Annotated in this window: 54 protein-coding genes and 1 pseudogene (1 of these 55 running past the window's edge); 31 read left to right on the forward strand and 24 right to left on the reverse strand. The window is 37.3% G+C overall.

Features of this window, described 5'->3' with window-relative positions:
* Window positions 1-294 precede the first annotated feature (294 nt).
* Window positions 295-642, forward strand: coding sequence for a hypothetical protein (locus ACFIL2_RS07880; RefSeq protein ID WP_375655533.1), 348 nt, complete (start codon window positions 295-297; stop codon window positions 640-642).
* A complete protein-coding gene (locus tag ACFIL2_RS07885) occupies window positions 629-1,144 on the forward strand; it encodes a hypothetical protein (protein WP_375680235.1) in 516 nt (171 codons plus the stop codon). Before ACFIL2_RS07880 ends, ACFIL2_RS07885 begins: the two co-directional genes overlap by 14 nt.
* Window positions 1,145-1,269: 125 nt before the next feature.
* Here ACFIL2_RS07885 and ACFIL2_RS07890 read toward each other — a convergent pair whose 3' ends face one another.
* Window positions 1,270-1,575 (reverse strand): BrnA antitoxin family protein, encoded by a 306-nt coding sequence (locus ACFIL2_RS07890; protein ID WP_273756873.1) that lies wholly within the window; start codon window positions 1,573-1,575, stop codon window positions 1,270-1,272.
* Window positions 1,553-1,852: a BrnT family toxin gene (locus tag ACFIL2_RS07895; RefSeq protein WP_375612484.1), complete on the reverse strand. Its 300-nt coding sequence runs from the start codon at window positions 1,850-1,852 to the stop codon at window positions 1,553-1,555. The genes ACFIL2_RS07890 and ACFIL2_RS07895 overlap by 23 nt, the downstream gene beginning before the upstream one ends.
* Window positions 1,853-2,046: 194 nt before the next feature.
* On the opposite strand from ACFIL2_RS07895, the gene ssb reads away from it, so the two are divergent.
* The 4 genes from ssb to ACFIL2_RS07915 all read left to right on the forward strand — a co-directional run bounded on the left by ssb (window position 2,047) and on the right by ACFIL2_RS07915 (window position 3,615).
* Window positions 2,047-2,490, forward strand: coding sequence for a single-stranded DNA-binding protein (gene ssb / locus ACFIL2_RS07900; protein ID WP_375646521.1), 444 nt, complete (start codon window positions 2,047-2,049; stop codon window positions 2,488-2,490).
* A 53-nt stretch (window positions 2,491-2,543) separates the two neighbouring features.
* A complete protein-coding gene (locus tag ACFIL2_RS07905; RefSeq protein ID WP_375633768.1) occupies window positions 2,544-3,038 on the forward strand; it encodes a hypothetical protein in 495 nt (164 codons plus the stop codon).
* 96 nt (window positions 3,039-3,134) lie between these two features.
* Window positions 3,135-3,362, forward strand: a complete 228-nt coding sequence (locus ACFIL2_RS07910) for a DUF6290 family protein (protein ID WP_375680236.1) — start codon at window positions 3,135-3,137, stop codon at window positions 3,360-3,362.
* The gene (locus tag ACFIL2_RS07915; protein ID WP_015856325.1) at window positions 3,346-3,615 is read left to right on the forward strand and encodes a type II toxin-antitoxin system RelE/ParE family toxin; all 270 of its coding nucleotides are present in this window, start codon (window positions 3,346-3,348) and stop codon (window positions 3,613-3,615) included. Before ACFIL2_RS07910 ends, ACFIL2_RS07915 begins: the two co-directional genes overlap by 17 nt.
* A 512-nt stretch (window positions 3,616-4,127) precedes the next feature.
* Here ACFIL2_RS07915 and ACFIL2_RS07920 read toward each other — a convergent pair.
* Entirely contained in the window at window positions 4,128-4,628 is a 501-nt protein-coding gene (locus tag ACFIL2_RS07920) for a hypothetical protein (RefSeq protein WP_375680237.1), read from the reverse strand.
* Between the two features lie 281 nt (window positions 4,629-4,909).
* Between ACFIL2_RS07920 and ACFIL2_RS07925 the strand changes: the two are divergent.
* The 3 genes and pseudogenes from ACFIL2_RS07925 (at window position 4,910) to ACFIL2_RS07935 (ending at window position 7,150) form a co-directional block, all read left to right on the forward strand.
* Window positions 4,910-5,223, forward strand: a pseudogene (locus tag ACFIL2_RS07925) (hypothetical protein).
* A complete protein-coding gene (locus ACFIL2_RS07930; protein WP_375680238.1) occupies window positions 5,204-6,529 on the forward strand; it encodes a PBSX family phage terminase large subunit in 1,326 nt (441 codons plus the stop codon). Before ACFIL2_RS07925 ends, ACFIL2_RS07930 begins: the two are co-directional and overlap by 20 nt.
* Before the next feature lie 138 nt (window positions 6,530-6,667).
* A complete protein-coding gene (locus tag ACFIL2_RS07935) occupies window positions 6,668-7,150 on the forward strand; it encodes a hypothetical protein (protein WP_375680239.1) in 483 nt (160 codons plus the stop codon).
* 29 nt (window positions 7,151-7,179) lie between these two features.
* Here ACFIL2_RS07935 and ACFIL2_RS07940 read toward each other — a convergent pair whose 3' ends face one another.
* The 6 genes from ACFIL2_RS07940 to ACFIL2_RS07965 form a co-directional block, all read right to left on the reverse strand.
* Window positions 7,180-7,302, reverse strand: a complete 123-nt coding sequence (locus ACFIL2_RS07940; protein ID WP_375680240.1) for a hypothetical protein — start codon at window positions 7,300-7,302, stop codon at window positions 7,180-7,182.
* 36 nt (window positions 7,303-7,338) lie between these two features.
* The gene (locus ACFIL2_RS07945; RefSeq protein WP_375680241.1) at window positions 7,339-7,461 is read right to left on the reverse strand and encodes a hypothetical protein; all 123 of its coding nucleotides are present in this window, start codon (window positions 7,459-7,461) and stop codon (window positions 7,339-7,341) included.
* A 1,935-nt stretch (window positions 7,462-9,396) separates the two neighbouring features.
* The gene (locus ACFIL2_RS07950) at window positions 9,397-10,182 is read right to left on the reverse strand and encodes a DUF1499 domain-containing protein (RefSeq protein WP_375620675.1); all 786 of its coding nucleotides are present in this window, start codon (window positions 10,180-10,182) and stop codon (window positions 9,397-9,399) included.
* Between the two features lie 531 nt (window positions 10,183-10,713).
* On the reverse strand, window positions 10,714-11,253 hold the full coding sequence (locus tag ACFIL2_RS07955) for a hypothetical protein (RefSeq protein ID WP_375680242.1): 540 nt from the start codon (window positions 11,251-11,253) through the stop codon (window positions 10,714-10,716).
* Window positions 11,246-11,842 (reverse strand): DUF1214 domain-containing protein, encoded by a 597-nt coding sequence (locus ACFIL2_RS07960; protein ID WP_375634262.1) that lies wholly within the window; start codon window positions 11,840-11,842, stop codon window positions 11,246-11,248. Before ACFIL2_RS07960 ends, ACFIL2_RS07955 begins: the two co-directional genes overlap by 8 nt.
* A gap of 17 nt (window positions 11,843-11,859) precedes the next feature.
* Window positions 11,860-14,013, reverse strand: coding sequence for a transglycosylase domain-containing protein (locus ACFIL2_RS07965; RefSeq protein WP_375634261.1), 2,154 nt, complete (start codon window positions 14,011-14,013; stop codon window positions 11,860-11,862).
* A 348-nt stretch (window positions 14,014-14,361) separates the two neighbouring features.
* Here ACFIL2_RS07965 and ACFIL2_RS07970 point away from each other — a divergent pair, with 348 nt between their 5' ends.
* The 13 genes from ACFIL2_RS07970 (at window position 14,362) to ACFIL2_RS08030 (ending at window position 29,297) form a co-directional block, all read left to right on the forward strand.
* On the forward strand, window positions 14,362-14,598 hold the full coding sequence (locus ACFIL2_RS07970) for a hypothetical protein (protein ID WP_375680243.1): 237 nt from the start codon (window positions 14,362-14,364) through the stop codon (window positions 14,596-14,598).
* Between the two features lie 21 nt (window positions 14,599-14,619).
* Window positions 14,620-15,285, forward strand: a complete 666-nt coding sequence (locus tag ACFIL2_RS07975) for a response regulator transcription factor (RefSeq protein ID WP_375680273.1) — start codon at window positions 14,620-14,622, stop codon at window positions 15,283-15,285.
* On the forward strand, window positions 15,285-16,703 hold the full coding sequence (locus ACFIL2_RS07980) for an ATP-binding protein (protein ID WP_375611158.1): 1,419 nt from the start codon (window positions 15,285-15,287) through the stop codon (window positions 16,701-16,703). Before ACFIL2_RS07975 ends, ACFIL2_RS07980 begins: the two co-directional genes overlap by 1 nt.
* 234 nt (window positions 16,704-16,937) lie before the next feature.
* Entirely contained in the window at window positions 16,938-17,708 is a 771-nt protein-coding gene (locus ACFIL2_RS07985; protein ID WP_375680244.1) for a tetratricopeptide repeat protein, read from the forward strand.
* A gap of 77 nt (window positions 17,709-17,785) precedes the next feature.
* Complete coding sequence (gene ccmE, locus ACFIL2_RS07990; RefSeq protein WP_375611160.1) at window positions 17,786-18,265, forward strand: cytochrome c maturation protein CcmE; 480 nt, start codon at window positions 17,786-17,788, stop codon at window positions 18,263-18,265.
* Window positions 18,266-18,272: 7 nt separating this feature from the next.
* Window positions 18,273-20,252 (forward strand): heme lyase CcmF/NrfE family subunit, encoded by a 1,980-nt coding sequence (locus ACFIL2_RS07995; RefSeq protein ID WP_375680245.1) that lies wholly within the window; start codon window positions 18,273-18,275, stop codon window positions 20,250-20,252.
* Window position 20,253: 1 nt separating this feature from the next.
* Window positions 20,254-20,664 (forward strand): cytochrome c-type biogenesis protein CcmH, encoded by a 411-nt coding sequence (locus tag ACFIL2_RS08000; protein WP_375680246.1) that lies wholly within the window; start codon window positions 20,254-20,256, stop codon window positions 20,662-20,664.
* A gap of 218 nt (window positions 20,665-20,882) precedes the next feature.
* A complete protein-coding gene (locus ACFIL2_RS08005; protein ID WP_375611163.1) occupies window positions 20,883-22,394 on the forward strand; it encodes a Do family serine endopeptidase in 1,512 nt (503 codons plus the stop codon).
* 72 nt (window positions 22,395-22,466) lie between these two features.
* Window positions 22,467-23,153, forward strand: coding sequence for a response regulator transcription factor (locus ACFIL2_RS08010; RefSeq protein ID WP_273791552.1), 687 nt, complete (start codon window positions 22,467-22,469; stop codon window positions 23,151-23,153).
* Window positions 23,150-24,532 carry an ATP-binding protein gene (locus ACFIL2_RS08015; protein WP_375652306.1) on the forward strand — a complete coding sequence of 461 codons (1,383 nt, stop codon included), beginning with the start codon at window positions 23,150-23,152 and terminating at the stop codon, window positions 24,530-24,532. Before ACFIL2_RS08010 ends, ACFIL2_RS08015 begins: the two co-directional genes overlap by 4 nt.
* Before the next feature lie 69 nt (window positions 24,533-24,601).
* The gene (locus ACFIL2_RS08020; protein WP_375680247.1) at window positions 24,602-27,547 is read left to right on the forward strand and encodes a bifunctional [glutamine synthetase] adenylyltransferase/[glutamine synthetase]-adenylyl-L-tyrosine phosphorylase; all 2,946 of its coding nucleotides are present in this window, start codon (window positions 24,602-24,604) and stop codon (window positions 27,545-27,547) included.
* 452 nt (window positions 27,548-27,999) lie between these two features.
* Entirely contained in the window at window positions 28,000-28,824 is an 825-nt protein-coding gene (locus ACFIL2_RS08025) for an outer membrane protein (protein WP_375634241.1), read from the forward strand.
* Between the two features lie 347 nt (window positions 28,825-29,171).
* Window positions 29,172-29,297, forward strand: a complete 126-nt coding sequence (locus ACFIL2_RS08030) for a hypothetical protein (RefSeq protein WP_375617587.1) — start codon at window positions 29,172-29,174, stop codon at window positions 29,295-29,297.
* Window positions 29,298-30,202: 905 nt separating this feature from the next.
* Here the strand turns inward: ACFIL2_RS08030 and ACFIL2_RS08035 are convergent.
* From ACFIL2_RS08035 to ACFIL2_RS08055, 5 genes are all read right to left on the reverse strand, one after another.
* The gene (locus tag ACFIL2_RS08035; protein WP_375634238.1) at window positions 30,203-31,087 is read right to left on the reverse strand and encodes a metallophosphoesterase family protein; all 885 of its coding nucleotides are present in this window, start codon (window positions 31,085-31,087) and stop codon (window positions 30,203-30,205) included.
* Between the two features lie 595 nt (window positions 31,088-31,682).
* The gene (locus ACFIL2_RS08040; RefSeq protein WP_375680248.1) at window positions 31,683-33,779 is read right to left on the reverse strand and encodes a glutamine amidotransferase; all 2,097 of its coding nucleotides are present in this window, start codon (window positions 33,777-33,779) and stop codon (window positions 31,683-31,685) included.
* Window positions 33,776-36,574 (reverse strand): DUF4159 domain-containing protein, encoded by a 2,799-nt coding sequence (locus ACFIL2_RS08045; protein WP_375680249.1) that lies wholly within the window; start codon window positions 36,572-36,574, stop codon window positions 33,776-33,778. The genes ACFIL2_RS08040 and ACFIL2_RS08045 overlap by 4 nt, the downstream gene beginning before the upstream one ends.
* A complete protein-coding gene (locus tag ACFIL2_RS08050) occupies window positions 36,571-37,482 on the reverse strand; it encodes a DUF58 domain-containing protein (protein ID WP_375680250.1) in 912 nt (303 codons plus the stop codon). The genes ACFIL2_RS08045 and ACFIL2_RS08050 overlap by 4 nt, the downstream gene beginning before the upstream one ends.
* On the reverse strand, window positions 37,483-38,514 hold the full coding sequence (locus ACFIL2_RS08055) for an AAA family ATPase (RefSeq protein ID WP_375680251.1): 1,032 nt from the start codon (window positions 38,512-38,514) through the stop codon (window positions 37,483-37,485). It abuts the gene before it with no gap.
* Window positions 38,515-38,759: 245 nt separating this feature from the next.
* Between ACFIL2_RS08055 and ACFIL2_RS08060 the strand changes: the two genes are divergently transcribed.
* Window positions 38,760-40,013, forward strand: a complete 1,254-nt coding sequence (locus ACFIL2_RS08060; protein WP_375634230.1) for a CCA tRNA nucleotidyltransferase — start codon at window positions 38,760-38,762, stop codon at window positions 40,011-40,013.
* Window positions 40,014-40,498: 485 nt separating this feature from the next.
* Here the strand turns inward: ACFIL2_RS08060 and ACFIL2_RS08065 are convergent, their stop codons facing one another.
* Window positions 40,499-40,975: a tRNA (cytidine(34)-2'-O)-methyltransferase gene (locus tag ACFIL2_RS08065; protein WP_375634307.1), complete on the reverse strand. Its 477-nt coding sequence runs from the start codon at window positions 40,973-40,975 to the stop codon at window positions 40,499-40,501.
* Window positions 40,976-41,701: 726 nt separating this feature from the next.
* On the opposite strand from ACFIL2_RS08065, the gene petA reads away from it, so the two are divergent.
* The 4 genes from petA (at window position 41,702) to ACFIL2_RS08085 (ending at window position 44,952) form a co-directional block, all read left to right on the forward strand.
* Window positions 41,702-42,250 (forward strand): ubiquinol-cytochrome c reductase iron-sulfur subunit, encoded by a 549-nt coding sequence (gene petA / locus ACFIL2_RS08070; RefSeq protein WP_375634228.1) that lies wholly within the window; start codon window positions 41,702-41,704, stop codon window positions 42,248-42,250.
* 4 nt (window positions 42,251-42,254) lie between these two features.
* Complete coding sequence (locus tag ACFIL2_RS08075; RefSeq protein ID WP_375680252.1) at window positions 42,255-43,511, forward strand: cytochrome bc complex cytochrome b subunit; 1,257 nt, start codon at window positions 42,255-42,257, stop codon at window positions 43,509-43,511.
* A complete protein-coding gene (locus ACFIL2_RS08080) occupies window positions 43,505-44,401 on the forward strand; it encodes a cytochrome c1 (protein ID WP_375634224.1) in 897 nt (298 codons plus the stop codon). The genes ACFIL2_RS08075 and ACFIL2_RS08080 overlap by 7 nt, the downstream gene beginning before the upstream one ends.
* Before the next feature lie 110 nt (window positions 44,402-44,511).
* Window positions 44,512-44,952 carry a PRC-barrel domain-containing protein gene (locus tag ACFIL2_RS08085; RefSeq protein ID WP_375634222.1) on the forward strand — a complete coding sequence of 147 codons (441 nt, stop codon included), beginning with the start codon at window positions 44,512-44,514 and terminating at the stop codon, window positions 44,950-44,952.
* A gap of 159 nt (window positions 44,953-45,111) precedes the next feature.
* On the opposite strand, the gene ychF is transcribed toward ACFIL2_RS08085, so the two are convergent.
* Window positions 45,112-46,215, reverse strand: a complete 1,104-nt coding sequence (gene ychF / locus ACFIL2_RS08090) for a redox-regulated ATPase YchF (protein WP_375634220.1) — start codon at window positions 46,213-46,215, stop codon at window positions 45,112-45,114.
* A 265-nt stretch (window positions 46,216-46,480) separates the two neighbouring features.
* Here ychF and ACFIL2_RS08095 point away from each other — a divergent pair, with 265 nt between their 5' ends.
* Entirely contained in the window at window positions 46,481-47,224 is a 744-nt protein-coding gene (locus ACFIL2_RS08095) for a L,D-transpeptidase (RefSeq protein WP_375634218.1), read from the forward strand.
* A 193-nt stretch (window positions 47,225-47,417) separates the two neighbouring features.
* On the opposite strand, the gene pth is transcribed toward ACFIL2_RS08095, so the two are convergent.
* Window positions 47,418-48,044, reverse strand: coding sequence for an aminoacyl-tRNA hydrolase (gene pth, locus ACFIL2_RS08100; protein ID WP_375636231.1), 627 nt, complete (start codon window positions 48,042-48,044; stop codon window positions 47,418-47,420).
* Between the two features lie 76 nt (window positions 48,045-48,120).
* The gene (locus ACFIL2_RS08105; protein ID WP_375617601.1) at window positions 48,121-48,750 is read right to left on the reverse strand and encodes a 50S ribosomal protein L25/general stress protein Ctc; all 630 of its coding nucleotides are present in this window, start codon (window positions 48,748-48,750) and stop codon (window positions 48,121-48,123) included.
* A 292-nt stretch (window positions 48,751-49,042) separates the two neighbouring features.
* Between ACFIL2_RS08105 and ACFIL2_RS08110 the strand changes: the two genes are divergently transcribed.
* Window positions 49,043-50,542, forward strand: a complete 1,500-nt coding sequence (locus ACFIL2_RS08110; RefSeq protein WP_375680253.1) for a helicase HerA domain-containing protein — start codon at window positions 49,043-49,045, stop codon at window positions 50,540-50,542.
* Here ACFIL2_RS08110 and ACFIL2_RS08115 read toward each other — a convergent pair.
* The 4 genes from ACFIL2_RS08115 to lgt all read right to left on the reverse strand — a co-directional run bounded on the left by ACFIL2_RS08115 (window position 50,539) and on the right by lgt (window position 54,772).
* The gene (locus ACFIL2_RS08115; protein ID WP_375606345.1) at window positions 50,539-51,471 is read right to left on the reverse strand and encodes a ribose-phosphate pyrophosphokinase; all 933 of its coding nucleotides are present in this window, start codon (window positions 51,469-51,471) and stop codon (window positions 50,539-50,541) included. The genes ACFIL2_RS08110 and ACFIL2_RS08115 overlap by 4 nt on opposite strands.
* A gap of 474 nt (window positions 51,472-51,945) precedes the next feature.
* Window positions 51,946-52,737 (reverse strand): peptidoglycan editing factor PgeF, encoded by a 792-nt coding sequence (gene pgeF, locus ACFIL2_RS08120; RefSeq protein WP_375680254.1) that lies wholly within the window; start codon window positions 52,735-52,737, stop codon window positions 51,946-51,948.
* A 102-nt stretch (window positions 52,738-52,839) separates the two neighbouring features.
* Entirely contained in the window at window positions 52,840-53,919 is a 1,080-nt protein-coding gene (locus ACFIL2_RS08125; RefSeq protein WP_375676864.1) for a class I SAM-dependent methyltransferase, read from the reverse strand.
* Complete coding sequence (gene lgt / locus ACFIL2_RS08130; RefSeq protein ID WP_375676865.1) at window positions 53,894-54,772, reverse strand: prolipoprotein diacylglyceryl transferase; 879 nt, start codon at window positions 54,770-54,772, stop codon at window positions 53,894-53,896. The genes ACFIL2_RS08125 and lgt overlap by 26 nt, the downstream gene beginning before the upstream one ends.
* 321 nt (window positions 54,773-55,093) lie before the next feature.
* Here lgt and ACFIL2_RS08135 point away from each other — a divergent pair, with 321 nt between their 5' ends.
* Together ACFIL2_RS08135 and ACFIL2_RS08140 are read left to right on the forward strand one after the other, a co-directional pair.
* Window positions 55,094-55,339, forward strand: a complete 246-nt coding sequence (locus tag ACFIL2_RS08135) for an accessory factor UbiK family protein (protein ID WP_273791228.1) — start codon at window positions 55,094-55,096, stop codon at window positions 55,337-55,339.
* A 403-nt stretch (window positions 55,340-55,742) separates the two neighbouring features.
* Complete coding sequence (locus ACFIL2_RS08140; RefSeq protein WP_375634206.1) at window positions 55,743-56,243, forward strand: YbjN domain-containing protein; 501 nt, start codon at window positions 55,743-55,745, stop codon at window positions 56,241-56,243.
* A 45-nt stretch (window positions 56,244-56,288) separates the two neighbouring features.
* Here the strand turns inward: ACFIL2_RS08140 and ACFIL2_RS08145 are convergent, their stop codons facing one another.
* On the reverse strand, window positions 56,289-57,629 hold the full coding sequence (locus ACFIL2_RS08145) for an ATP-binding protein (protein ID WP_375676866.1): 1,341 nt from the start codon (window positions 57,627-57,629) through the stop codon (window positions 56,289-56,291).
* Window positions 57,630-57,637: 8 nt separating this feature from the next.
* Window positions 57,638-57,671 carry the end of a response regulator gene (locus tag ACFIL2_RS08150; RefSeq protein WP_375612976.1) on the reverse strand. 671 nt of this gene lie beyond the right edge of the window, so only the last 34 of its 705 coding nucleotides appear in the window; the start codon falls outside the window, past its right edge; its stop codon occupies window positions 57,638-57,640.

Genomic DNA, 57,671 nt, shown 5'->3' on the forward strand with positions numbered 1-57,671 from the left:
ACAGCAGTTGAAAATACGCGTAACCTAGCCTTAGGAGGCAAGCGCATTTCATTCATGAGAATAGGCAAGCCTAGTGAAGAGTGTCATGACAGTAGCAATTCAAAAGCGGCTTAAAACAGCAAAATAGTGAAAAGTGCTGATCATTTTACGATTAGATATGCATTTAAATCGACAAAAAGGCACCATAAAAAGCGATTTAAAGATTTTACGATGAAAACACATCCGCAATATAAAACGCTCTGTACGGTCAAATTTTAGGTAAATAGACCAATTGGTAAAAATAGGAATTAAAACATGGAAATATTAAAACGAAGATTCTTTAAAAAACGTAAACAGCCTATGCAAAAAGAGTTTGTTGCAACAGCTGTTGGTTATGTTCCTTGGGGAGACGGAGCAGAGGAGTATTTTTACAACCTCTACGAATATGAAGACGGCACAAGAGAGTGTGAAAAGTTTGATGGCGGACAGTATTATACCACACCAGAAAATGCAGATTTTAGTACCAAAGCGCAGGTGAAAGCATGGGTTTACGGTGGGAATATTCCGAAAAGCATTCTCAATTACGAACCTCTTATAGATGAGATTAACAGAGAGATCAAAAAATTATCGAAAACCGCAGGAAATAAATATGTTTACAGATAAGCAGCTAAGAGCCTTGTTTGGCATTATAACTTTTATATTTTTATGTTTTTTAGGAATTAAAAAAAATCCTTACTTTATTCAAAGTATTTTGACATTCGCATCTGTTTCTTTGGTAATAGTCACAACTGTTTTTGCAATTTTATGCAATTCCAAGATTCCTTCTGAATTGCAGAGCAACCCAAAATACAAACGCGGCAATACAACAGGTTGGGTGAAACTAACACGTGATTTACAACAGTATATGCACAGACTTTTAAAGCTAATAAGTTTAGCACTTGTCGTTTTAATTTTCCCAAGTAGCTATAAAGAAACTGTTTTTTTACCTGTCATCTCTAAGTACGTGAATTACAAGCTTTCTTTTCCATTGGATACTGTACTTTGGTACTCAGATATTGCTCTTTGGTATTCTTTTTTAGTTTGTGTATTGTTTCTTATGTTACATACACGCAGTTTAATAAACATATCTATTTACACACTACAGTGCTCAGTTAAAAAGCTATAGTAAAATTTCCGATTTTATAAAACTGTTCAGATTACGTTGTTTCTTCTCAACGTTCATAGATGAGATCAACAAGGAGATAAAAAACTATCGAAAGCAGTTTGATACTCTTTGTAGCAGGAAAGAGATCAACGCATTGAACGAAGCATGGCGTCACGTAAAATTGCGTTAATCCGTGTTTGATATCCTTTCCCTTGACTTTTAAGCCACGCTAGAACGTCTGAATCCACACGTACTGTTGTGACAGTTTTGGTTGGTTTATAGAATGGATTGCGAACGGCGTTTTTCCAAAATGCATCATTGAGTGACGGAATATCACTATGATCAATTGCACTGTCCGGCATTGCAGCCAGCTTATCAACTTCAACTCTCTGTTTATCTGTCAAAGGTGATAAGTTACCTACATCAATTTCATAAAGAACTTTCTTCTTCATAACGTTTCCTTTCTTTCGAGTTAGCTCGCCGCGCTGAAATAATACGGATTACTTCTATACCATCTTTATCATCATGGACAGTATGCGCCACGAGCAGCAGTAAAAAACCATCCACAAGACCCAAAGTTTGCCAACGATATTCTCCGTTTTCAATACGGTCTTGTTTAACCATGGCGAACGGGTCTGCAAAAACACGAGCAGCAATTTCAAAACTGACACGGTGCTTTCTAAGATTACTTTTCGCTTTAGCTTCATCCCATTCAAATCTTATTTTCATATCTTATGTTAATACATTTATGTATGTATTTCAAGAGTTTTAAATGAACACTGAACTATTTATGTTTTTTTGCATATTAAATATAATTTTATATGTTAAAAAACAATAATATCATTTTGAAATAATTGAAAAAATAAGCAAATCATGCTAAGATTTTCTATGTATTAAAGTACAAGTTTAAGGTAAGAAAAAACATGCTAAATAAAGTGACATTAATCGGGCGTTTAGGTGCTGATCCCGAAAGCAAAACAATGAATTCTGGAGCAGAAATAGTCAATTTTCGTATGGCAACTTCTGAAAGCTATACGGATAAAAATACTCATCAAAAAGTAGAGAAAACTGAATGGCACTCCGTGGTGATTTTTAATCCACATTTGGCAAAAATTGCACTTCAATACCTCAACAAAGGTTCAAAGGTTTACGTAGAAGGCAAATTACAGACACGCAAATGGCAAGATAAAAATGGGCATGACCGTTACACAACAGAGATTATTTTACCACAATTCAAAGGCGAGTTGTATTTGCTTGATGTAAAGAAAGATCAATCTGCCCCTTCATCTATTACTTCTCAAAATTATGCTATCGCTTCAGGTGCCGCTGATCATAGTGCATCTCTTAATGACAGCATACCATTTTGATTGATAAAATATAACAAAGAGAAACATGTGGGCTCCCACAGATTAGGGGATGTATGAAGAAGAAAGATGCTTACATTTCACAAGTGAAAGTACGTCAAGATCCTGTTAATCAATTGGCAATTGAAATGCGTGCTAAACGCTTTGGTTTGACTATTGAAGAGGCTAAAAATCCGCTTGCTGGTACTTATGTTGGGCGGCTGTGTTTGCAAGGCATGCTTACTCAAGACCAGTATGATGCTGCGCAAAAATATCTTGAAGTGAAAAATGACTATTTGTGTGCAAAAGGTTTACCAAGCGCTGTTTATGATGAAATGCCATCATCTTCTGATGACAAAGCAAGAGAAAAATGGGTTGAATTTGCAACAGAACAGTTTTCTAATATGCAAGAGGCGATAAAAGAAACACAACATCTCTATAGACAGTATAATCTTTATGCAGCAATACAATATATTGTTGTCGAAGACAAAACATTACCACATCTTGTGAATTCATTGCGGGTCGCTCTTAACGCGCTTCATAAATATTTTGACAGAAAAACTAAATGGTAAATGTTGTATGTTGTTTCTTTCGCTATGACGCGAAACGTTTTTCTGTACAATTCGTTGTATTTGTATTACAGTGAATACAAATATGAGGATTGTGTTATGACGATATCTATTCGATTGCCAAGTGATCTCGATACACGTTTGAATAATTTAGCTGCTAAGACAGGACGTACAAAGTCTTTTTATTTACGCGAGATTATTGAACATGGAATAGAGGAAGCAGAGGATTATTATTTAGCTTCACAAGTAAGAGAGCGCGTTCGAAGGGGAGAGGGTACTTTTTATAGCTCTGAAGAGGTGAGGAAAGAGCTTGGCTTGGACGATTAGATATGAAAAAAAAGCTCTTAGTTTTTTAAAAAAATGCGATAAAAAAGAAGCACGGAGGATTGTCGATTTTTTAGATCAACATGTTGCTCCTCTTGAAGATGTGCGTGTAATAGGTAAGCCCTTAAAAGGACAATTATCAGGTTTATGGAGATATCGTGTAGGAGATTACAGGATACTTTGTGAACTCTATGATAAGGAGCTTGTCGTATTAGTTTTGGCTATTGGACATAGAAAAAGCATATATAAAGGCTAAGGCAAATCTTTTATAAAATATTTTGATTCTTAATCAAGAATTAAAAGGAGTAATACCGCGCAACTAATTAGAGCAGTTGTTAATAAAAAGAAATAAGCAGGAATTTTCAATTTAAAGCGCCAAAGTAAGTTAATGATGATGGACATTATACTAATAAATATGAATATTCCTGTTATAATGATGAAATCATCAAATGTTATGCGCCTCTGAGGTTTTTCATAATCAGAAACAGTGGAAAACGAAATGTTATATTGATTAATTCCACTATCTGATAAAATCTTTTTTGGGTGCTGTTCTACTACGTATTGCTTTTGCAAAACTTTAATTTTTTCATGTAAATTTTCAGCAGTATTAGAAGACTTGTAATGAGTAAGAATCTGTTCACTGTTAGCATAATCAGAAAGAAAAAGCCCACTGATCACTATGATTAATAAGTAAATTATTTCTTTTATGGCTGGAGTTTAAGTGTATATTAAAGATTAAGGAAAAATGCTTAGTAAATATTTTGATCGTTAGACAATTTTCCAAATAAATTTGATCAATGCTATAAACGCTATAAGACAAATTAATATCAATGCTATAATCGCTACGATCCCTACAATTTCATCTAAATTTTGTATTATAGCAATAAAAATTAACACTCCTAAAAATGCTATTCCTAATACAGGATAAAATACAAAGGCTGCTGCCATAGCTGTATAGCATCCTGTTTGGAATTGGAGGGACAAGAGCTCATAAAATGCGCTGTCAATATTTTCATCTTTTAAACTTAGCTTTTTTTCTCTTGCACATGCACTTAGTATCAAAAAATACGATACAAATGCTACAAATATTGGTACGACTAATTTATCTTGTTGTTGATTGTCTAATCCGAAGGGATTAAAAGCAAGTATCATAAGACTAATTATAGCAAAGAACGGTAAAAACAAAATTAGTGTAAATGTCTTTTTAATTCTGCATAAATCTGCTTTTTTGAAAAATAACATTAATTCCCCCCACTTTTTGCTAATCAATAATTTAGTGCTTCCGTATAATTGATTCGTTGAGATAATACAATTGTGAGTTATTGGGTGCTAAAGATACTAGATTTAGGTGAAAAAAAATAAAAAATACACAATATAGTGATTTTTTTGTTGACAGGATATGAAAAATAGTGTTTTATGGCGTTGCTGTACTAGTCGAATTGCGTCTAGAATTACGGTAAAAGTATAACCTTTCTTATAAGTTTATATGATTGTTCAGAGCCCTGCTTTTGCGGGGTTTTTTATTGTCTTGTTTACAAAAAGAAACACACATGAAAACCACTGAAAAACTTGTAAAAAGAACGCCCCCAAAGGCAGGTCAAGGGCGGGTAAAAGGTGTGCCAAATAAAACGACACGTATTTTGAAAGAAGCAGTGCTTAAGGCAGCAGAGCGCGCTGGTAAGAAATATGGTGATGATGGTTTGGTCTCTTATCTAGAAAAACAGGCAATCAAATGCCCCGCTGCTTATTTGGCATTGTTGGGGAAGATTTTGCCTCTTCAAGTGACAGGGGAAGATGGGGAGCCATTAAGATGATAACGCGTGTAGAAATCGCGCCTTTAGTTCATGACAACACGACAGATTAATATTGTTCCAAAGCTTATACCGATTTTTACAGATAAGGCTTTGGTGCGTGCGGCTTGGGGTGGACGAGGGTCTGGAAAGACAAGATCATTTGCATTGATGGCGGCTTTAAAAGGCTATCAATTTGGTAGGGAAGGAATATCAGGCACTATCCTTTGTGCACGGCAGTTTCAAAACTCGCTAGCAGAAAGTTCATTGGAGGAGATTAAGCGCGCCATTGAAGCGCACGACTTTTTAAAGGACTATTACAAGGTTGGGGAATCTTCGATTAAGTCGATAGATGGTCGCGTAGCCTTTCAGTTTTCTGGTCTGGACCGTAATATTGCGAGCATTAAATCGATGGGGCGCATTTTGCTTTGTTGGGTTGATGAAGCAGAGCCGGTAACAGAGACGGCTTGGCAAACGCTTATACCGACTTTGCGAGAAGAAGGAGAGGGATGGCGGGCAGAATTATGGGTGACATGGAACCCGTTGCGAGAGAATGCCCCCGTTGAGAAGCGGTTTCGCTTTTCAGACAATGAAGCCATTAAGCGTGTAGAGATCAACTGGTCAGACAACCCGAAGTTTCCCAAGATCTTGAATGAAGCACGATTGGATGATCTGAGAAACCGCCCCGAGACCTATAAGCATATCTGGGAAGGGGATTATCTGAAAGCGGTTCAAGGTGCTTATTATCAAAAGGAAATGTTGGCAGCCGAGCAGGAGGGGCGGATAGGGCGTGTTGCTCGTGACCCTTTAATGCAAATACGTGCTTTTTGGGACATTGGGGGGACAGGCGCCAAGGCAGATGCCACAGCGATATGGATAGCGCAATTTGTTGGTAGAGAGATCAGAGTGCTTGATTATTACGAAGCACAGGGACAACCGTTATCAGAGCATATCGGTTGGTTGCGTCAAAACGGTTATGAGAAGGCATTGATGGTTTTGCCTCATGACGGTGCGACCAGAGACCGTGTGCACAATGTGAGTTTTGAGAGTGCTTTAAATGATGCGGGTTTTGAAACGCAAGTGATCCCTAATCAAGGGGCAGGGGCGGTTAAGATGCGTATAGAGGCGGTGCGGCGTATTCTCCCCTCTGTTTGGTTTAATGAGAAGACGACAGTAGCAGGACGTAAGGCACTGAACTGGTATCACGAGAAATGGGATGAGAAGCGCGGCATTGGTTTGGGTGCAGAGCATGATTGGTCGAGCCATGGGGCGGATGCCTTTGGTTTAATGTGCATTGTCTATGAAGCACCCAGTGTCAAACCCAAGCAAGAGCGTTATTGCACTATGGAAAGAGAAGCGGCATCATGGATGGCATTCTAGATCAAGACTTTCAAAAAACGACAATCCTCGATGAATATGAAATCTATAAGCGTTTAAAGTCTTGGTACGCAGAAGATAAAGAATCACCAACTGCATCATTATGATACAGTTATTTTTAATAATAAAAGGAGGATTTAAATGGGTAGTTCAAGCTCATCAAATGATTCAAGTAGTAACTCACATCCAAAAAGTTGGCTTTTTCCAGAAGATGATTATAGTACAGGCGCTCATGCCCAAGCAGCAGGTACAGGTGGCATTGTAGGAGCAATATTAGGAGGTGGTGCTGGTGCAGCTGGAGGTTCTATTGCTGGACCAGGAGGTGCAGGTGCTGGCTTACTCGGTGGAGCAGTAAGCGGCGGAATAGGAGGAGCTGGTGATTCAAGTAGTAACTCACATCCAAAAAGTTGGCTTTTTCCAGAAGAAGATGATTGTAGCCCAGGAGCTCATGCCCAAGCAGCAGGTGCAGGCGGCATCATAGGAGACGTAATAGGAGGTATTGCTGGTGCAGTTGGAGGTCTTTTTTCTGGACCGAAAGGTGTCGGTTCTGGCTTTGTCAATGGAGCAATAGGAGGTGGACTAGCAGGAGCTGGTGACGCTGTGGTAGATAAATACAATGCATGATATACGGCACCAAGTTGTGAAACAAGCGATTATGTTGAAGCAGCTGCCATACACGGAGGCATAGGAGCAGCATCTGGTGCATTATTTGGTCCGCAAGTAGCACTAACAGGCGGATTAGGAGGAGCTGCTGACGGTTTGATAGATAAGTACAATGAATGCCATCCGAATCCAAGTTGTGAAGTAAGCGATTATGTTGTATCAACAGCCATAAAGGGAGGCGCAGGAGCATTAATTGGTTTATTAGGTGGTCCGGAAACAGCAGTCGCAGGCGGAGTAATGGGAGCTATTAGTGGTTTTAAAGATAAGTACAATCAATGTCATCCGTAAAGTAGAGGGAGGCTGTTTCTAATTTATTTAGAAAATAGCTAGTAAGATATTTCTGAGATCAGTGATATTGTAAACATACTTTAAAGCTATGGCTAAACTGATTTCAGGGATATTTTTGTGTGTGATAATAGATATTTTATTTTGGATTTTTTTGTTATGAATACTTTTACTGGCTCCTTATTGGCAACGTTTATATGTGGATTTTTAATGTTTTCTTACAATAGATTTAAAGGTGAGAACTGGAGTATAAAAAGGACAATATTATCAACAATTATGTTTTTTATATTATATTATTCTGGAAATTTATTAGTTAAATATATGGGAATTTTATAAAAATTATTTATATATAAAATTATAATTATTTGAATTATAATCTATTGCTCTCTCTATTAAATCATTCATAAAGTGGATGAAATTTCAGTCTGGATTTTTTGTTATGCATACTTTTACTAGCTCCTTAATGACAGCAATTGGATTTGGACTTTGCATGTTTTTTTACAATAGATTTAAAGGTAAGAACTGGAGTATAAAAAGGACAACATTATCAACAATTAGGTTTTTTATATTATATTATGCTGCAAATTTATTAATTGAATATATGGGAATTTTAAAATAATATAAAATCAAGTTGTTATCAGTATTTTATTATTTATTATAATTTATGTATTTTTACAAATTATAGTTTATTTTTTGCTAAATAGCATGCTCATCACATGATTCAATTAGTAACTCACATCCAAAAAGTTTGCTTTTTCCAGAAGAAGATGATTGTAGCGCAGGCTCTTATGCTCAAACAGTAGGCACAGGCGGTCTCGTGGGAGCCCGTTATTAGGAGGAGGGGCTGGTGCAGTAGCTGGTCTACCTAGAGCAGTAGGAGGCGGATTTGGAGGAGCTATTAACGGTTTGATAGATAAGTACAATCAATGCCATCCGTAAAGTGGAGGGACACTGTTTCTAATTTATTTAGAAAACAGCTAGTAAGATATTTCTGAGATCAGTGATATTGTAAACATACTTTAAATCTATGGCTAAACTGATTTCAGGGATATTTTTGTTTAAGACAATAGATATTTTATTTTGGATTTTTTTGTTATGAATAATTTTACTGGCGCCTTATTGGTAACGTTTATATATGGATTTTCAATTTTTTTTTACAATAGATCTAAAGGTAAGAACTGGAGTATAAAAAGGAAAATATTATCAACAATTATGTTTTTTATATTATATTATTTTGGAATTTTATTAGTTAAATATATGGGAATTTTATAAAGATTGTTTATATATAAAATTATATTTAATTAAGTTAAGTTTATTATTTGAATTATACTCTATTGCTCTCTCTCTTAAATCATTCATAAAGTAGATGAAATTTCAGTCTGGATTTTTTGTTATGCATACTTTTACTAGCTCCTTAATGACAGCAATTGGATTTGGACTTTGCATGTTTTTTTACAATAGATTTAAAGGTAAGAACTGGAGTATAAAAAGGACAATATTAACAACAATTAGGTTTTTTATATTATATTATGCTGCAAATTTATTAATTGAATATATGGGAATTTTAAAATAATATAAAATCAAGTTGTTATATTATTTTAAAAATATAATTATAAGGTGTTATTTGTAGAGTTATTTATAAAAAATAAGTTATTATTTTTATATAATATTAAACTTTAAAAAATATTTACTGATTACAGTTAGACAGAGACTTTAATATTATTATCAATATTTCTGTTTTTTATTTCCTATTTTTTTAATCTTTTTCATTATTTCAAGCATGGGTTGTTTTGAGATTATTATCTTTTGTATAAGGATTATCAATTTATAGTTTTTGAAAAGTGATTGTTTGCTTATGTATCATGATTTATTGAAAAATAGGCAACTTTTATGAAATAAAATGCCTTATTTCTCTTAGATTGTTATTCATCGTCTTGTGAGAGAGGAAGTGAGGCGATTTCTGTATCAAGGGCATCCATAAAATCGATAATAAAAGCAGCATTCGTTCCCAAATCTCTTAGCAAATAACGAGAAGCAGAACGCATATCAACAAAAGTTGTATCTCCTTCATTGGTTAAGCGTATCACAATGTCTGAAATAAAACCAAGGTAAAAAGTTTTTGCCATTGTTTCAATATAAAGCGCATTTTCTTCACCTTTAAACTCTCGTTGAGCCACAACAGGCCAATCATAGGCTGCTAAAACATTAAGAACGGATTCGCGAATACGGTCAGGTGAGCCATCATAACGGCGCCCCGATATTTCTGGCCATTGTGACATCTGTATTGCTGCTTGTTCAGTCAAAACACTTTTGAGTGGTAAAGCATCGCTGGGACGTATTGTGCGAAAAAAAGCCGGTGGTCTTTGTGTATCGGTAGAAACGTCGTAAAGAGCCGGTAAGGTAAACCAAAGTCCAAAAAAGAGCATCAATGGTGTGGCTGTTATCAACGAATAAATGATCCCTTTTAAAGCTTTCATTCCCCCTAGAGCACCATAGACCCACAAACTATGAAGTGCTTTAATAGCCAGAAAAAGAGAAATAATTACACAGCCAGTAGAGATTCCGATCAAAATTATGAAGTCAGTTACGTTAATGACGGAAAAACGTTGTAAAATGACTGAAAATAATAAAATAAAGAACGACAATCCACCAAATCGAGGGGACCATACTGCTGCTCTTGAAACGAACCGAACATATCTCTTCTTCATGAAGTTTTTCCCCTCGATTGTAAACTATAAGCCAAGTTTTTTCAGAGTGCTATCTTACAAAAAGCTTCTGCTCATAAACCAAAAATAAAGCACTTATTTTTGAGGTCAAGGATGTGTAATGTCTTATAAGTTTCCAGCGATTGTTTTGGCACTTCATTGAAGGTAAACAGTATTTCTTCTATAGTTTATCATGTTATTGATGCGAATTTTATGGGAATGTTTGTAAATAAAAAGAAATAAACTCAAATAACAAGTTCTACGGTTGTTAGCAGCATATATTTTTAGAACTTTACTCTTGATTTTTCTCTTCTGATTGCGGGGAGTTTTTTCTGTCAGATAATGCGTATCAAATAGGATATGATGATGTGCAATAGAGATTTCATTCTATCTCAATAAAAAATTTAGGGATCTACAATCAGATAAATCTGAATTCGAATATTTGATTAATAGAGAAAAAAGATAACCATTTTGATAGGCTTCATGTATTTTATAGAAAGGAAGGTGTTGTACAAATGAGAGGTTAGTCGGTTTTTATTCATAAAATATGCGGCAGGTTGCAGATGAAAGAAAAGCTTCACTTTCTTTTTTTGCAAGGGAAGAAGGGACAAAAATACGTAAAATAACAAACCCTTCATTCAAATTTTTAGCAACCAAAACTGAATTGGCATTTTTTTTAGGTTTTGATTTTTTGAGTTCTATGATTTGTATTGGTTTTCCAATGATAAGATCAAGTGTCGCATCAGGGGCTGTTCGGTCATTAAGGCTATAGAAAATAATTCCGTCGTGTGTGTAGGCTGCTAGTGACCAAAATTGTTGTGTTTTCAAAGCTTTTAAATGAACAGGTCCATTTTCAAGATTAAATCTGCAGACTTTAAGAAGAAAGAGTGGATCAGCAGATTGCTGAATAGGATTATTGGGCGTAAAATCGACAAATTGATAAGAGGTTCCAGATTTTTTTAGTGCTGTCCATATATTATCTTGTGCCCAATAGGGGATCAGAAAGAGAACGCAAATATGAACGATAATAGCGCCAATGATTGCAAGAAGTGCGGTATAAATAAATCTAGTCACAATTTATTTGTCCTGATGGGATTTGTTCTATTGATGGCATTGTAAGCGTTTGTAATGCCGTTGCTGAGATGATTGGGGTATCGTATAAAGTAAGAATAAGCCCGAATTCTTTTTGACTAACTGTTGCAAGCCAATTGCCGGTTTGCGGTGTGGGTGAAATATTAATGCGCAATGAGCCATCATGCTCATAGATAATATTGTCAGTGTGGAGTTCAAAAGGTATTTCTTTGGATGAAGTATAAGGTTTTAGGGATTTGTCAGCTGTATAAAGGGTAAAAAGACGGGTTTCAGGGATGGTGCCTTTGAGTAAATAATGACAGTGATGATGAAGTGGACGCCCTTGGTTATCTTGCCAAATCTGGAATTGAATACCTTCAGTTCGTCCGAGTGAAACAATGCCTCGTTTGGTCGTGCGGGCGCGGGTATAAGGATCCATATTGGCGGTTCCCATTTTTGGATAAGCACTCCATTTTCCAATTCTAAAGCGTTCAAAATGAGGAAAGGAATTGAGCACATAATCGACACTCAGTGTTCCACATAAAATGGAAAAAGCGAAGATAAAAAAGAAAATGGTGATATTAAAAAACATCAGTGAATATCTTGAATTCAAAATGTTGAATCTCCAGTTGTTTTCATCTTCAAAGAAATTGCAGATGGTTTTTTCAGATCTTTGTTAATCAATCGCACAATATTCAATGTTTCAGGAGAAAGCGTAGAGGGTATTGGAGGAGGAACTTCAGAATCTGCATGGGAAGAAAGTACTGGGGGCTGATAAGGAGGAAGGAGAGAATCTTGAACACCATAGAGCTGTTTGAGCATGATATTTTGATGTGCAGCAAGCATGATGCGATGCCATATCATGGCAGGAACGCCACCCCCAAAAGCACGATTCATCGGTGAAAAGTTATCATTTCCCATCCATACGGCTCCCGTATAATTGCCTGTAAAGCCAACAAACCAAGCATCACGATAAGATTGTGATGTTCCAGTTTTCCCTGAGACGAGAGTCATGGGCAGAGCAGCACGCTTACCAGATCCTCGTGTCGTGACACCCACCATCATTTGGTTCATATAAGCTGTTGATTGTCTGCTGAGAACTCGGTGTAACTTATTTCCGTTATGTTCGAAATCCCACACGACACGACCATCAATTGTTTTGATTTGCGTAAACCCATGACGATTACCCGCTATTCCTCCATTGGCAAAGACATTAAAGCCTGTAGCTTGATCCATGGGGGTCATATTGGAAGTGCCAAGAACCATTGTTTTGTGTGATAAAATATGCGCGTTAATCCCCATATTCTTGATGAGATCTATGATGGGTTGGGTATCACGGTTAAGATATTGATAGGTGAGATACACAGGGACTGTATTAATAGAAAAAGCTAAAGCTGTTGCTAAATCAATTTTTCCCAAATAACGACCAGAATTATTTTTGGGTGTCCAACCTCCCCAATTGATAGGAGCATCTAAAACAATTGTCGAGGGAGACAGTCCGTGTTCCAGTGCGGTTGCGTAAACATAAGGTTTGAATGAAGAACCAGTTTGCCGTCCGCCTTGTGTTGCTCTGTTAAATTGGCTCTTTTTATAATCGAGTCCTCCAACAATTGCGCATACGGCACCGTTATTATCGAGTATAACGGTGGCAGCTTGGGTTACGCGATATTGTTGACCATATTGATGTAAATGATATGCGATTGATTCTTCTGCTGCTTTTTGAATATTCGGATCAAGGGTTGTTTGAATAATTAAACTATGGCTTGGAAGTTGATTGCGCATTTTTTTGACTTCCTCGAATGCCCAATCAAGAAAATAATCTGGCTGATTATTTTCTATTTGGGGAAGTGCCTTAGCAGGGTGGCGATGCGCATTGATAATTTGGCTCTTTGTCATAAAGCCACTATTAACAAGATTAGAAAGGACGACATTGGCACGTGTTTGAGCAGCAAAGAGATGACTATGAGGAGCATATTTTGTTGGAGCTTTAAAGAGTCCTGCTAACATAGCAGATTCACTTAAAGATACATGACGTATGTTTTTTCCAAAATAAAATTTTGCCGCTGCGGCAATACCAAAATTGTTTCCTCCCATATAGGCTCGGTCAAGATAAAGTTGTAAAATCTGCTTTTTGCTAAAATTTGCTTCTAGCCAAAGAGCAAGATAAGCTTCTTTGATTTTACGTGTTATGGTTCTCTCGTTTGTTAAGAATAAATTTTTAGCCAATTGTTGTGTGAGAGTTGAACCACCTTGCACCACACCTTTAGCTTGCATATTTTGTGAAATTGCCCGTGTAAGTCCTTGAAAATCAATACCCCAATGATCAAAAAAACGACGGTCTTCTGTAGCGAGAACCGCTTTAATGACAGTGTCAGGCATTTCTTCAACGGGGACAGAGATTGCCGGCAGTGCACCACGGTGCCCAATGGAATTTCCATAGCGATCTAGAAAAAGAATGGAAAAGTTTTTAGGAGAAGACCAATCTGTTTTGGTCAGTTCAAAAACAGAAATGCCAAAAATGGTAAAAAGAGTAAATCCCATCAACCCTAATGTTAGTATTTCATCGAGAACTTCAACGATAAAACGTTTCCATCCTTGAAGATGAAAATTTTGTGAGACGATTTTTGCCTTTTTCCAGAAAAAACTGTTAGCAGAACGAATGTGATAAAGCGCTGTGTCTAATCGTGCGTCTAATTCAATGAGAGCAGGACTGTGAAATGGCTTACGATGTTGCCTTTTCTTTTTTTTAAAAAAATCAAACATTTAAAGAGAGCCTATGGCAAAGAAATACAACCAAACAAATCTACAATAATTATATGGAGTAGAAGTATTTTTTTGCTATAGTGCTAACAGAGAAAGAGTTTATTTTAGAATTATTCATTTTTCATAAGATAGTGTATTAAGATTTTATTATTTTATTGAATAAATTTTATTCTCATTATTAAAAATATTTTATTTTGAGTTTTTAAAAATTTGGAATAATATTAATGTGTTCTTCTGTAAGATAGAGGATAAATTATTTCCATTTGTGATTTTTAAGTCGACCCAAAAAAACCATTATTTCTTTTATCCTTTATCAAGGAAAAGAAGAGATGGGTTATTGAAATATTTATGATGAAAAAAAAATTCTTGTTTGTAATAATAGCAGCTTTTTTAGGAGCAGATTCTGTTCGAGCTTCTGGGTGTGCTGAAGTAGGTAAGAAGGTTGCCGCGCAAGAGAGCGGGGTTCTCGTCCGTTCAAAACCGGTTGTTCAGGATGGAAAGGACATGTGTGCAATTGTGGTTGTTGTACCAGCCAGTAATGGTGAAAAGTTACGTCGTGTTGAGTTTTTTGTTCCTGCTGATTAGTCTTTAGCAGATGGTGTTGTGATGCGTATCTTAATCGTTGAAGATGATCGGAATCTTCACCATCAATTAGCAGAAGCTGTAAGACGTGCAGGATATGTTTCCGATAGTGCTTTCGATGGTGAAGAGGCTTATTTTTTAGGTAGCACAGAGTCTTACGACGCGGTGATACTTGATATAGGTTTACCGCAGATTGATGGTATTAGTGTTGTTGAAAAGTGGCGTCAAGAAGGGATCTCCATGCCTGTTTTAATGCTAACAGCGCGAGACCGTTGGTCTGATAAGGTGCACGGTATTGATGCTGGAGCTGACGATTATGTTGTGAAGCCATTTCATTTGGAGGAAGTGATGGCGCGCTTGCGAGCATTAATTCGTCGCACTACGGGACATGCGACGAGTGCATTATGTTGCGGAAATGTTTTGTTGGATACAAAGACATCTCGTGTTTTTGTGGATGGTCAATTGATTAAACTAACATCTTATGAATTCAGACTGCTTTCGTATCTCATGCATCATTGTGACAGGGTCATTTCAAGAACAGAGCTTACTGAACATCTTTATGATCAGGATTTTGATAAGGATTCGAATACGGTGGAAGTCTTTGTAGGTCGGTTACGGAAAAAGCTTGGAGTGAATTTGATTGAAACTATTCGAGGAATGGGATATCGCGTGAGAACGCGAGGTGATTAATGAATGTTTTTGAAGAGAATAATTGGTATAGGAGGTTCTTTTTTGTAATTACTCGATCTCTCAGTTTACGTGTTATGATCTTATCAACATTATGGGTTGTTATTTCTCTTTTATCGATTTCTGCAGTAAGTATTTTATTTTATAAGCGTTCGACTGAACAAAGCCTAGAGCGTATCCTTTCTGCTCAACTCTACAGTCTTATTGCAACAGTGACGGTGTCATCAGAAGGTACTTTGATAGGAGGGGCTGGGATTGATGATATTCGTTATTCTGATCCAACAACAGGATGGTATTGGGAAGTTGTTGCGATATCCCATAATTTGAAAGGAAGATTGACATCTCCCTCATTGGGAACAGGCGAGATATTTACACCAAGTGATGTTGATATACCTTTTGACAATAAATTCTTTCGCTCTTATCGGATAACGGGGAACAATGGTCAAAAGCTACAAGTGATTGAGAGTGATGTTGTTCTTGATAATAAAAATCATATTGCACGTTTTCGGCTTGTTGGGAATATCGATGAAGCTCATGCTCAGGTAAAGGAATTTAAGCGAACTTTGCAAATTTTTCTTTGGAGTTTCGGTATCGGGAGTGTTCTTATTAATATTGCTATTATTTTCTTTAGTTTTCAACCGTTGAAGCTTATTCGACGTGCATTGAATGATATTCGCGAAGGAAGAGTTCATTATGTGAATACGGATTTAGTAAGCGAAGTGATGCCGCTTGTACAAGAGATGAATGCTCTCATTAATAATAATCAGCGTATTATTGAGCGATTTCGCACACAGGTTGGTAATCTCGCGCATTCATTGAAGACGCCTCTATCCGTGATTATGAATGAGACAGATAAGATGCGCGGAGAAAAGGCTAGTTTGTTGAGAGAGCAAACGCAAATAATGCAAGCTCAAATCAATCATTATCTTCAGCGTGCGCGGATTGCAGCACAATGCGATAGTGTTGTCTATCATACGTCTGTTCGCAGTGTGCTTGAACGCTTGGTGCGGGTTATGAAAAAGCTTAATCCTGAAAAACAAATTCAATTTATTATGGATGTTGATGATATTGTTTTTTCTGGAGAGAAGGAAGATTTAGAAGAAATTATAGGGAATTTGATTGAAAATGCTACTCAGTGGTCTCGTGCAAAGGTTTTGATCTCTTGTTGTTTAGAAGAAAATGCTGAAGAAACAGAATATTTTAGTATCTTTGTAGAAGATGATGGTCCTGGTTTAACAGAAGACAAAATTGATGAAGCATTAAAAAGAGGGCGGCGGTTTAATGAAAGTAAACTAGGGTCAGGCTTAGGGTTAGCAATTGTTTCAGATATGGTCAGTGAATATGGTGGCAATCTCTTTTTATCACGTTCTGATTTGGGTGGATTGTATGCAAAAGTTTTATTACCTAAGATGGGAGAATAACATATTTTCTCCTTAAGCAAGAAATGTCTATAAAGTTTGTAAAGCAGTATTTTCAGACAACACATCAAAGAGTAGGGAAACATTGTTTTTAGTTTCTTTGTTTAATTGATGTATATAATAGATTTTATAATATTCTCCATGAAAAAATGAATTTTTATTAATTCACATCACTTTTCTCATGAAGAGGATAAAATGTAAGCGAGTTATTCTCTGTTCGTATTGGAAAAAAACGATATGCTCTTATTAATTTTTGCAGCATTTTTTCTGATTTTTCTGGCAAGTGTTCTTTTTCTTTCACTACGTTTTGACGATGAGATAAAAAAAGAATGGAAAGTTCAAACCGTGGATGGTTACAGAAGCCATAAGCGTATGATTGAGTTTAACAAGCTTTATATGCATTATAAAAAAAGAAATATTCTTAAGGCTTTAAGTATCTTGTTTGTTCTCCTTATGACATGGAATATTTATGGGCTGACAGGCAATCCAGAAGTGAAAAGTTATTTTTTTAGCGAATTAATGGATAAAAATCCTCAAACTCTTAGTAAGCAAGAAAAGCTTATTCGTTTACAAGTGCTTTTTTTCCGTGCACCTCATGATGGCAAGCTAGCAGATGCGTTAGCGGTAGGGTATCTCGAAGAAAGCCTTTTTCAAGAAGCAGTGAATACTTATTTAGATGCACTTCGTTTGAATGGAGAAACAGCTCCAAGGCTTGTAGGATACGGTTTAGCATTGGTTGGTTATGAAGGGGGAGTGATAACGCAAGAAGCGCAAAATGCTTTTCAAAAAGCAGCAGATTTAGCGCCAACAGATTTTTATCCACGTTTATTGTTGGCCGATGCATTGCATCAAGCAGGAAAAACTGCGCAGGCAGTACAATTTTTACAAAGCTTTCTTGATACAATGCCTGAAAATTTTTCAGGACAATCACGTGTTAAAAAAATGATGATTCAGTTACGTGATTTATCGAGTGAGCATACAAAGAAAAGAAATCTTGCACCTATGTAGAAGATGTGCAAAGCTCTTAAAAAATAAAATATTGATACTTAATTATAACGTATTTAAAATTTTTTCGCAGAGTGTCTATGAACAGTCAATCTTTAAAGAATTCTGCCTCATGGAAGGTTATTTTAGAGCAGCGAAAAAAAAAGCGCTTACTGATCATATTATTATGTTGTTTGGTTATGACAATTGCAGCAAGTCTCATAGTGTATGCAATGCGTCATGCGGTCAGTTTTTTTAGAATGCCCTCTGAAATTACAAGAGAAGATATTTTAACGGAGCGCCCTTTGCGTTTGGGTGGCTTTGTTGAAAAGGGAACTGTTCAATATGTTGGAGAGAGAGGCGTTGTTTTTTTTGTAACGGATAACAAAAAACATGAAAAAGTAGTTTTCAATGGTGCCTTACCGGATCTTTTTCGTGAAGGTCAGGGGGTGATCGTAGAAGGGCATTTCGATAAACAGGGCTTTTTTATAGGGATGCGTATTTTAGCAAAACATGATGAAACTTATATGCCTAAAGAAACAGCTGATCGTTTGAAAAAACATTACATTATGGAGAAATAATTCGATTGTGCTTGTCGAACTGGGTCATATTTTTTTAGCTGCAGCATTTTCAGTAAGCTTATTAGGGGCATTTTTACCTGCTTTAGGTTTTTGGTGGAGAGAGCGTTTGTTAATGCAAACAGTTGTTCCTCTAACATATATCACTTTTACATTACTGCTTTTATCTTTTTTAGTGATAATTTATGCTTATGTCGTATCTGATTTTTCTGTTTTGAACGTTGTTGAGAATTCTCATTCAGAAAAACCGATGCTCTATAAAATTACAGGTGTTTGGGGCAACCACGAAGGCTCTATGTTGTTATGGGTTTTAAGTCTTGCTTTTTTTAGCGCATTGATGGCTTTTTTTAGCCAACATTTGCCAGAAGATTTTAAGACGCTTGTTTTAATTTGCCAAAGTTGGATTACAACTGCTTTTCTTTTATTTATTCTTTTTGTATCCAATCCATTTTTACGCGTAAATCCACCAGCATTGCAGGGAAATGGTCTCAATCCTCTTTTACAAGATATCGCATTAGCAATTCATCCACCGCTACTTTATTTAGGTTATGTCGGTTTTTCACTTTGTTTTTCTTTTGCCGTTGCGGCATTGATTATGGGACATGTTGATAGAATTTGGGCGCGTGGGATTCGTCCGTGGCTTTTACTTGCTTGGTGTTTTTTGACATTGGGTATTATGGTTGGCTCTTATTGGGCTTATTATGAGCTAGGATGGGGGGGCTATTGGTTTTGGGATCCTGTTGAAAATGTTTCGTTTATGCCTTGGCTTTCAGGAACGGCTCTTTTACATTCTGCTCTTGTTCTCGAAAAACGAGAAATATTGAAAAGTTGGACTCTGTTTTTAGCGCTGCTTACTTTTTCCCTTTCTCTGATGGGAACTTTTTTTGTGCGTTCTGGGCTTTTAGTTTCTGTTCATAGTTTTGCTGTTGATCCAGCACGCGGGCAAGCAATTCTTGCTCTTTTATTTTTTTTTACGGGAGCTGCTTTTCTTATTTTTGCTTTGCGTACCCCTATTTTAAAAACAGAAAGATTTTTTCAACCAATTTCACGTGAAGGGTTTATTGTTTTAAATAACTTGTTACTGACAACAATAACAGCAACAGTATTGATTGGTACGCTTTATCCTTATTTTATTGAGATATTAACAGGGAAAAAAATTTCTGTAGGGGCTGCTTTTTTTAACCTTACCTGTGGACCGCTAATGGTTTTGCTGTTGTTGTTTGTTCCGTTTGGGACAATGATGGCATGGAAACGCGGTGATTTTCTTGCAGTTTTTGAACGGTTGTGGTTTGTTTTTGTATTGGTTGGTATCGTCTGTTTTATAATATTTTATGCGACATCTGTGCGTGATATTTTTGCAGTTTTAGGGATTGGGCTTTCAGCGTTTGTTTTTTTAGGCAGTTTAGCGGATTTATGGGGAAAGAGTGGATATGGCAAGAGAGCTTTTTCAGTACGCGTTAAGAGATTTCTTGGATTGCCATGGTCTACTTTTGGTGCAGCAATAGCACATATGGGATTAGGCGTTACATTATTTGGTATTGTTTGCGTGGCAAGTTTTGGGCAAGAACGTATTTTAATCATGAACGTAGGGGATAGGGTGACGATAGCGGATAAAACGCTTCATTTTGATGCAGTGCATGATGGTGTTGGTTCGAATTATTCGACAATGGAATTTTATTTTAAAATATATGAAAATAAAAACATTGTAGGTCATGTAACAGCCTCAAAGCGATTTTATTCAAGCCAAAATACATCAACAACAGAAGTTGGTCTTAAAAATCGTGGCTTATCGCAGCTATATATTATACCGGGACATATTGATAATCGGGGTCTCGTTGTGCACGTATGGTGGAAGCCTTATGTAATATGTATTTGGTTAGGGGCATTCATGATGGCTATGGGGGGATGTCTTTCTCTTTTGGGGTATTGGTTTCGCATTGGCGTGTACAATAAGGTAGTGCTTGCTTTAAATTTTTGGAAAAGACATTGAGATGAAAAAAATTCTTTGGATTGTATTTTTTTTAATTGCAACGTTTCCTTTTCGATTAGCAATAGCAGTAGAGCCGGATGAGATTTTAAAGGATAAGATTCTTGAAGCGCGAGCACGCCATATTTCATCGCATTTACGTTGTCCGGTTTGTCAAAATCAATCAATTGATGATTCAGATGCTGCTTTAGCACGTGATTTACGGCTTTTAATTCGGGAAAGGCTAAAAATGGGCTATAGTAATCAGCAAGTCACTGACTTTCTTGTTGAGCGATATGGTGAATTTATTCTCTTGAAACCACCATTGAATAAAATAACTTGGTTTTTATGGTTCTCGCCTTTGATCATTATTATCATTGGCGTAAGTGTCATATTTTTCCACTTCAAACGGAATAATCATGCGTTATGTGAATGAAAAAGAACAGTCAAAAATGTCATTGCATTAAAAAAAATGTTACATAAAAGAAAAAAATCAGCTCATCTTCAATGAGCAGACAATCTTATTATAATTATATTAGGGAATACTGAAACCTTACAAAACTTTAATAATTTAGACAGAAAACGGTAAGGTCTGGTATTTTATAAGTGATCGGAATTGAAATAAAGGTATGATTGAATAGGAGCATAGAATAAATGGTTAAAAAGGCTTTCTTTAAAACATTTGTCGCAGTGAGTTTTTCTGCGATATTGGAAAGTGCACTGTTTTTTAGTGGATGTACATCAAGCTTGTGGATGACAAAGGCTCATGCAAGTTCTGTATTTACTTCGTTAATGCAACAACAGGGATTTGCCGATATTGTTGCTCAAGTGAAACCAGCCGTTGTGGCAGTACAAGTAAAGAGCAATAAAAAGAAAGAAGATAGGTTCTTTAGCAACTTTTTTAGTGGTCCAGGACTTGATCAATTACCAGATCAGCATCCTTTAAAAAGATTTTTTAAAGAGTTTTATGATTTTGATAAACCTAAAAATAAATTTCCGCACCAATCACAGAGACTCCGTCCTGTTGCTTTTGGATCGGGTTTTTTTATTTCGTCTGATGGTTACATTGTGACCAATGATCATGTGATTTCTGACGGAACAAGTTATACTGTTGTTCTTGATGATGGTACAGAATTGAACGCAAAGCTCATTGGGAAAGACCCAAAAACTGACCTTGCCGTATTAAAAGTGAATGATAAAAGAAAATTTTCTTATGTTGATTTTGGTGATGATTCAAAGCTTCGTGTTGGGGATTGGGTTGTTGCCATTGGGAATCCATTTGGTCTTGGTGGAACTGTGACAGCAGGTATTGTTTCTGCACGTGGACGTGATATTGGCACTGGTGTATACGATGATTTTATTCAGATTGATGCTGCTGTTAATAGAGGAAACTCTGGTGGTCCAACGTTTGATCTTAATGGAAAGGTTGTTGGGGTTAATACAGCAATTTTTTCTCCTTCTGGAGGAAATGTTGGGATTGCTTTTGCTATTCCAGCAGCGACTGTAAAACAGGTTGTACAACAACTTATTGAAAAAGGTTCAGTTCAACGTGGTTGGTTAGGTGTTCAGATTCAGCCGGTAACAAAGGAGATTTCCGATTCAATAGGATTGAAAGAAGCCAAAGGTGCTTTGGTTACTGATCCGTTAAAAGGACCGGCAGAAAAGGCTGGTATTAAAGCGGGTGATGTAATTATTTCAGTGAATAATGAAAAAGTTGCTGATGCGCGTGAGTTGGCGAAACGTATTGCAAATATTAAACCAGGAGAAATGGTAACCATAGGGATTTGGAGATCAGGTAAGGAGGAGAGTATAAAGGTTAAACTCGCTTCAATGTCTGAAGATGAAAGTAAGAAAGAGACTTCAAAATATTCAAATGGACAGAGTGATTTAGATGAAACATTGGAAGATTATGGTTTGATTGTTATGCCTTCTGATGATGGTGTAGGGGTTGTCGTAACGGATGTCGATACCGATTCAGATGCTGCAGATAAAGGGATACGCCCTGGTGATATCATTGTGACAGTAAATAATAAACCAGTTAAACGAGTCTCTGATATTATTAACACAATCAAAAATGCTCAGCAGTTAGGACGAAAGGCTATACTCTTACAAGTGCGAACAAATGATCAAAATCGTTTTGTTGCTCTTCCAATTTTCAAAAAATAAGGCTTTAGTTGTAGGACAAATGTTTATTAAATATTTGTCCTACAACATAATAAAATAATGGAGATACGTTTTATGAAGATACTCGTTATTGAAGATGATCATGAGACGGGGCATTATCTCGAAAAAGCATTTTTGGAAGTAGGGCATTCTGTTGATGTTGCTTATGATGGGGATACGGGATATGCTTTAGCAACCACGGAAAATTATGACGTTATGGTTGTTGACCGAATGCTTTTGCATCGTGATGGTCTTTCTATTATTGCTGAATTGCGCGCTAAAGGCAATGAAACACCGGTTCTTATTCTGTCTGCTTTAGGGCAAGTTAATGATCGTGTAACGGGGCTGCGTGCAGGGGGAGATGATTATTTGACAAAGCCTTATGCTTTTTCTGAACTTCTTGCGCGTGTTGAAGTTTTACAACGACGGAAAAATCCTAAAGAAGCAGAAACTGTTTACTGTGTAGGTAATCTTGAGCTTGATCGGTTAGCACATACGGTAAAACGAGGTGATAGAAACATTCTATTGCAACCACGAGAGTTTCGTTTACTTGAGTATTTGATGCGTTATGCGGGGCAGGTTGTTACACGCACTATGCTTTTGGAAAACGTTTGGAATTACCATTTTGATCCACAAACGAATGTCATTGATGTCCATATCTCTCGTTTGAGAGCCAAAATTGAAAAAGATTTTGATGTTCCCCTTCTCCATACAGTGCGTGGAGCTGGATATATGCTGAAAGTACCAGATAACAAAGCATGAATCGTTTGATTAATATAATGCGCACGACGGCGCTAAGGCTTTCAGCACTTTACATTTTATTGTTTGGATTGGTGGCAACAGGACTTTCTATTTATATGACGGCATTTTCTGCTTCATTGTTAACAGAGCAAACTGAACAGGCTTTACATGAAGAATTAAAGTATATTGAAAATGCTTATAATTATGGGGGATTATCCTTATTAATGCGCACTATTGATTATCGTTCAAGACAACCAGGAGCATTTCTTTATCTTGTTACAGATTCTATGGGGCGTATTTTAGCAGGAAATGTAGCACGTATTGAATTAGGTCTTTTGAATCAGAGTGGTTTTATTTCTACCTCTTTTTTGTATTCCCGTTTTGGAGAACATGGCAAAACAAGTGAACATCGCGCTTTGGCGGTTATTGTTGATTTGCCTAATGCTATGAAGATTCTTATAGGACGTGATTTGGATGAGCCAGAACGTTTTGCTGTTGTTATTCGCAAAGCTGTGATCATTGCACTTGCTGCAATGGTTGGAGGCGCTTTACTCATATGGTTTTTTGTTGGCAGGAGAGCTTTACAAAGGATTGATCATGTAACGGCTGCATCACAGCGCTTGATGGATGGTGATTTCAGTGGGCGTTTACCTGTTTCTGGAGTAGGGGATGAGTTTGATCGATTGTCAACCAATCTTAATGTTATGTTAGACCGCATTGAAGAGTTAAATATTGGTTTACGTCAAGTATCAGATAATATTGCTCATGATCTGAAAACGCCGTTAACGCGTCTTAGAAATCGCGCTGAAGAAGCGCTTTCAGGAAATAAGACAAAGCTTGAATATCGTCAGGTCCTTGATAGGGTTATTGCAGAATCAGATCAACTTATTTGTACGTTCAATGCGATTTTAATGATTTCACGTATTGAGGCCAGCAGTGCAATTGAACATCTTGAAATGATGAATATGAAACTGATCCTTGAGGATGCTGTTGAGCTTTACGAACCTTTTGCTGAAGAGTCAGGTGTTTTACTTCAGTTGGGAGATATATTTGATAAAGAGCTAAAATTGAATCGTGAGCTTGTTGCACAATCAATTTTTAATCTTATAGATAATGCAATTAAATATGCACCTAAAGGTGGAAGGCAAGCGAAGGTTTGCTTATCAATGGAATATCGTGATGAACATTTATTAGTTGTTGTGAGCGATAATGGACCAGGAATAGCAGAGGATAAACGTGAAAAAGTGACAGAACGATTTGTTCGTCTTGAAGAAAGCCGCACACAACCTGGGTTTGGGATTGGTTTAAGTATAGCAAAAGCGGTTATGAAGCTTCACGGGGGTGAGTTGTTACTTGAAAATGCAAATCCAGGGCTTAGGGCTGTTTTGTTATTTCCTTAAAGATATTTTTCTTCACTTTCATACGTAACAACTATTTTAAAAGTATAAAGCAATAGAAAGGAAAGCAAAATGCTTTTCAAGGGAGCACAGACGAAACAAGCTTTTTTAAAAACACAGCTTCTCCCTTTATGTCCTCTCGATAAAAGTGGTTCCCAATGGTTAAAAGACATGGAAGAACAAGCAAGGAAAGAAGGTTTAGAATCGCTTGTTGCCATCATTTCAGAGAGTGGAACGCAGATTGATTTTATCAGTTCGGTTATGACCTTATCTCCTTTTTTGCGTGAGGTTTTAATTACCAACCCATCATATCTTAGTGCTTTATTAAATGTTGATATAGAAACAAGGCTGAGCGAAATTATAGATGATATTACAGCTATTGATAAGGATGAAGCTATAAATGAAACTTCATTGATGGCTGCTTTAAGGCGCAAAAAACGAGAAGCGCATGTTCTTATTGCTTTAGCTGATTTGGGTGGTGTTTTTACTTACGAAGTTTCATGTGCTTGGTTGACACGTTTGGGCGAAGCAGCATTAAGTGTAGCACTACGTTTTCTATTAAGAGAAGCGCATGATCATGGTAAGATCAATTTATTAAGCCGTGAGAATCCAGAAAAAGACTGTGGTTTAATTATTTTAGGGATGGGAAAGTTAGGAGCAGGGGAACTTAATTATTCTTCTGATATTGATCTTATTGTTTTCATTGATGAAACATCACCTCATATTGGTAATCTTTCTGAAAGTGTTGACGTATTTTCTAAAATGGTACGCCGATTAATCCGTATCATTCAAGAACGCACTGCGGAAGGATATGTTTTTCGTCTTGATTTTCGTCTTCGTCCAGATCCAGGTTCAACCCCTTTGGCCTTACCAGTAAGGGCTGCATTGCGTTATTACGAAGGGCGTGGGCAAAATTGGGAACGAGCAGCCATGATTAAAGCACGTCCAGTTGCTGGTGATAAGAGGGCAGGTTTTAACTTTCTCAAAGAGCTTTTTCCCTATGTGTGGCGGAAATATTTAGATTATGCTGCTATTGCTGATATTCATTCGATCAAACGTCAAATTCATGCGCATAAAAATTACGGTCAAATTGCAGCTTATGGGCATAATATAAAGTTAGGTCGTGGTGGTATTCGTGAGATTGAGTTTTTTGTTCAGACACAGCAGCTCATTGCTGGTGGACGTTTTCCTCAATTACGTGGACGTCAGACAGTTGCAATGTTAGCAGAACTTCACACGCTTGGTTGGATCAGTGAGAAAACGAGAAATAGCCTTATAAAAAGTTATGCTTTTCTTCGAAATGTGGAACATCGTATTCAAATGCTTTTCGATGAACAAACACATCTTCTTCCAAATGATACTGCTCAATTCACGAGTGTTGCCTATTTAATGGGTTATCAAGACAGTAGCAGTTTTATCCGTGATTTATTAAAAACACTTCAGATTGTTGAAAAACATTATGCTGCACTGTTTGAGAATGAGCAAGAACTTGGTTTAGAAATTGGTAATTTAGTTTTTACCGGTGAAGAAGATGATCCGGAGACATTAATAACGTTAAGCCGTTTAGGCTTCGAAAGAGCAAGTGATATTTGTCGTATTATGCGCACGCTCCATTTTGGTCGTTATAAAGCAACGCAATCAGCCGAAGCACGCGAGAGATTAACGGAATTAACACCAGCTCTTTTGAAAGCTTTTGGTGGGACAAAACGAGCTGATGAGGCGATGTTGCGTTTTGATGGTTTTTTACAGGGCTTACCTTCAGGAATTCAGCTTTTTAGTCTTTTGCAGTCTAATCCTTCTCTTTTGGATATGCTTGTCCTTATTATGGGGGCTGCTCCACGTCTTGCAGAAATTATTGCACGCAGGTCCCATGTTTTTGATGGAATGTTAGATCCGAATATTCTTTCAGAATTACCGACCAAAACGTACTTAGAAAAACGGCTTGAATATTTTCTTGAAAATGTTCTTTCTTATGAGAAAATTCTTGACCATTTAAGGATTTTTGCAGATGAACAACGTTTTTTGATTGGTATTCGAATTTTAAACGGTACAATTACAGGAGAAAGAGCGGGTTTTGCTTTTACTGCGCTTGCTGATCTTATGATTACAAAAACATTTGCTACCGTTCAAGAGGAATTTTCTCGTCTTCATGGTCGTATTAAAGGGGGGCGTGTTGGCATATTGGGTATGGGGAAGCTTGGAAGTCGCGAATTAACAGCAGATTCCGATGTTGACCTTGTTTTGCTTTATGAACACGATAATGATGCAGAAATATCTGATGGAGAAAAGCCTCTTTATATCTCTCAATATTATACGCGTTTAGCACAGCGCCTCGTTTCTGCTTTATCCACTCTTACAAGCCAAGGTATTCTTTATGTCGTTGATTTAAGGTTACGGCCATTAGGCAATAAAGGACCTATTGCTGTTTCTTTTCCATTTTTTAAAAAGTATTACCGCCAAGAAGCATGGATATGGGAATATCTTGCTTTAACAAGGGCTCGAGGCATTGCAGGAGACCCTGATTTTTTACAAAAGCTAGAAAATGAAGTGTGTGCAATTATTGCTATTTCTCGTGATAAGAAGGAAGTTGCAAAAGAAGTATGTGAAATGCGTGCCTTGATTGCAAAAGAAAAGCCGCCAAAAAATCAATGGGATTTAAAAACGATGTCTGGTGGCATTATGGATTTGGAGTTTATTGCTCAATTTTCTCTTATTACGCATGTCATTGAGTTTCAAATTGGAGCGACGACAGCGGATATTTTAGATCACTTACCAAACAGTTTTCTTAATCAGTCATGTATTGCTGATTTACATTATGCCTATCGTCTTTATACAAATTTGAGTCAAATTATACGGCTTTGCTTAAATGATTCTCTTGATCCCAATGATATGCCACCTGGATTAAGTGACCTTTTGTTGAATAGTGTTGGGGAACCTGATTTGCTTCGTGTTGAAAAATTAATTGCAGAAACTGGGCAATTGGTCTGTTCAGTTTTTTCAAAAATCATGAAACATTAAAATAATTCTATAAGAATAAATAAAAATTATTAATTCCATTTTTATATATTAATTTTTTGTCTTTCATTTCATAGACGCTTGAGATGGTTAGAGTGAAGTTCTCTACTGGTTTTTCAAGTGTGATGAAAAAATTCTCCATTCTAGGTATCATTCTTTATACAAAAAACGATGAGTGATTAATTTAGTGAATCATATTTTTTATGAGCGTTATCTCATTTTTTCAAAAAATTGACATTATAATTATTTATATTATTGAATATAATGATGATCAATATGAAGCTATAAAAGCTGCTATAGATTAATAGTTTCTGGAAATTATAAATAATATTTAAGCTTTATTTAAAACTAATTTTAATTTTTTAACTGTGTCATTTTTGCTATAGATTTTTTCAAAAAATTGTGAAACGATTTACCATTATTTATGTATCACATTAGCTTTTAGGGGAGCAATTATGATTACAAAGTATTTAGCCTCAACATCTCTATTTTCTTTAATTTCAATTTCTGTAGTACAGGCGTCGGATATCGTTATTCCTGAACAACCTGTTCCTGTTATTCCAGCGCCTGCTTTGTCTTGGACAGGATTTTATCTTGGAGGACAGATTGGTAACTTTTCAGGTAAAACAACTGCAAGTTATTTAAAACATGAGACAGGGATATGGAATCCAATTGGAAAGGAGAATTTACCTAAACTTTCTGGTTTTATCGGGGGAGTTTATGCGGGTTCCAATATTGATATCGATAATAGTTTTATTATAGGTGTTGATACAGATATTATGTGGTCTGGTAAAAAGGATTCTAAAGATGTCAATCTACCGAAAAAAAGTCCAACTGAAGAAACACCAAAACCTATAGAAGAAACAAGTCTAACAAGAGATTTGCAGGAGAATGATTCAACAAGGCGTATTAAAGCTGTACGTCATACTTTAAAACAAAAATGGGCTGGTGCTACACGGGTGAGAGTTGGTTTTGCGATTGAGCGTATGATGCCTTATATTTCCGGAGGGATTGCTTATACGCAGCTTCAGAATATTTTTGCGGCAGTAGCTGATAGCAAAAATGGAGAAGTTGATTTTTCTGATTGGTTGCATGATGAAAAAAAGACCATGATTGGTTATACCCTTGGAGGTGGTATTGATTTTGCAATGACTGATAATGTCATTGTGCGTGCAGAATATCGTTATTCAGATTTTGGCAAAAAGAAGTTCATACAGGATAAATTTGAAATGGGCTACAAAACAAATGATTTCCGCGTGGGTGTAGCTTATAAATTTTAATTTTTTGCAGAATAAAACACTTCAAAAGTCTCATTTTCGAATGAGGCTTTTATTTTTCAGGTATGTTCTAGTAAATATCCTTTACTCAAAAGGGCTACTATTTTATTCGAACAATACTTTGATTTATAAATGTAAATTACTTTTTGTCATGTTGAGTGAGAGACCCGAGTGTCATAAGATTTTCTCATTTTAAACCTATACTATATTGAACCAATCAAAACCATGTCTTTTGCACGTCAAAAAGAGGGGGAGTCGTGAGATAAAAAACATTAAAGAAAGAATAAAAATGCTTCTTATGAACTATCTTAAGTGCTAAAGGCTGTTGCTACATTAGGGGGTGGCAAAGTATGAGATTTGATACTAGCTTGCTTTTCCATAAACGTGAAGATGGTGTTGCTAAATGGACTTATCATTACATCATTCATAGGTGCCGTCGGGAAATGGGTTTTGGTGCTTTAAAAGATGCTTTTTAAAACCAACATGTGAATTGGCAAGCTAATGGCATTTTATTTTATTTGAAAGATCTCTCATACAATCAACTTTTCTGTTTTGCGGTATCGTAAAATATTTTATTTAATAACAAAAAGATCGCAAAAAAATTCTAAAGCACGTAAAATTACATCCGCAATGTAACTCAATAATAAAATAATTATAAAGAGTATTATAAAGTGATTTATAGGAAAAAATAGAGAGAAAATTAGGAATTTATTGAGACATAAAAAACATTATTACCTATGTCTGTTATCGAAATATAATCTACTATTTTTTATAACTTTTTTAATGTACGATAATAAATGTCGAGTGAAATAGTAATGGATCATTTCAAATCTATTTACGATAAATCAATCAACATCATTTGTTTATGAATCACAAGTAGGTTGGGTTATTGAAATTATATACTTTAGTTATTATTTGGCTTTTTTAGGCATTGATTTTCAGATATAGACGCTGAATGAGCTTCTCTATTATTCTATAAAATATCATCATTGTAATAATATAAGGATTTTACGCATTAGATGCTTTTGGAGGAGTGTATGATGAAATTCAAAGCAGGGTTTATGTGTAGAGCTTTGTGAAGTAAATCACATGCGCAATTAGCAGCTGGAACCCGTGAGACAAGAATCCGGATTATTTATAAATCAGATGTGGTAGAATTTTCGTTCTTTAGGGCGGGAAGGAAGAAAACCGATAAGTTTGTAAAAAGCTAGTCACATAAGTGGGGCAGCAGATGGAACTGTCTGAGAAAAATTGATCTATTGACAGAGAAGGTGAAACTTTGTCTTTTAAGGAGAAAAAGGGAAATAAGAATTATGATTTTCAAAGGAATATGAAATAAAAATATTTTCGTTTTTTGTTGTTTTGGCAACTATGAAGGTGTTTAAAGATTAATTGTTTCAGTACATGCAATCTCGTTTTGAAGATTGATAATGCTATAACGTTGTAATTGGCAATGCCATTGATTTTGTAAGCGTTCAATGGAAAATAAATTAAAGCCTGCGGGTGGTTTTTTATCACCAAAAGCTTGTGATGCGGAAGGAACACCAACAATAGGAATTTTTTTAATTGGTCCTTCAATGTAATTCAATGTGGGTAAATGAGTATGTCCGTGAAGAATAAGCTCACAACCGTGATATTTGATAACGTCTAGAAAACGTTTTATATCCCGTAGTTTTTTATGCCAAGACGTTGCCTTTGGAAAGGGGGGGTGGTGAATCATGACGACACGAAAAAGGTTGCGCTGTGCTGCTTCCTTTAAAAAGAGCGGTAAAGTTTGCGCTTGCATTTTACCAAAATAGCCAGAAGCTTGAAAAGGCAATGTCGCAATGGCTGAAGAAGCTGCTATGATGGCAACATCTTTGCGAATGCGCATATAAGGAAAGACGCTTTTTTGAGGGATGTCACCTGTAATCCAAGGTTTAAAAAGAGTGCATGCTTTTTGTAAAGCGCCGCGGACATAGGCATCGTGATTTCCAAATGTTAAAGAAATATCTTGAGGTTTTCCTAGGTTAAGTAGCCAACGATGAGCTTGTACAAATTCTTTATCGAGAGCAAGATTTACAAGATCACCAGAGATCACAAGGTGATCAGGTTTTTTTTTGTTCAAGGCATCTATTACAGTTTCTAGGACATCTGTTGCCATCTGACTCTTACGTTTTTTTTGCCAGTTCAGATAACCGGTAAGACGCTTCCCAGAAAGTTCAAAAAGGGAAGGTTGCGGGAGAGGGGAAAGATGTACATCCGATATATGGGCAAGATAAAACATAAAAGCTCGTAGAGGATTAAAAACGATTTAAAGAATAAACATAAGATAAGTTAGTGCTTAAAGGCAAGAAAGATTGTAAAATGAAAATTAGCTTGCAAAAAAGAACGTCTCAAGCGGAATGTTCCAAATAGAATATCCCTAATAAAATATCATTGTGTTGTAGATTCACATATTTGTAAAAAAACATTTCTCAATGCGTTTGAGCTAACTTCACGACGGTACTCGATATTATAATGGAAAGCTTCTGTGAACTATATAGGGCTTACTGTACACTACCATCTCTACACTTATACAAGGTGCAAATAAAAAACATCATACTATTTTCCCCCAATTTTATGAAAATCCTTGCTTTGCTTTAAGAGGATTCATAAGAGGTATTTCACTCTTTTCTTCAATGGTTTCTATCCATACAGCATCTCTTCTAATAATACGCAAGAGAATGTTTTTTATTGTTTTAATATGAGGATATTAGAAATAAGGAGAATTCCACTGTATTTTGAGTTATAAATCAATACGTTATCTAATTACAAAAGACAAGTAGATACGTAAAAAGATAAGCTGAATTTTAAAACTATTATACGAAATCTCAGACTTTTTAACGGCCTTCATAATACCACATGCTGCTCAACAGTAAAAGGTAAGCAAGCAGTGCAAAAAAACCAGAAAATATCGAAAAATAAAAGGTATTGATTAAACGGGTTTCTGTTGCTTCTTTCAGAACAATTGAATGTGCTGGGGAAGAGGACGGACTTGTTTTTGATTGAATCAGCTTAAATGGAGGAAGATGAATGTTTTCTTTTCCTTCAGGGTGTAAACGTCCGATGTAGCCACCAGTGTGCTTAATAATGGGGGCTAGTTTTTCTTGTGTTGAAATCAAGTCAAACAACTCAAGATTATCGAGCATCCCTACAGAAGAAAGTATTGTTAAACCGCCATTTTTAATGGTAAAAATTCCTGTCTCATCAGTGGTCACAGTTGCAGTAAAAAGGCCTTCTTGCTCTTTGGTCAGAGTAATATTTTCTTTTTTTCCAGAGGGAAAGATTATTTCAGCGGGTTCTGGATGGTCTTTTAGAGTTTGGCGGCGAATTGTTAAATGATGATGGCTGCTGGTCGCACTTAATTTTTCTTCCTCAAGTTCTGGTTCTTTCATGAGCCAATGGGCAATACGACGATAAAGAGCAGCATAAGGACCACCGCCTTCGAAACCTCGTGCCCAAAGCCAACTTTCATCAGAGAGCAACATGCCTACACGTCCTTTATCAACATGCGAGAGAAGTAAAAGTGGTTGTTCATCGGCTCCTTTCATGAGGGCGATTCCGTTATTTATGTTTTGAATAGCAATTTGTCGCAACCACTGCCCCCATTGAGAAGCGGGAAGGTTAAGTGTTGCAAGACCCCTTGTGACAGGATGGCGCTCACCTTCTTTGGTTAATGTGGGGCGAAAAGGTTTTTCAATAATAGTTCCATTGGGCAATGCCGGTAAAATGCTTATTAAAGGTGTTTTCGCAAGTGAGTTTTTTTGGGTAAATTCAGGTCCTGTTACCATCAGCAATGCACCACCCTTTTGTACATATTGGGCGATATAATCATAGTAGATTAAGGGGAGAACAGTAGAGTGCTGGTAGCCATCAAGGATGATGAGATCAAAGTTATTAATTTCTTCAACAAAGAGTTTTCTTGTGGGAAAGACCACTAAGGATAATTGGCTTGAGGGCGTATTATCTGCTTTGGTGGGGGGACGCAAAATAGTAAAGTGAACAAGATCAATATTAGAGTCACCTTTCAAAAGGTCTCGCCATGTCCGTTCTCCATTATAAGGAGCACCTGAAATAAGAAGAACGCGTAAATTTTCTCTGATTCCTTCAATAATTGTTATGGCGCGGTTGTTTTTAAAGCTTAGTTCACCTTTGTGTGGATCAGTTATAACTTGGATAATATTTTTTTCAGCATGAGGAAGGCTAATTTCAGTTTGAAAAATCACGCCAGGAGTCACAGAATAATGGCCAATGTCTTGTCCATTGACGCTTAGTGTAATATTTGCTTTCTGTGGTATTGTTTTTTTGGCGGGGACTTTATCTTCTACCAAAATGGAGAGCGTTTGTGGTTTGTTGACAAGGGCAAAGCGTGGAGGAGAAATAAACTTGATTTGGCGATCAAATTCATCTGAGTGCCCTGTAATCAGGGCATTGAGAGGTGCTTCATGATGAAGGTCTGATAGGTCAGGAATGTCATGCACTTGACCATCGGTGATAAAAATGGTTCCTGCATAACGAGAGAGCGGTACATCAGATACTGCTTGTGTTAAAGCCTCAAACAAATTCGTTGAGGGCGCATACTGATTATCAGCAAGTTTTCCAGCTTCAATAAAGCGTGGTTCAAATTGTGGATAATGCGCCAATGCTTGAGTTAATTGCGCGCGCGCTTCATCACTGTCGTTTGTACGTGTTCCAAATGTTTGGCTTTTGCTGCGGTCAATAACAATTCCTACTGTGCTTTTCAGTGGTTCACGCTGTTCTTTTATGATCATTGGATTGAGCAAAGCAAGGATGAGGGCGCTTAATGCCATCAGACGAAATAAAGAACCTTGCCGTTGCGTAACAAGACCAACAACGACAAAAAGAATCGATATTCCACTTAAGAACAGAATCCAAATGAGTGGTAAAAAAGGCTGAAAAGTGAAAAATGATATCATTGCCTTCTTTCTCTTTTAAAGCGTTCCAAGAGTGCTGGAACATGAACTTGATCCGCTTTATAGTTTCCTGTAAGAACATAAAGGACAATATTTAAACCTGCACGAAATGCCCATAGACGTTGCATTGGATCATTGGGAACAAGGGGATATTTCCATGACCCTTTTTTATCGAGTGCCCAAGCACCAGCAAAGTTATTGGCAGTAATGAGAAGAGAACTTACATTATCGCCGCTGGCAAGGGAATTTTTATTTTTTTTGTTTGTTGATGAGGATTCAATCCATAAAGGTGAACCACGGTAGAGACCAGGAAAATCTGGCATAATATAAAAAGAACGTGCAACAACATGATCCGTTGATGCTGGCTCAATGGATGGAATATTTAACTCTTTTAAGATATCTCGTAATCTTTGCGTTTCTGGAGTAGCATCTCCTTCAAGATTAAGATTGCTCTTTATCTGATCGCGCGTGTCAAATAAAATTGTTCCCCCATGTTTCATAAAGTTATTTATTTTTTCAAGGCTTTTGGGGGTTGGTATAGGACTCTTAACATCAATTGGCCAGTAAATAAGAGGATAAAAAGAGAGTTCATCTTTATCGAGATCAAGTGCTGTAACAGAGCCGAGGGTAAGCATTGTGCGCTCTGCGATAAATTGACTTAATGCTTCTAGACCACTTTTACTCGTTGTATCAATTTCATGATTATTGGTTATAACATAGGCAAGATGTGTTGCACCAGCAGCTTGTACACTATCATATTGATTTTCTTTCGTTTGTGCATGAAGAGTTGGATCATATGAAAACAAGGCAATAAGACTTATAAAGGGGACGAGAAACATATTACGCCGTTTCATGAAAGAAAAAATATCTCCTATCCATAAAATGAGAAAATTGTCAAAGGCGAATAATAAGATGGCTAATCCTAAAAGTGGGCCGATAAGATTTTTTTCTTTTGTATCGTAAGATAAAGGTTTTTTATTAAGAGAAGTTGGCAATGATGATTGTTTCATCAAGTGCGACGAATGAGTTAAGAGATTGAGTGCATAAAAATCGTTTTTGACACCATAAAGTCCTGGGGGAGTATGGTAGGAAGGATGGGGTGGATTTTGAGAGTCAAAGATCAAAGGAACAACATCAGAGGGTGGTACTTGTAATTGTCCGTCAACGGCTATAGTTCGCCAAGGGTTTTGTACCACTGTTCTTTTTTCTCTGTGTGTTAGGTTTGTGTTTTCGTTAGAACCTAATGTGATTAATTTTTGCAGCATTTGTGCAAAAAAGCCAGAAAGAGGAAGGTTAGACCATGTTGGGTCAGGAGCAACATGAATGAGAATGAGGGTTCCTTTACCACGTTTTGCTGCGGTAATAAGAGGAGTTCCATCCGAAAGGCTAAGCCACGTTTTTTCAAAAAGATCTGGGGTTGGTTCTGCGAGGATTTGGCGCGAGACAGTAACATCTCCTGGAAAGGGAAGACCAAAGAAAAAGCTATTTTTTGCAAAAGGGGCAAGCTTTTGTGGTTTTGTCCAAGACATAATACTTCCAAGGGAACGTTGACCTGGGCGTAGTGGTATCGGAAGAAGGTTATCGTAATGTTCTGCGCTACTGAGTTTTTCTCCTGCAAAGCGGATGAGTGTTCCCCCTTTATTCACAAAATCAGAAAGTTTTTTTTCTGCTTTTGGGGGTATGTTAACAATGTCACCCATAATCAAAACAGATGGATTTTGTTTAAGCAAATGATCAATATCCGTTGAAAGTTCTCTTCCACCGGCTGTTATAAGCTGTGTATGACCTTGTAAGGCTTTGATAATGTAATAAAATGGAGCAAGTAAAGGCTGTGCCATTTCATTGGTATCGGGTGAGAGAAGAGCAACACGGCTTATCCTGTTATGGCTGTCTACCAAGAAGGTTGCAGCAGCATGGTTTTGATTGTTTATTTTTATCCAAGCGATATCATTGCGTAGTTCAAGTGGTACATTAAAAGGAACAAGTGCTGTTGTTTCTCCTTCAGAGAAATTGTTCGTAAATTGTCCGAGAAGTTGATTATTTGAATCGTAGAGGCTGAGTATAGCGGGAGTGTTACTGTGTGTTGTTGAGCGGATAATACGCGCGCCCATGTTTCCATTGTTATTTTCTATGGATGTTATGCCGGTTAAATCGGAAATATCAGTCAAATACCACAAGAAGTTTCTAGGTTTTAATTCTTCAAGAAGAGCAAAAGCTTGCTCATCTTCATTTGTTTGTAATCCATCACTTAAATAAGCAATATCAAGAGGTTTTCCTTTGGTTATTTTGCTGAGTTTTTTGAAGGCATGCACGCGGTTGACAGGCCAAGGACGCGGTTGCAAATGCATTAAATGCTGTTTTATAATCTTGGCTGGTTGGGGCTCTATATTGGAGATATTATTTTCAGCCGTTGCAACAAGATAAATATTTTTTTGCTGTTTTTCTGCCTGTGCAAGGAGCATTTCAGCGATAGAGATGCGCTGTTTCCATTCTTTTACAGAAACCCAACCATTATCAATAATGAGTGCAAGGGGTTGAGACCCGGAAAAGCTTATTGGTTTTTGATTCCAAGTGGGGCGTGCTAGAGCTATGATAACAAGTGCCGCTATGGTTAAACGCAACAAGAGCAACCACCAAGGTGTATGTTTTGCTGTTTCTTGTTGATGAGTTGGTTTGGGTAAGAAGCGAAAAGGAGGAAAAAGCTCTTTACGCGGAGATGGAGGAGTTATCCGCAACAGCCACCAAATGACCGGTAGGAACAAAAGCCCTAGTAACAGAAAGGGAGCAGCAAAACTCAAAGTGCCCTCCTTTTTTGCAATGGAGAGTCGCTCATTGTATTTGCAAGATGAAAAATGGTCTCTGTTAAAGGTTGATCTGTTGTACTAACGTGATAAGACCATCCTTGGCGTGCGCAAAAATTTACCAATTCTTGTCGCCTTGCGTGATATAGTTTACAATAGTTCTTACAAAGATCTTCTGCTTTAGTGGAAACATGTTTCTCTTTCGTTTCAGGATCCAAAAATTCTGTGTGACCTGTGTAGGGAAAGCTTTCTTCTGCGGGATCAGAAATTTCAATTAAATGAGCTGTCACCTGTTTTGTAGTTAAAACGGTTAAATGTTGGATGATTTTTTCAGGATAGTCGAGAAAATCACTCATTATAATGACATGTGAAAAGCGTGTAATCGTTGAAAAATCCGGAAATAAATTTTCATCTGAATGATTTTCTAAAGCAAAGGCTATTCGTTCTACGACATTGGATGTCATTGTGGGGGACATTAAGTTGGGAATAGCAATATGTTCGCCACTGCGTGCAAGAAGGGATGCCAAGGTAAGGGTAAGAATAGTGGCATGATTACCTTTAGAGATTTTAGAAAAGCGCGAACAGTAATGCATTGATGCGCTCTGATCAGGACAAAGCCAAACGGTTTGTGTCGTTTGCCATTCGTGTTCACGGAGATACGTATTTTCATCACGCGCTGAGCGACGCCAATCAATGCGGGTAATGGATTCTCCTTCCATATAGGGACGAAATTGCCAAAAGTTTTCCCCATTACCGCTTTTACGTTGTCTATGCCACCCGGTGATCAATGTATTAGCGATATGACGCGCTTGTAAAAGGAAATATGGCATTTTGCCAGTATCCTTATGCAGTTCATTTGCCAGCGACAATGGAGGCTTTTGTAAAACTTTTTTGCCAAGAGCCATTCAAAGAGCATCTTTCACAAGGTTATTGATAATATCTTTTACGGTTATATTTTCAGCACGGGCAGAAAAATTAAGAGCCATGCGGTGTTGTAATACGGGATAGGCCAATGCTTCAACATCATCAAGTGAAGGAGCTAAGCGTCCATAATAAAGAGCACGAGCGCGAACACAAAGTGAAAGGGCTTGTGATGCCCGTGGACCAGGTCCCCAAGAAACATAAGTATTAGCAAGGCTATTGTCTTTATGAGGGCGAGATGAGCGGACAATTTTTAAAATAGCTTCAATCACATTTTCTGAAAGAGGCATTTTGCGAACGATATTTTGAATTTTTTGCAATTTTTTGCCGGATAAAATTGGTTTTGCATTTGATTTTTTTTCTTTTGTTGTTTCTAAAATAATCCGTCGTTCTGTTGTAAGGTCAGGATAGTCAATATCGATTTGCATCAAAAAGCGATCCAGTTGTGCTTCAGGAAGTGGATATGTCCCTTCTTGTTCGAGAGGATTTTGCGTTGCAAGAACATGAAAAGGTTGTGGCAAATCATAACGGTTACCTGCAACAGTAACATGATATTCTTGCATAGCTTGTAAAAGGGCTGACTGTGTCCGTGGGGAAGCACGATTGATTTCATCGGCCATGAGAAGTTGCGTGAAAATAGGACCTTGAATGTATCGAAAAGAACGTTTACCGTCTTTATCGGAATCCATAATTTCAGAACCAATAATATCCGATGGCATTAAGTCAGGAGTGAATTGGATGCGTTTTTCATCAAGCCCTAAGACTGTTCCCAATGTTTCAACAAGACGTGTTTTTGCAAGTCCTGGAGCACCGACAAGAAGGGCGTGACCACCAGCGAAAATAGCGATTAAAGCATATTCGATTACCTGATTTTGCCCAAAAATAACTTTGTCAATTTCTTTTTGTAAAATATCCAATTCTTTGTGTGCCGTATCAATATCATCAATAATGACTTGAGCTTCATGATTGATATTGACCTTTTTTATAGAATTGGATGATGGATCATGTTGACTCATATTTCTTCCTTAAGGCGTTTGTCGCAAAAATGGTAATTTTCTCTGCATGATAATGGATATCTTATTGTTTGTAACAGAAAATGAGAAGAAATGAAGTATCATATGCCGTTTTTTTATATTCGTATATAAGAAGAGAAAAGTTTCTTTGGAAGAAATAGACGTGCTTTATAAGGGATGTCTTAAAAAAATTGTTTTATGAAGAGAGTTTTTTAAAGCAATGAAGACAATTTTTGAAAGGTTAAAGGGTGAGTATAAGACAGAACTTCAAACAGGTTGCGTGGTTACAACAAAGTGATATCCAAACACTTCTTCGTGTTTTGTCTGTGGAGGGGGAAGAGGCGCGTATTGTAGGGGGAGCAGTGCGCAATCAACTGCTAGGGCAGCCTATTAGTGATATTGATATTGCAACAACCTGTTTGCCGCAACAGGTTATTGCACGTGTAGAAGAAGCAGGATTTAAAGCTATTCCTACAGGGATTGCTTTTGGTACAATAACAGTAGTTGCTCATTCATGTTCTTATGAGGTTACAACGCTTCGCTGCGATATTGAAACAGATGGTCGTCATGCAAAAGTGGCATTTGGTCGTGATTGGAAAAAAGATGCTGAACGGCGAGATTTTACGATAAATGCGCTTTATTGTGATGCTGCTGGCAACCTTTATGATGATGTGGGAGGTTTGAGTGATATTGCTAGCCGAACAGTTCGTTTTATTGGGGTTGCAGAAGATCGTATTGGCGAAGATTATTTGCGTATTTTACGGTTTTTTCGCTTTTTTGCGTGGTATGGAGCAGGGCGACCTGATGTGCAAGGATTGAAGGCATGTGTTCGTTTAAAACACGGTTTAAAAAAGCTTTCTTCTGAACGTATTTGGGCAGAAATGAAAAAGCTTCTTGCTGCGTTTGATCCAACGCGTGCTCTTTTATGGATGCGACAAAGCAGAATTTTGCCACTCATTTTTCCTGAAACAGAACGATGGGGTATTGATGCAATTCACGCATTGGTGAAGACAGAACAGGCTCTTGGTTGGAAAGTTGATCCATTGTTACGGCTAGAAAGCCTTCTTCCTCCTGATCCCATGCGTCTTCATGAAATGGCACAGCGCTTGCGTTTTTCTCTTAAGGAAACAACGCGATTAAAAGAATGGGCAGAGTTAGAAATAATAAACCAAAACTGTTCTGATCATTTTGTGCAAAAACTGATTTATTTTCATGGACGACAGCCAGTTTTAGATCAATTATCGTTGTCTGTCGCTGCATCACATCTTGATCATCTGGAAAAAAGTGATGCTTTGCAAAAAGCAGAGGGTTATGTCAAGCTTTATCAATTTGCCAAAAAATGGCAAATTCCAACTTTTCCTATTAATGGTAACGATTTAATAAAGAAAGGTTTTACGAAAGGTGTACTTTTAGGAAAAAAGCTTAAAGAGCTAGAAATGATATGGATTGAAAGCGGATTTTTAATGGATCGTCATGCACTATTAGAAAAAATTGATTTATAATATTTCTGTTTATAAACTCACTGTTGTTTATATTTTTTAAGTCAACATATTAATTTATAATAATCATTATTCATGTGAAATAAGAGTTCACAATATTGTAAGGTTATTTCAAACCTGTTCATATTACACCAATCAAAGTTATTGCCTTACACGCCACAAGTGAGGAAAAATGATTACAGAGAGGAAAAATGTCTCTTATGAATCATCTCAAAGATAAGGATTCTCGAAAATGAGAACGAATAAAGAGAATAGTGATAGCGGTTTGCACCTTGTATGACCATAAAGAGGGGGATGTTCACTGGATTTTTACTATGAGGAGTATTTAATCATTCATAGGTGGTGATATGAGGTGATATGAAATGGATGTGCTAGGCACTAAAAAATGTTTATTTTATCAGCACTTAATTGTTGGAAAATAATAGGCATTATACGCTCTAACTATTCTTTATATGTTGTATTATTGTTTTTCGTGATAATTTATGTTTTTATAGGTTACAGTTTCTTTCATGATAACCAATTTGGCGTAATGCTTCTCCTGTTGTTATGGCTACGCTCATGGCGAGATTTAGAGAGCGTGCCTGTGGTTGCATGGGAATTTTCAATGTGTAATCGGCCGCTTCATGAACATAATCGGGAACGCCAGCTGTTTCACGACCAAAAAGTAAAACATCATTTCTTTGATAGCATATCTGCGTATAGCATGTTTTTGCTTTTGTACTTAAAAGCAACAGGCGGCGTTTAAAGTGTTTCATGGAGCTTATAAAATGTTGCCAATCAATGTGTCGTTCTAAGGAAGCATATTCGAGATAATCCAATCCTGCGCGTTTGAGATTACGATCCGACAGATTAAAGCCTGCAGGTTCAATAATGTGCACATGTAAACCAAAGCAAGCGCTAAGACGTAAAATCGTTCCAGTATTACCAGCAATATCAGGTTGGAAAAGAGCTATATGAAGTGTCATGTTCTCTGTAATATGATTTTTCTTTCGACTTTGTAAAGAATCACCACAATTTATTCGAAAAATATGCTTTGAGAAATACATGTTTTTTACGGTTCATTTTTATTCCCTTTAAATTTCAGGGAAAAAGTTATGTATACAGGTCTGTTTGGGATCAGAGAGAAGCTCCCTATTAGGGGCTTCATTTTATTGAGCAATCCATGAAATGAATTGGCTCATTATGTTGAAAAGTGGGATATTTAATGAGGTTAGATCATCAATTTTAATTAAAATCAACAAAATATGCTTTTTATGCAAAAACAGAAGCGAAAAAAATACTCATGCAACCAGTTGGAATTGAGGGAGGGAGAGATGCTGTAAATGTGTTAAAGAAATAACCGATAAGCTCAACTTGTTTACTGAGATATGGTCATAACAAGACTATGTTTCTTTCTTTAGAAGTGTTTATTTACATGCTATCTCTGATTTTCACGGGCGGGGGAGTAATTTTGATTGATTAATATGAATAGGTTTGAAATGAAAAAACCTTACGGTGTTTAGGGATTTCATTCACTCTGTAAAACGATGAATTATCATTATAAAACAGTTTTTTGTATAAACCATACAAATGGCAGGAGTTTTTTACAGGGATGTTTTTATGGTTGAGGTAACGGAGTGATCAAGCATTGTACAATGGGAGAGGGTATGGTAAAAGGATGTTTTAGCAAAGTGTCTCTTTAAGTTAAGTCCATGGGTGAGCAAACGAGGCGGGATTTTCTGTTTTTGGTAACAGCTGTTGCAGGAGCAGTTGGAATGGGAGCGGTTGTGTGGCCTTTTATCCGTCAGTTGCGTCCAGATGAAGCTGTTTTGGCATCTTCCTCTGTTGAGGTTGATCTGTCTAGTATTGAAGAGGGGATGTCGGTAACGGTAAAGTGGCGAGGACAGCCTGTTGTTATTCGAAATCGTACGGCAAAAGAAATTGCTGATGCGCGCGCTACTGAATTGAGACTTCTAAAAGATCGTCAAGCGCGCAATCCTAATCTTGAAGGTGAAAAGGAAGCAACAGATTTTGCGCGTTCAGCAGGTAAAGGACGTGAAAATTGGCTTATTGTTATTAATCTTTGTACGCATCTAGGCTGTGTAACACTTGGGCAATCGGGTAAATTTGGAGGATGGTTGTGCCCCTGTCATGGGTCTGTTTATGATACTGCTGGAAGAGTGCGGTCAGGTCCAGCTAACTATAATTTGACTATTCCACCTTACCAATTTCTTTCTGATACTTTGCTCAAAATAGGATAAAGTCATGATAAGGTTTCCTCCTTATTGTCCTAAAAGTGCTCTTGTCCGTTGGTTTGATAAGCGTTTTCCTCTTCCTCGTTTTTTTTATAATGCATTTGTGATTTTTCCTGTTCCACGTAATCTTAATTACTTTTACACATTTGGCGGTATTTTAACCATTATGCTTTTATCACAGCTCTTGACTGGTATTGTCTTGGCTATGCATTATGTTCCGGATATTCATTTGGCTTTTGAAACTAGTGAACGATTTCGGCGTGAAGGGCAGTTTGGTTGGCTTTTTCGTCCATGGCATTGTGTAGGCTCTTCGTTTTTTTTAATTGCTGTTTATATCCATTTGGCACGTGGACTTTATTATGGTTCTTATAAAAATATGCGAGAAATGGTATGGGTTACAGGTATTTTTATTTATATCATCATGATGGCAATAGCATTTTTTGGTTCTGTGCTTGTTTGGGGGATGATGTCTATTTCAGCGGCTTCAGTGATTGCAGGGCTTTTAAAAACGATACCTTTGGTGGGGATATGGTTGCATGAGACACTTCTGGGTGGTTATGTCGTAGGACAACCAACGTTGAATCGTTTTTATGTTTTCCATTATGTTTTATCATTTATTTTGCTTCTTTTTGTGGGGCTGCATATTTGGGCAATTCATTGTGTTGGGCAAGGCAATCCAACAGGTCTTGCTATACAATCAGATAAGGAAACAGTTCCATTTTCGCCTTATGCGCTTATCAAAGATATTTTTGCTATTACTGTTTTTCTCATCTTCTTTGCCTGGTTTTTGTTTTATATGCCCGATTATATGGGGCAGGCTGAAAATTATAGTGTGGCAGATCCTTTAAAGGCACCTCTTCGTGTGGTTCCAGAATGGTATTTTTTGCCTTTTTATGCGATGCTTCGTGCTATAACTTTTGATATTGGTATTTTCTCTTCAAACTTTGTTGGTTTTGTTTTATTCGTCAGTTCGATTTGCATTTTAATTTTTGTGCCATGGTTAGACCGCTCTAAAATATGTTCAGCAAGATATCGACCTGTTTATAAAATTTTCTTTTGGGCGTTGGTTATTGATATCGTTTTTCTTGGTTGGTTGGGGTCAAGAGAAATAAGTGACAAAATTCTTTTATGGACACAATTGGCTACGGTTTATTATTTTATATTTTTTTTGGTTATTTTGCCGATTTTGCCAGCGTTTGAAAAAAATTGTTCTCTTCCTTCTTCAATTATGCAAGATTTAAAACAGAAAAAAAAGAGACTATGGTAAATGTTTTTGTCGGGCTGGTTGTTATTGTTGCTATGAGTTTTTCTGCTCAGAGTTTAGCGAGTGATGCCTCTGATCAGGAAGAGGGATTTATTTCTTTTCCTTTACAGGTTCCTAAAAAACAAGAATGGAGTTTTTCAGGTCCATTTGGGCTTTATAATAAGGCGCAATTGAGGCGCGGATTAAAGGTTTATAGACAAGTTTGTTCCAGCTGCCATGGGCTAAAATATGTGGCTTTTCACAATTTAAAAGATCTTGGGTATGATCAAGAACAGATCAAAGCTTTGGCGGAGCAATATGAAGTGCGCGATGGTCCTAATCGAGAAGGAAAATTTTTTAAACGTGCTGGGATTGCAACGGATTATTTTCCTTCTCCCTTTTCACATGAAGAAGAAGCAAGATTTATTTTGAATAGTGCTTATCCTCCAGATTTGACATTGATGGCACGTGCACGTGGGGTATCTTTGCCGTTTCCTGCTTTAATTACTGATGTATTGACTCATTATGATACAGCTGGTCCAGATTATATTACGGCTCTTTTAACAGGATATCAGAAGGCACCGAAGGAGATAAAAATTGCGAATGGTTATTGGTATAATCCTTATTTTATTGCCGGTAATTCTTTAACTATGGCTCCTCCTTTGAGTGATGGTATGGTTTCTTATGAAGATGGGACCCCAGAAATCATTGAACATTATGCGCGCGATGTTTCTGCTTTTTTGATGTGGGCTGCCGATCCTCATATGGAAATTCGTAAAAAAACCGGTTTTCGTGTTATTTTATTTTTAATCATTTTTGCAGGGTTTGTTTATATTTTAAAAAATCGTATTTGGTGTGGTTTAGAAGAAGAATTAGAGAAAGAAATAAAAGACGAAATAAAGAGAAAAAGGTAAAGCGACAAGGCTCAAAAGAGTATAGAGTATAAAGAGCATAAGGAACAAATCTTTTTATGATGCATTGAGGTTTTATAAAGTAAAAGCAAAGTAAAAATGGAGATGTTAAAATGAAAAAAATTGCATGTACTACTCTTATGTCAATTTTGATGGTTTCTAGTACTTATGCTCAGTCTTTTGAAGTGCCTTCAAAACCTGAAATGATCTCTTCGACGGGTATTGTACAGGTAGGGATAGATAAGTCTGTGCGTTATGTGACACCTTTAGCAACGGATTTTGTTGCTTCCAGTCTTATAGGCGCCAATGTATATAATATAGAAGATGAAAATATTGGTGAAGTAAAAGATATTATTTTACGTGAAAATAATATTGCAGGATTTGTTATTGCTGTTGGTGGTTTTCTTGGCATAGGCGAGAGTTATGTGGTCGTTTCTCCAGAAACAATCCAGATGACAAATGATTATGGTAAATGGAAACTCATTACAAATGTGACAAAAGATTCTTTAAAGAACGCTCCAACATTTAAATACGAAGGGCGTTGGACACGCTAATTTTATATTTCTATTCTTTAATGGATCAAGCTGTTGCTATCACAATCATATGCTAGCAACAGTTTTTTTGTTCTAAAAACTCTTGAGAATTTTTGCGACAAGATTCCAAGGAGCTATTACCAAAGTTTTCAAGATAAACTATTAAGACAGAGTGAAGATTTAAGTATTATGTTTAAATAACATGATATCGCCATCTTGCACAATGTATTCCTTTCCTTCATCGCGGGCTTTTCCTGCTTCCTTTGCACCGCTTTCTCCACCCAAAGCAATATAGTCATTATAGCTGATGGTTTGGGCACGAATGAAACCGCGCTCAAAATCTGAATGAATAACACCAGCTGCTTGGGGAGCTTTTGTACCACGCGTAATTGTCCATGCTCGTGTTTCCTTAGGCCCACAGGTGAAGTAAGTAATGAGATCAAGTAAATGGTAACCAGCGCGAATGAGGCGATTGAGACTCGGTTCAAAGAGTCCTAGAGCATTGAGATATTCTGATGCTTCAGCATCACTCAGTTGTGTAATTTCCGCTTCGATAGAAGCAGAGATGATAATGCTTTGCGCATTTTGCTCTGTTGCCATTTTTTCAACTGTTTGGGTAAAGCTATTTCCATGAGCGGTGTCATTTTCGCTTACATTACAAACATAAAGTACAGGCTTGGAGGTTAAAAGATTCAAACTCTTAAGAATGTGGTGTTCATCGGAAGAAATATCTTTGAGTAATAACCGGACAGGGTTTCCCTGTTGCAGTATGTTTAATGCTTTTTCCATAATAGGTAAAATTGTGAGAGCTTCTTTGTCTTTTCCGGTTGCTCGTTTACGGATTTGTATGATTCGTCTCTCAAGACTTTCAAGATCCGCAAGCATGAGTTCGGTTTCAACCGTTGTCGCATCACAAACAGGATCAATACGTCCCTCTACATGGGTAATATCTTCATTTTGAAAACAGCGTAAAACGTGGACAATGGCATCGACTTCGCGAATATTGGCTAAAAACTTGTTTCCTAAACCTTCACCTTTTGAAGCTCCTCGCACAAGCCCCGCAATATCGACGAAGTTAATGCGTGTAGGAATCATTTCTTTTGAACCAGCGATTGATGCAATTTTTTCCATTCGTAAATCTGGAACAGCAACTTCACCGGTATTGGGTTCAATGGTACAAAAAGGATAATTGGCAGCCTGTGCAGTGGCTGTTTTTGTTAATGCATTAAAAAGAGTTGATTTCCCGACATTAGGTAATCCGACAATACCGCATTTAAAGCCCATGAGAGTCTTTCTTTTCTATTGATTTTATGGTCAAGATAAAGCTTCCTTTTTATAGCATATTTTCAGAAGAGTTATAGTCCTTGTCTTGCGATAAGTGAGAAAAAAGTCTAAAGTAGTAGGTATCTACTTTTTTACCTTAGTTCTTCTTACCTTATTGTTCTCCTTAGTTACAAGGATAAGAAAACTTCGAATTAATGTTAATATTGTGCTAAGTTTTTCATGGTATGCAAATCTGCATAAATAATTAATCGGAGAAAATAGAAGAGTGTTATCTCGTTGTGCCTTTTTAATTGCAGCACTTTTGGCTTTGGCTGGATGTGCTACACGTCAGTCAGATATGTCATCGGTACCTTTTCAACAAGTTCGATACATTCCACCAGAAATACAGGCTTTGTATGGTCCTGTAACGAATGAGACCTATTCGTTACCTGCTGTTGATCTTGCGACAATTGATCCAAAATATTGGCGACAAGAGGTGATTTATTATACATCTTATGCGCCTGGAACATTGGTTATCGATACGCAAGAGTGTTTTCTTTACCTTATTGGTGAAAATGGAAAAGCTTTGCGTTATGGGATTGGTGTCGGTAAAGAAGGCCTAGCATTTGAAGGTGAGGGGGTTATACAGCGCAAGCGTCGGTGGCCAAATTGGGCTCCTACTGCAGCTATGATGGCTCGAGAACCAGAACGTTATGGTCATCTTGGGAAAGGAATGCCACCAGGGCCCGATAATCCATTAGGTGCGCGGGCACTTTATTTGTTCAAAAATGGGAAAGATACACTTTTCCGTATTCATGGCTCACATGAATCGTGGTCAATTGGGCGTGCTATTTCAAGTGGGTGTATCCGTTTGCTTAATCAAGATATTATCGATCTTTATGATCGTGTTCCCGTTGGTTCGCGTGTTGTGGTATTGCAAAACAATAGGAGTATTCCTACAGTTTATAATCAACAATCAAATGGTTACGATCCGCTACAGTCGACCATTCAGCCAAATGATTTTTTTTAATTTAGGGGAGAAGATTGGAGAGAGCCGTTTGAGTATTTTGGTTTGCTGTTCAATCTTCTCTTTCTCTCAAAAGAGAATAAAAGAGAATATAAGCCTTTCTTTTTCAAAGGTGTATACAAGCTTGTATTCTGTTCTATTTTCTAGCTTCTCACGTTGCCAACAGATTTTGCCTTAAGTTTATAAGAGGATTTTTTTAAGAGTTCTTATTCATATTCTTCACGCGACTGGGACACGCAAGCCAATGGTTCTGATTGTTTTTTATCGTTTGTGAAACTTCATTCATAAAGAGGGATTTATCATCTTTTATAAGGAGAGCGATATTTTTTGCGATTGTCTCTAAGAGAGGGGATAACCATTCTTGATCAGATTTGGTAAAATTTCCCAGGACATGCTGATGAACAAGTTCTTTGCTTCCAGGATGACCAATTCCTATGCGTATACGACAATAGTCAGTACCACAATGGGTATCAATAGACTTAATGCCATTATGCCCATTATTTCCTCCACCAATTTTTATACGAACTTTCCCCGGTGACAGGTCTAGCTCATCATAAATGATGATCAAATTCTTTAAATCTAATTTATAAAATCGCAAAGCTTCACCGATAGCTTGACCAGAAAGATTCATGAAAGTTTGTGGTTTTATAAGAAAAATTTTCTCATTATTTATGAAACCATTGGAGATTTCTGCTTGAAACTTCTTTGACCATGTAGAAAAAGAGAAGGACTGATAAATGGCATCAACAGCCATAAAACCGATATTATGGCGGTTATTTTGATATTGTAAACCAGGATTGCCAAGACCAGCAATAAGCCACATGTGTATCTTCAGTCAAAGTATGAGTAAGGGTAATGTCTCATAAATTAAGGCGGAAAAAATTCCCGCCTTTTGAGTTTTATGAAGTTTCCGTGTCTTCTTCATCATTTTCTTGTTCAGAAGTTTCATCGCTGACATCCATGCCAGCAGGAGCTGCAATGGTTGCAATGGTAAAGTCTCGATCTTGGATGATGGGAGTCACATCTTTTGGCAGTTGCACTGCTGAAATGTGAATAGAATCACCAATAGAGTAGCTGGAGAGATCAATTTCAATAGCTTCAGGAATAGCACTTGCTGGAGCTGTACATTCAATTTCGTGCCGAACAATATTGAGGACACCACCCTTTTTAAGTCCAGGTGCCGTATCTTCATTGAGGAAGTGGACAGGAATATTCACTTCTACAACGGATTTTTCTGAGATGCGCAAAAAGTCTACATGGAGGGGAAAGTCACGCACGGGATCTAATTGATAATCTTTTGGCAAAACCATAATTTTTTGCTTGTCAAGAATAATCGTTGCAATGGTGGTACGAAAGCCACCGGCATGAATTTTGTAGAAAATTTCTTTATAGGGAACTGTTATTGCCAAGGGTGGTTGTTTTTCACCATAAATGACAGCAGGAATAAGACCGTTGCGGCGAAGTTCACGGGAGGACCCCTTACCAACCCGCTCGCGTTTTTCGGCCTTAAGAGTGTAGCTTTTGCTCATAATTTAAGTCCTTTTTACATGATTGGAGATCCTTCAAAAACAGTAATAGTTTTTGCATGGATATGAAGATATGCGCTAACCAACAGCGATCACTCCATTCTGCGTTGCCTCCAAGGGTGTCTACGCAGAAGTTTGTTCTATAGTTCAAACTATTCATAGATGCAAGAGTTGTGGGAAAAATCGATGATTTCTACCGTTAAAAAGGAGGAAATGTTACAAATTACGGTGTGGATGGAGAATCAACCAATATGTGCTGGCGCTGATATGTTCAAAATCAAACACTGGAGATGTTATGAAGGTTGAGATTGCCTTGGGTGAGATGTCAGAGAGTCGTGCTTTGCATAAATCGATGCCAGCACTTCTTGACTTGGAAGAATTATTGGCGACACGTCTTCTTGTACAAGGTAATTCCGGTTCAGGAAAATCACATCTTTTACGCCGTCTTTTGGAGCAAAGTGCTAAGTGGGTGCAGCATTGTGTAATTGATCCAGAAGGCGATTTTGTAACTTTGGCAGATAAATTTGGTCATGTTATTGTAGAGGCTCAACGTAGTGAATTAGAATTGACTCGTATTGCCCATCGCATTCGACAACATCGAGTTTCAGTGGTATTTAATCTTGAAGGCTTGGATACTGAACAACAGATGCGTGCTGTAGGGGCTTTCCTTGGGGCACTGTTTGATGTAGAACGTGATTATTGGTATCCTATGGTTGTCGTTGTCGATGAAGCACAATTGTTTGCTCCAACTGCAGCAGGAGAAGTTTCTGATGAAGCGCGTAAAATTTCTTTGAGCGCTATGACCAATCTTATGTGTCGAGGACGTAAACGTGGTCTTGCTGGTGTTATTGCGACACAACGTTTGGCTAAGCTTGCCAAAAATGTTGCTGCGGAAGCTTCAAACTTTTTAATAGGGCGGACTTTTTTAGATATTGATATGGTGCGCGCTGCTGATCTCTTGGGAATGGAGCGTCGCCAAGCGGAAATGTTTAGAGATCTTGAACGGGGAAATTTTATAGCTTTAGGACCTGCTTTATCACGACGTCCCTTACCAATCATTATCGGTTCTGTTGAAACTTTGGCACGCTCTTCTAGTCCTAAATTAATGCCACTTCCAACAGAGCGGGATGATGTGCAAGAGCTCGTTTTTACTGCTTCACCAGAGGAAATTTTAACGCCATTTAAACAAACACGAGAGCCGATGAGGGAAAAGTCAATGCACGAGATGTTAGAGGAGGTAGTGCATAAAAAACAAGAGTTGTTGGAAGAAAACCCGAGTTTATTTCCTGAACTTTCTGATGTTGAGCGTGACGGCCAAGCAGAACATATTATTCGGGAGATTCTTGAGGATTCTGAGGCTTTTTATCGTTCGACAGCGGTGCTTTATCAAGATTTTTCAGTTCGTTGCCGTATCCATGGTATGTCAAAGGTTCCTTTTAATCTTTCACAATTTCGGCGTAAATTGGCTATTGCTCAGGCTTTTGTTGATGAACAAACGGCTGTCAGTGAACATTGGAAACATATTTTGCAGATATCAGAAAGTTTGGAAGAAGATGTTCAAGGAGTCTTCTTGAACGTGGCACAGGCCGCATTAGGGGGAAAATCATGTCCATCTGATGCATTTTTAGCACGTCTTTATGGGACTCATTCTTTAAGCCGTGTACGCCGACTTTTAACCTACTTTGAAGAGCGTGGACTTATTGTTATTCACACGCATTTTAGTGGTCGACGTATTGTTGCATTTCCTGATCTTGGTGTTGAAACAGCACCAGGAGACCCCAAGGAACCACTTTAACCAAATAAGCTGGAAACCGATTGTTCTGCTGCTGTCCTTGCTATTGCTTCTCCCATAAGGTCGGCAATGGGCAAAACACGAATATTATGGGTTTTCTCAATAGCTTGTGTTGGCATAATTGAATCTGTAATAACCAATTCTTTCATCTCTGAATTGGCAATTCGCTCGATTGCATTACCAGAAAGAACACCGTGCGTGATATAAGCCGTGACACTATTGGCACCATGTTTAAGCAGAGCACTTGCTGCATTGCATAAAGTTCCACCTGAATCAACAATATCATCAAGCAAAAGGCAATCTTTTCCCGATACATCTCCAATGATATTCATAACTTCTGATTCACCGGGGCTTTCGCGACGTTTATCCACAATAGCGAGCAAACTGTTCAAGCGCTTGGCGAGTGCGCGCGCACGCACCACACCACCCACATCAGGTGAAACAACGATAACATTTTCAAGAGAATAATGCACTTTGACATCGCGAGAAATGACAGGAACAGCATAGAGATTATCCGTAGGGATATCAAAAAAACCTTGAATTTGTCCTGCATGAAGGTCCAATGTTAAAACACGATGGGCCCCTGCTTCCGTAATTAGGTTGGCAACAAGTTTTGCAGAAATAGGAGTCCGTGGTCCTGGTTTTCTATCTTGGCGGGCATAGCCAAAATAGGGGATAACAGCTGTAATACGACGCGCAGAAGAACGACGAAGGGCATCAATCATGATGAGTAATTCCATCAAATGATCATTTGCGGGATAGGATGTAGATTGCAAAACAAAAACATCTTGTCCACGTACATTTTCATGCAGTTCTACGAAAATTTCTTGATCAGCAAAGCGCTTTACAGTTGCTTTGCCTAAGGGGATGTTCAAATAATTTGCAACATCTTCAGCTAGGCGTGGATTAGAATTTCCGCAGAAAAGTTTCATAGTAGAACCTCTGAATCATCATGGTGGGAATGCGACACGGTTTTTAATTTCTTTTTATTAAATTGCAAGAGAACAATTACAAAAGCCTTACAATTTTATTGATTATTATTAAAGAGCTATGCAGTATGTTTTCTCTTTTTCCAAAAGTTTGTTACTTTTAGAGCAAAGTTTTTTCTCCATGCGGCAAAGAAATACATATTGATTAAGCTTTTTAGTTATTACTTTATAAAAATACTTTCAATATGGGGAATGTTTCATATTTAAGATGAATGAAGGGGAGTAATAAAAAGAAGTATCATCTTGCCTTCAATCATTATAACCAAACATTGAAAATGATCATAGCGAAGGCTATCATATTTTATGGGCTGGTAGATAATTTCGTGAAAAAAGCAAAGTACAATGGGATTTATTTTTCCATTTGGGTAAAAAGTTTAGTTTTGCAGTTTTGGTATTGTTCTCAAGCATAAAAGGGGCTCATCTTTTGTTTTTCAGCATAATAGCAGAAATTTGCCGTCCGTAATCGGGTTCGTTGCGGTGTATTGCACGGCGATAGGAGAAAAAACGCTGTTCATCTTGATAGGTACAAAGCTCTACACAAGAAGCATTAACACCTGCTTCTTTGAGTTGATTTATAATAAATGCCCATAGATTAAAATAAAAGCGATTTATTTTGTTTGTTTTAAAAAAATATTTTTGGTATTTGCTGTGGTAATCAATAAATTGGTCGTAAAATTCATTTGTTACTTCATAGTGATAAGGGCCAATACAAGGTCCCAGGACTGCTGTTATTGATTGTCTTTTGGCTCCTTGTTTTTCCATAACAGCAATTGTTTTCTCGATAATTCCATTTAAGCTTCCACGCCAGCCAGCATGAGTTGCAGCGATGACTCTAGCTTGTGGATCAGCAAACAGAATGGGTCCGCAATCTGCTGTAAGAACCCCAATAACGAGTTCTGGGGTGGTTGTAACCAGAGCATCAGCTTGAGGAGGTGCACCGATAGTTGCTTGATGAGCTACGACAACGTTACAGGAATGTATTTGATTAACTGTGACTAAATTTTGTGCTTCAATAGAAAAATAATTGGCAATCAAAAGACGATTCTGTACAATATATTCAAGTTGATCATTTGAACCTTTCCCAACATTAAGACTATGATAAAGATTTTTTGAAACACCATCTTGACGTGTAAAAAATCCATGTTTTATTCCATGGGTGTGTAAAGTAGAAAGATTTTTTGCAAGAATGGGATGAGGGATAGATTTCATAAAAGTTCCTTATGGAGATTATTTAAAGTGAGGATGGAGATGTTCATATTTGTCAATGAATATTTCAGATAATGATGTGTTTATTGACAAAAGCGCCGATCACTAAAATTGGGGAGGTATGGAGATATTTTTATCACTGAAATGTAAAACTTTAAATAATTTTCCCATCTGATCTGGACCAGCGAGCCGTTCGATGTCTTGGCGGATTTTGTCTTGCAAAGGAGCACTTTTGCCAACTCCAAGCTGGTTTGCGCGCTCCAGTAGCCCCATTTTAAAAAGAAATTCTCCTTGCTCTAAGATTTCAGCAAAACAGCCCTGTTCAAGAGCTATGTTTTTTAAAAAAGAAAAATCAACATGGGATGTTAAATCATGTTCACCAGGGGCATCAAAAACATCACGAAATCTATGTTTTGAGAGTGCTTGCAAGGTATCGCCAAAGGCAAGTTTACAAGCACCATAGTCGATAAGTAAAGCAGAACCCGTCACTTGCACTAAATGGTGGCTGATTTGTTGCATGAATTGATGCCGTAAGGGGGCATGTTCAAAAATTGTTCCGTCAGGCACTTTAGAACAATAGGTTTGTAGACAAGAAGAGGGAAGTTTATGCGGGGCAGCAATAAAGATGAAATCTCCATTTTGATTGACTGTAATGCGGCGCTCTTTCCATTCTCCATTGATTTTAATATATTGGTTGATAGGGAGTGTATCGAGAAATTCATTAGCAATGAGGAAGAGAGGTTTTGAAGGAATTTGATTAAAATTTTCAATGCTATGGATTTGTTTTTGATAAGAGCAAAGGCGCTTTTTTTGTTCTTTTGCAAGTTTTTTGCTTATTTCGATCAGAAAAATTTCAGCAGCATTAAATGCTCTTGTAGAAAGCTTTTGGATAGTTCGCAAAATGTCATCCATCAAAGTTCCACGTCCTGGACCTATCTCAGCGAGGATAAAAGGATGAGGATAACCTTGAGCTTTCCAGCTTGCAAGAGTCCAAATGCCAATCATTTCTCCAAATAATTGGCTTATTTCAGGTGCTGTAATGAAATCACCAGCACGTCCGAAAGGTGTTTGTGTTTGATAATAACCAAATTGAGGATCTGTAAGTGCCAACGTCATATATTGGCTAACAGTGATTGGTCCATTAAGGACAATAATTTCTTTAATTTTTTCTTTGAGATTGGCCATTTTCTGTCGGTTTATATTTAAAGGCGTGGAGAAGAAGATAAAACCCTACAAGAAGCATGGGAAGAGATAAAGCCATGCCATAGGTAAAACCAGTAGAATGGAAAAGAGTCGAAAACCATTCTGGATCTTCTTGAGGCGCACGGTAAATTTCAGAAATGCTGCGTGTTACTGCGTAGCCTATAATAAATGTTCCTGATACAGTACCGGGACGTTTTAATGCTTTGAACCCAAAAATAAGAAGACACAGGATGATGAAGAGAAGAAATCCTTCCATAAATGCTTCGTAAAGCTGGCTTGGATGGCGCGGTAAATAGTAAGGATCGAGAGGAAAACAAACAGCCCAAGGACGTGTAGTAATATTACCCCATAATTCTTGGTTAATGAAGTTGCAGATTCGTACAATGCCGATACCAATAGGAGCACCTGCAGCAATGATATCAAACATGGCTCGTATGTTAATACGATTTTTACGGGCAAACCAGATCATAGCAATGATAATACCAATAAGACCGCCATGAAAGGACATTCCCCCATCCCATACGGCAATAATAGCACTTGGATGATTAAAATAGTAAATGGGATCCCATACAAGAACTTGTCCTAAACGCCCTCCGACAACAACACTTATGGCAGACCAGACAACAAAATCTCCGATCTTTTCTTTATCCATAGGAGGATAGTTTCTATACCATAGAGATGTTTCTTTTAATAATTTTTGCGCATACCACCAAGCAAAAAGAATACCCAGCACGTAACCAAGTCCATACCAATGAAGTGTTATGGGACCTAGCTGGATAATAACAGGATCAAGAAAAGACGGAAAAGCAATGGCTGGACAAGACAAATTGTTCATGAGTTAAGCATCTTACATTATACGAGATGAATATGAAGTGACTCTGATGATCAGAAATGACAGATGAATACACAATGGTCAAGTCAGTAGGGAGGCTAGTCAGAAAGGGGGGTAGATTTCCACTGATTTATCGCGGTAAAAAATATGGTGATAAAAGGAATATTAAAAAATCTTAAACAAAATCATTATGAAAAATCTGCACAGTATGTAAAATATAGAGTAAAAGGAACAAATTACAGTATCTAAATGTTATGAGAATACGCTATTATGAGAATACGCTATAATGCGTGCGTCAATAATTAAAATTTAAGGAAAAAGGTTATGCGTAATGGATCAAATCGTATTCTTGATGAATTAGCAAAATTAGCAACGGATGCTGCTGACGTTGCGCAAGGCATACGACGTGAAGCTGGAACAGCTTTTCGTGTGCAGGCTGAAAAGATAGCAAACAAACTTGATCTTGTTTCTCGCGAAGAGTTTGAGACTTTTAAGGAGATGGTGCTGAAAATCCATGCTGATAACGCTGATTTGAAAAGACGCCTTGATGATTTAAAAAAAGATGATTAAAAAAACGCAGACACAAAAAAGTAAAATAGTTTAAAAAAAAGAATCTTCAAAAAAATATCCCCAATTTTTCAATATGATGCGTGAAACTAAAAAATGCTTAATCTTGAGTCTGTTAGAGCGGAGCATTTGTTTATTTTTGATTTTTTTTGGGGGTAAAATACATTTTTTTGAATCAGGGGGGCTGGCGCTATGAAATTGTATCAATACACTGAAAAGACTTGATGATTCGTTTTATGACTATCAGGTTGCCCTAAACAGCGCGATTGTGTTCTGGGTGTTTGTGTACTGTCGATGTTTTTATGTGTATTTGTTTGGTGTAAAGGTTCTGATTGTAGCAAAATGTTGTTACAGTTTAGACGGTTTATATTCTGTTGACAATGTTTTAAGATGATTGAGGATTGTGATGAGGCTTGCATTTTGCGCCACAGAAAGAAAAGAGCACCCTGTCGACTTTATCGAACAGATTGCCTGTGAATATGATTGGTCGTTTGAGCGGTATGCAGAAGATGAAATTAGCGTTTGTGTGGAAGGAAAACGCGCAAACTATCGTCTTGCTTTTTCATGGATGGAAGAGCATGAAGCACTTCATTTAGCTTGTTCGTTTGATCTTTCTATTAAAAATGCTCGAACAGCTGAAATACAGCGCTTATTGCTAGCAATTAATGAAAAGTTGTTGTTGGGACATTTTGATTACTGGCAAAGAAATAATTCAGTTATTTATCGACAAGGTCTTCTTTTGGCTGGTGGGATGCATCCATCTCATATACAGGTTGAAACATTGTTGATACATGCACTTAAAGCCTGTGAAAGCCATTATGTTGCATTTCAGATGGTTGCTTTGTCGGGAGAAAGTGCTTACAAGGCACTACAGTACACTTTGTTTGAAACTGTAGGGAATGCCTAAAATATACAGTCTGTTATTTTTACAGACGGTTTGCTGAAATATTGCTCATAGGGGGACATCAAGAATAGCGCGCACTCCCCCGAGTGGGCTCTCATCTAATTGTATATTACCACCATGGCTACGTGCTATGTCTTGAGCAATAGAAAGACCAAGTCCTGTTCCACTTGCATCTTGATTTCGCGCTTTATCAAGTCGAAAGAATGGCTTAAAAACTTCTGTGCGCATATCTTCATGAATTCCAGGTCCATTATCATCGATTATCAATATAAAAGATTCTTGTTGAGAGTTAGCGGTTAGTTTAACAGTCGTGCCGTAACAAAATGCATTTGATACAAGATTGCTGACCAAGCGTGTAAAAGCACGGGGACGTACTTGTATTTCTGTAGGACCTTCAATAGTGTAAGAAAATTGACGTTTGTGAAGACGAGCATCGGTGGAGAATTTTTGCATAAGAGCATTTAAATCAAAAGTCTTGACACTTTCACTTCCTTCACCACGAGCAAAAGCAAGATAATCTTCTAACATATTTTGCATGTCACTTACATCTTGCTCAAGCGGTTTAATATCAAAGTCAGTATTTACTAATGCCAGCTGAAGTTTAAAGCGTGTAAGAATGGTTCTTAAATCATGACTTACTCCTGAGAGCATCATGGTACGTTGTTCAATTTGGCGTTCAATACGTTCACGCATGCGTAAAAAAGCGATGCCTGCACGACGGACTTCATCAGCTCCTTGTGGTTGAAATCCTTTTGGTAAAGGACGACCGCGTCCAAAGCTTTCTGCTGCTTCAGCCAATTGTTGAATCGGTTTGATTTGATTGCGTAAAAAGTAAATTGCTATCAGCAATAAAACAAGAGCTGTTCCTACCATCCAGCTTAAAAAAATAGCAGTATTGGAAGCATAGGCTTGGCTGCGTGGAGCAAAGACGCGTAAAATGTTGTGACCAAGGTGGATACGGATTTCAACAAGATCAGAATCTCCTACGGTATCGATCCAGAAGGGACGGTTAATTTGGCGGGTGATTTCTTCACTTAAAAAATAGTCAAGAATTGCAAAAAATGGCTTAGGTCCTGGAGGGGGTAAGGAGGTAGGAGATAGAATAGAAATATTTAATCCCATACGTTGTTGTGCAATACGCTTGATATCTTCATAGTTATCTTGTTGGGGATATGTTTCAAGAATATCAATAATGGCTGAAATATCATGCACGACAGCCGTTGAAAGACGCTCGGTTACCATTTGCCAATGTCGTTCCATAAAGACATAAGCAATGACCGTTTGCAGAAGCACCATGGGAGCGATGATAATGATCAAAGAGCGAGCATAAAGCCGTTTAGGCATTTTTTTCGTTAACCATCGAAGAAAAAATCTTAAAGGTTTGATCATTCTTGTGCCTATTCAATAGAGAGTTTATACCCTATTCCTCGC

Origin of the sequence: Bartonella sp. AP30XZML (assembly GCF_042195945.1) — a bacterium.
Taxonomy (GTDB): Bacteria; Pseudomonadota; Alphaproteobacteria; order Rhizobiales; family Rhizobiaceae; genus Bartonella.

Coding starts and splice junctions, on each gene's coding strand:
- ACFIL2_RS07880 (WP_375655533.1), top strand. CDS start 295: ATGGAAATATTAAAACGAAGATTCTTTAAAAAACGTAAACAGCCTATG.
- ACFIL2_RS07885 (WP_375680235.1), top strand. CDS start 629: ATGTTTACAGATAAGCAGCTAAGAGCCTTGTTTGGCATTATAACTTTT.
- ACFIL2_RS07890 (WP_273756873.1), bottom strand. CDS start 1,575: ATGAAGAAGAAAGTTCTTTATGAAATTGATGTAGGTAACTTATCACCT.
- ACFIL2_RS07895 (WP_375612484.1), bottom strand. CDS start 1,852: ATGAAAATAAGATTTGAATGGGATGAAGCTAAAGCGAAAAGTAATCTT.
- ssb (WP_375646521.1), top strand. CDS start 2,047: ATGCTAAATAAAGTGACATTAATCGGGCGTTTAGGTGCTGATCCCGAA.
- ACFIL2_RS07905 (WP_375633768.1), top strand. CDS start 2,544: ATGAAGAAGAAAGATGCTTACATTTCACAAGTGAAAGTACGTCAAGAT.
- ACFIL2_RS07910 (WP_375680236.1), top strand. CDS start 3,135: ATGACGATATCTATTCGATTGCCAAGTGATCTCGATACACGTTTGAAT.
- ACFIL2_RS07930 (WP_375680238.1), top strand. CDS start 5,204: ATGACAACACGACAGATTAATATTGTTCCAAAGCTTATACCGATTTTT.
- ACFIL2_RS07935 (WP_375680239.1), top strand. CDS start 6,668: ATGGGTAGTTCAAGCTCATCAAATGATTCAAGTAGTAACTCACATCCA.
- ACFIL2_RS07950 (WP_375620675.1), bottom strand. CDS start 10,182: ATGAAGAAGAGATATGTTCGGTTCGTTTCAAGAGCAGCAGTATGGTCC.
- ACFIL2_RS07960 (WP_375634262.1), bottom strand. CDS start 11,842: ATGTTTTTTAATATCACCATTTTCTTTTTTATCTTCGCTTTTTCCATT.
- ACFIL2_RS07965 (WP_375634261.1), bottom strand. CDS start 14,013: ATGTTTGATTTTTTTAAAAAAAAGAAAAGGCAACATCGTAAGCCATTT.
- ACFIL2_RS07970 (WP_375680243.1), top strand. CDS start 14,362: ATGATGAAAAAAAAATTCTTGTTTGTAATAATAGCAGCTTTTTTAGGA.
- ACFIL2_RS07975 (WP_375680273.1), top strand. CDS start 14,620: ATGCGTATCTTAATCGTTGAAGATGATCGGAATCTTCACCATCAATTA.
- ACFIL2_RS07980 (WP_375611158.1), top strand. CDS start 15,285: ATGAATGTTTTTGAAGAGAATAATTGGTATAGGAGGTTCTTTTTTGTA.
- ACFIL2_RS07985 (WP_375680244.1), top strand. CDS start 16,938: ATGCTCTTATTAATTTTTGCAGCATTTTTTCTGATTTTTCTGGCAAGT.
- ccmE (WP_375611160.1), top strand. CDS start 17,786: ATGAACAGTCAATCTTTAAAGAATTCTGCCTCATGGAAGGTTATTTTA.
- ACFIL2_RS08000 (WP_375680246.1), top strand. CDS start 20,254: ATGAAAAAAATTCTTTGGATTGTATTTTTTTTAATTGCAACGTTTCCT.
- ACFIL2_RS08005 (WP_375611163.1), top strand. CDS start 20,883: ATGGTTAAAAAGGCTTTCTTTAAAACATTTGTCGCAGTGAGTTTTTCT.
- ACFIL2_RS08010 (WP_273791552.1), top strand. CDS start 22,467: ATGAAGATACTCGTTATTGAAGATGATCATGAGACGGGGCATTATCTC.
- ACFIL2_RS08015 (WP_375652306.1), top strand. CDS start 23,150: ATGAATCGTTTGATTAATATAATGCGCACGACGGCGCTAAGGCTTTCA.
- ACFIL2_RS08020 (WP_375680247.1), top strand. CDS start 24,602: ATGCTTTTCAAGGGAGCACAGACGAAACAAGCTTTTTTAAAAACACAG.
- ACFIL2_RS08025 (WP_375634241.1), top strand. CDS start 28,000: ATGATTACAAAGTATTTAGCCTCAACATCTCTATTTTCTTTAATTTCA.
- ACFIL2_RS08030 (WP_375617587.1), top strand. CDS start 29,172: ATGAGATTTGATACTAGCTTGCTTTTCCATAAACGTGAAGATGGTGTT.
- ACFIL2_RS08035 (WP_375634238.1), bottom strand. CDS start 31,087: ATGTTTTATCTTGCCCATATATCGGATGTACATCTTTCCCCTCTCCCG.
- ACFIL2_RS08040 (WP_375680248.1), bottom strand. CDS start 33,779: ATGATATCATTTTTCACTTTTCAGCCTTTTTTACCACTCATTTGGATT.
- ACFIL2_RS08050 (WP_375680250.1), bottom strand. CDS start 37,482: ATGGCTCTTGGCAAAAAAGTTTTACAAAAGCCTCCATTGTCGCTGGCA.
- ACFIL2_RS08055 (WP_375680251.1), bottom strand. CDS start 38,514: ATGAGTCAACATGATCCATCATCCAATTCTATAAAAAAGGTCAATATC.
- ACFIL2_RS08065 (WP_375634307.1), bottom strand. CDS start 40,975: ATGACACTTCATATAGCTCTTTTCCAACCTGATATTGCTGGTAATACT.
- petA (WP_375634228.1), top strand. CDS start 41,702: ATGGGTGAGCAAACGAGGCGGGATTTTCTGTTTTTGGTAACAGCTGTT.
- ACFIL2_RS08075 (WP_375680252.1), top strand. CDS start 42,255: ATGATAAGGTTTCCTCCTTATTGTCCTAAAAGTGCTCTTGTCCGTTGG.
- ACFIL2_RS08080 (WP_375634224.1), top strand. CDS start 43,505: ATGGTAAATGTTTTTGTCGGGCTGGTTGTTATTGTTGCTATGAGTTTT.
- ACFIL2_RS08085 (WP_375634222.1), top strand. CDS start 44,512: ATGAAAAAAATTGCATGTACTACTCTTATGTCAATTTTGATGGTTTCT.
- ychF (WP_375634220.1), bottom strand. CDS start 46,215: ATGGGCTTTAAATGCGGTATTGTCGGATTACCTAATGTCGGGAAATCA.
- pth (WP_375636231.1), bottom strand. CDS start 48,044: ATGTGGCTTATTGCTGGTCTTGGCAATCCTGGTTTACAATATCAAAAT.
- ACFIL2_RS08105 (WP_375617601.1), bottom strand. CDS start 48,750: ATGAGCAAAAGCTACACTCTTAAGGCCGAAAAACGCGAGCGGGTTGGT.
- ACFIL2_RS08110 (WP_375680253.1), top strand. CDS start 49,043: ATGAAGGTTGAGATTGCCTTGGGTGAGATGTCAGAGAGTCGTGCTTTG.
- ACFIL2_RS08115 (WP_375606345.1), bottom strand. CDS start 51,471: ATGAAACTTTTCTGCGGAAATTCTAATCCACGCCTAGCTGAAGATGTT.
- pgeF (WP_375680254.1), bottom strand. CDS start 52,737: ATGAAATCTATCCCTCATCCCATTCTTGCAAAAAATCTTTCTACTTTA.
- ACFIL2_RS08125 (WP_375676864.1), bottom strand. CDS start 53,919: ATGGCCAATCTCAAAGAAAAAATTAAAGAAATTATTGTCCTTAATGGA.
- lgt (WP_375676865.1), bottom strand. CDS start 54,772: ATGAACAATTTGTCTTGTCCAGCCATTGCTTTTCCGTCTTTTCTTGAT.
- ACFIL2_RS08135 (WP_273791228.1), top strand. CDS start 55,094: ATGCGTAATGGATCAAATCGTATTCTTGATGAATTAGCAAAATTAGCA.
- ACFIL2_RS08140 (WP_375634206.1), top strand. CDS start 55,743: ATGAGGCTTGCATTTTGCGCCACAGAAAGAAAAGAGCACCCTGTCGAC.
- ACFIL2_RS08145 (WP_375676866.1), bottom strand. CDS start 57,629: ATGATCAAACCTTTAAGATTTTTTCTTCGATGGTTAACGAAAAAAATG.